This window comes from Chitinibacter tainanensis DSM 15459 (genome assembly GCF_000429785.1).
Lineage (GTDB): Bacteria > Pseudomonadota > Gammaproteobacteria > Burkholderiales > Chitinibacteraceae > Chitinibacter > Chitinibacter tainanensis.
In genome coordinates this window covers 57,672-114,182 of record NZ_AUCN01000009.1, presented here as the reverse complement: position 1 = coordinate 114,182, position 56,511 = coordinate 57,672, and the positions used below count along the sequence as shown (strand labels likewise).

The 56,511-nt window shown below is 57.9% G+C and carries 56 protein-coding genes (1 of these 56 cut by a window edge); 32 read left to right on the top strand and 24 right to left on the bottom strand.

All coding sequences use genetic code 11. The features are described 5' to 3' along the window. The first annotated feature begins 128 nt into the window (after positions 1-128). On the top strand, positions 129-647 hold the full coding sequence (locus tag G482_RS0101625) for a YgjP-like metallopeptidase domain-containing protein (RefSeq protein ID WP_028448551.1): 519 nt from the start codon (positions 129-131) through the stop codon (positions 645-647). 112 nt (positions 648-759) lie between these two features. Here the strand turns inward: G482_RS0101625 and G482_RS0101620 are convergent, their stop codons facing one another. The 7 genes from G482_RS0101620 to G482_RS16910 all read right to left on the bottom strand — a co-directional run bounded on the left by G482_RS0101620 (position 760) and on the right by G482_RS16910 (position 6,637). Next, the gene (locus tag G482_RS0101620) at positions 760-1,392 is read right to left on the bottom strand and encodes an HMG-box domain-containing protein (RefSeq protein WP_156905329.1); all 633 of its coding nucleotides are present in this window, start codon (positions 1,390-1,392) and stop codon (positions 760-762) included. Positions 1,393-1,405: 13 nt separating this feature from the next. Continuing rightward, a complete protein-coding gene (locus tag G482_RS20885) occupies positions 1,406-1,996 on the bottom strand; it encodes a biosynthetic peptidoglycan transglycosylase (protein ID WP_373277557.1) in 591 nt (196 codons plus the stop codon). Positions 1,997-2,170: 174 nt separating this feature from the next. Then, entirely contained in the window at positions 2,171-2,311 is a 141-nt protein-coding gene (locus G482_RS20410) for a hypothetical protein (protein ID WP_169721043.1), read from the bottom strand. 95 nt (positions 2,312-2,406) lie between these two features. Continuing rightward, positions 2,407-2,970, bottom strand: a complete 564-nt coding sequence (locus G482_RS0101605; RefSeq protein WP_028448548.1) for an elongation factor P — start codon at positions 2,968-2,970, stop codon at positions 2,407-2,409. 72 nt (positions 2,971-3,042) lie between these two features. Continuing rightward, entirely contained in the window at positions 3,043-4,191 is a 1,149-nt protein-coding gene (gene earP, locus G482_RS0101600) for an elongation factor P maturation arginine rhamnosyltransferase EarP (protein WP_028448547.1), read from the bottom strand. 27 nt (positions 4,192-4,218) lie between these two features. Further along, complete coding sequence (locus G482_RS0101595; RefSeq protein ID WP_084414420.1) at positions 4,219-5,136, bottom strand: lytic transglycosylase domain-containing protein; 918 nt, start codon at positions 5,134-5,136, stop codon at positions 4,219-4,221. Between the two features lie 97 nt (positions 5,137-5,233). Continuing rightward, positions 5,234-6,637, bottom strand: coding sequence for a UDP-glucose dehydrogenase family protein (locus tag G482_RS16910; protein ID WP_084414419.1), 1,404 nt, complete (start codon positions 6,635-6,637; stop codon positions 5,234-5,236). A gap of 78 nt (positions 6,638-6,715) precedes the next feature. Here G482_RS16910 and G482_RS0101585 point away from each other — a divergent pair, with 78 nt between their 5' ends. The 4 genes from G482_RS0101585 to clpB all read left to right on the top strand — a co-directional run bounded on the left by G482_RS0101585 (position 6,716) and on the right by clpB (position 13,451). After that, positions 6,716-8,365 (top strand): tetratricopeptide repeat protein, encoded by a 1,650-nt coding sequence (locus G482_RS0101585; protein ID WP_156905327.1) that lies wholly within the window; start codon positions 6,716-6,718, stop codon positions 8,363-8,365. After that, positions 8,349-9,935, top strand: coding sequence for a GGDEF domain-containing protein (locus tag G482_RS19350; RefSeq protein ID WP_028448544.1), 1,587 nt, complete (start codon positions 8,349-8,351; stop codon positions 9,933-9,935). The genes G482_RS0101585 and G482_RS19350 overlap by 17 nt, the downstream gene beginning before the upstream one ends. Positions 9,936-10,026: 91 nt before the next feature. Then, on the top strand, positions 10,027-10,683 hold the full coding sequence (locus tag G482_RS0101575) for a YiaD family glycine zipper/OmpA-like lipoprotein (RefSeq protein WP_028448543.1): 657 nt from the start codon (positions 10,027-10,029) through the stop codon (positions 10,681-10,683). Between the two features lie 191 nt (positions 10,684-10,874). Further along, positions 10,875-13,451, top strand: coding sequence for an ATP-dependent chaperone ClpB (clpB, locus tag G482_RS0101570; protein WP_028448542.1), 2,577 nt, complete (start codon positions 10,875-10,877; stop codon positions 13,449-13,451). 303 nt (positions 13,452-13,754) lie between these two features. Here clpB and G482_RS0101560 read toward each other — a convergent pair whose 3' ends face one another. Both G482_RS0101560 and G482_RS16900 read right to left on the bottom strand, forming a co-directional pair. Beyond that, complete coding sequence (locus tag G482_RS0101560; protein WP_028448541.1) at positions 13,755-14,435, bottom strand: Bax inhibitor-1/YccA family protein; 681 nt, start codon at positions 14,433-14,435, stop codon at positions 13,755-13,757. Between the two features lie 68 nt (positions 14,436-14,503). Further along, positions 14,504-15,601, bottom strand: coding sequence for an enoyl-CoA hydratase/isomerase family protein (locus G482_RS16900; RefSeq protein ID WP_034618599.1), 1,098 nt, complete (start codon positions 15,599-15,601; stop codon positions 14,504-14,506). A gap of 144 nt (positions 15,602-15,745) precedes the next feature. On the opposite strand from G482_RS16900, the gene G482_RS0101550 reads away from it, so the two are divergent. The 3 genes from G482_RS0101550 to G482_RS0101540 all read left to right on the top strand — a co-directional run bounded on the left by G482_RS0101550 (position 15,746) and on the right by G482_RS0101540 (position 18,098). Continuing rightward, on the top strand, positions 15,746-16,753 hold the full coding sequence (locus G482_RS0101550) for a M14 family zinc carboxypeptidase (protein ID WP_028448540.1): 1,008 nt from the start codon (positions 15,746-15,748) through the stop codon (positions 16,751-16,753). Beyond that, positions 16,750-17,487 carry an alpha/beta fold hydrolase gene (locus G482_RS0101545; RefSeq protein WP_028448539.1) on the top strand — a complete coding sequence of 246 codons (738 nt, stop codon included), beginning with the start codon at positions 16,750-16,752 and terminating at the stop codon, positions 17,485-17,487. The genes G482_RS0101550 and G482_RS0101545 overlap by 4 nt, the downstream gene beginning before the upstream one ends. Positions 17,488-17,558: 71 nt before the next feature. Continuing rightward, positions 17,559-18,098: an NADPH-dependent FMN reductase gene (locus tag G482_RS0101540; RefSeq protein ID WP_034618596.1), complete on the top strand. Its 540-nt coding sequence runs from the start codon at positions 17,559-17,561 to the stop codon at positions 18,096-18,098. A 46-nt stretch (positions 18,099-18,144) separates the two neighbouring features. On the opposite strand, the gene G482_RS0101535 is transcribed toward G482_RS0101540, so the two are convergent. Genes G482_RS0101535 through fur form a run of 3 tightly spaced genes read right to left on the bottom strand, consistent with a single transcriptional unit; the run spans position 18,145 to position 20,028 of the window. Further along, positions 18,145-18,879: an arginyltransferase gene (locus G482_RS0101535; protein WP_028448537.1), complete on the bottom strand. Its 735-nt coding sequence runs from the start codon at positions 18,877-18,879 to the stop codon at positions 18,145-18,147. A gap of 9 nt (positions 18,880-18,888) precedes the next feature. Continuing rightward, a complete protein-coding gene (gene aat, locus G482_RS0101530) occupies positions 18,889-19,599 on the bottom strand; it encodes a leucyl/phenylalanyl-tRNA--protein transferase (RefSeq protein WP_028448536.1) in 711 nt (236 codons plus the stop codon). 3 nt (positions 19,600-19,602) lie between these two features. Beyond that, positions 19,603-20,028: a ferric iron uptake transcriptional regulator gene (gene fur / locus G482_RS0101525; RefSeq protein ID WP_028448535.1), complete on the bottom strand. Its 426-nt coding sequence runs from the start codon at positions 20,026-20,028 to the stop codon at positions 19,603-19,605. Positions 20,029-20,131: 103 nt separating this feature from the next. Here fur and G482_RS16895 point away from each other — a divergent pair, with 103 nt between their 5' ends. Beyond that, positions 20,132-20,599 (top strand): outer membrane protein assembly factor BamE, encoded by a 468-nt coding sequence (locus G482_RS16895; RefSeq protein WP_081986612.1) that lies wholly within the window; start codon positions 20,132-20,134, stop codon positions 20,597-20,599. After that, positions 20,600-21,400 carry a 4-hydroxy-tetrahydrodipicolinate reductase gene (gene dapB / locus G482_RS0101515; protein WP_028448534.1) on the top strand — a complete coding sequence of 267 codons (801 nt, stop codon included), beginning with the start codon at positions 20,600-20,602 and terminating at the stop codon, positions 21,398-21,400. 539 nt (positions 21,401-21,939) lie between these two features. Here the strand turns inward: dapB and G482_RS0101510 are convergent. Further along, on the bottom strand, positions 21,940-23,121 hold the full coding sequence (locus G482_RS0101510; RefSeq protein ID WP_034618594.1) for a BaiN/RdsA family NAD(P)/FAD-dependent oxidoreductase: 1,182 nt from the start codon (positions 23,119-23,121) through the stop codon (positions 21,940-21,942). A gap of 165 nt (positions 23,122-23,286) precedes the next feature. Between G482_RS0101510 and G482_RS0101505 the strand changes: the two genes are divergently transcribed. After that, the gene (locus G482_RS0101505) at positions 23,287-24,084 is read left to right on the top strand and encodes a Cof-type HAD-IIB family hydrolase (RefSeq protein ID WP_028448532.1); all 798 of its coding nucleotides are present in this window, start codon (positions 23,287-23,289) and stop codon (positions 24,082-24,084) included. A 23-nt stretch (positions 24,085-24,107) separates the two neighbouring features. Then, positions 24,108-24,644, top strand: coding sequence for a glutathione peroxidase (locus G482_RS0101500; RefSeq protein WP_028448531.1), 537 nt, complete (start codon positions 24,108-24,110; stop codon positions 24,642-24,644). A 61-nt stretch (positions 24,645-24,705) separates the two neighbouring features. On the opposite strand, the gene G482_RS0101495 is transcribed toward G482_RS0101500, so the two are convergent. Then, positions 24,706-25,359, bottom strand: a complete 654-nt coding sequence (locus G482_RS0101495; protein WP_028448530.1) for a carbonic anhydrase — start codon at positions 25,357-25,359, stop codon at positions 24,706-24,708. Between the two features lie 206 nt (positions 25,360-25,565). Between G482_RS0101495 and G482_RS0101490 the strand changes: the two genes are divergently transcribed. From G482_RS0101490 to G482_RS0101465, 5 genes are all read left to right on the top strand, one after another. Beyond that, positions 25,566-26,129, top strand: coding sequence for a cytochrome b (locus G482_RS0101490; protein ID WP_028448529.1), 564 nt, complete (start codon positions 25,566-25,568; stop codon positions 26,127-26,129). 150 nt (positions 26,130-26,279) lie between these two features. Next, positions 26,280-26,840 (top strand): YceI family protein, encoded by a 561-nt coding sequence (locus G482_RS0101485; RefSeq protein WP_028448528.1) that lies wholly within the window; start codon positions 26,280-26,282, stop codon positions 26,838-26,840. 36 nt (positions 26,841-26,876) lie between these two features. Beyond that, positions 26,877-27,437, top strand: a complete 561-nt coding sequence (locus G482_RS0101480; RefSeq protein WP_028448527.1) for a YceI family protein — start codon at positions 26,877-26,879, stop codon at positions 27,435-27,437. A gap of 300 nt (positions 27,438-27,737) precedes the next feature. Continuing rightward, positions 27,738-28,268 (top strand): TIGR00645 family protein, encoded by a 531-nt coding sequence (locus tag G482_RS0101470; protein WP_028448526.1) that lies wholly within the window; start codon positions 27,738-27,740, stop codon positions 28,266-28,268. A 160-nt stretch (positions 28,269-28,428) separates the two neighbouring features. Further along, positions 28,429-28,776, top strand: a complete 348-nt coding sequence (locus tag G482_RS0101465) for a gamma-glutamylcyclotransferase family protein (RefSeq protein ID WP_028448525.1) — start codon at positions 28,429-28,431, stop codon at positions 28,774-28,776. A gap of 41 nt (positions 28,777-28,817) precedes the next feature. Here the strand turns inward: G482_RS0101465 and G482_RS0101460 are convergent, their stop codons facing one another. Continuing rightward, positions 28,818-29,729: a LysR family transcriptional regulator gene (locus G482_RS0101460; RefSeq protein ID WP_028448524.1), complete on the bottom strand. Its 912-nt coding sequence runs from the start codon at positions 29,727-29,729 to the stop codon at positions 28,818-28,820. 110 nt (positions 29,730-29,839) lie between these two features. On the opposite strand from G482_RS0101460, the gene G482_RS0101455 reads away from it, so the two are divergent. Together G482_RS0101455 and G482_RS16890 are read left to right on the top strand one after the other, a co-directional pair. Beyond that, positions 29,840-30,538: a pirin family protein gene (locus tag G482_RS0101455; protein ID WP_028448523.1), complete on the top strand. Its 699-nt coding sequence runs from the start codon at positions 29,840-29,842 to the stop codon at positions 30,536-30,538. A gap of 250 nt (positions 30,539-30,788) precedes the next feature. Further along, on the top strand, positions 30,789-31,886 hold the full coding sequence (locus tag G482_RS16890; protein ID WP_051258644.1) for an SGNH/GDSL hydrolase family protein: 1,098 nt from the start codon (positions 30,789-30,791) through the stop codon (positions 31,884-31,886). An 18-nt stretch (positions 31,887-31,904) separates the two neighbouring features. Here the strand turns inward: G482_RS16890 and G482_RS0101445 are convergent, their stop codons facing one another. The 6 genes from G482_RS0101445 to G482_RS19345 form a co-directional block, all read right to left on the bottom strand. Next, positions 31,905-32,213, bottom strand: coding sequence for a DUF2218 domain-containing protein (locus tag G482_RS0101445; RefSeq protein ID WP_028448522.1), 309 nt, complete (start codon positions 32,211-32,213; stop codon positions 31,905-31,907). A gap of 18 nt (positions 32,214-32,231) precedes the next feature. Then, positions 32,232-33,002 (bottom strand): ABC transporter ATP-binding protein, encoded by a 771-nt coding sequence (locus G482_RS0101440; RefSeq protein WP_028448521.1) that lies wholly within the window; start codon positions 33,000-33,002, stop codon positions 32,232-32,234. Positions 33,003-33,005: 3 nt separating this feature from the next. Then, entirely contained in the window at positions 33,006-34,094 is a 1,089-nt protein-coding gene (locus G482_RS0101435; protein ID WP_028448520.1) for a FecCD family ABC transporter permease, read from the bottom strand. After that, on the bottom strand, positions 34,091-35,227 hold the full coding sequence (locus tag G482_RS0101430; RefSeq protein WP_034618591.1) for an ABC transporter substrate-binding protein: 1,137 nt from the start codon (positions 35,225-35,227) through the stop codon (positions 34,091-34,093). Before G482_RS0101430 ends, G482_RS0101435 begins: the two co-directional genes overlap by 4 nt. An 84-nt stretch (positions 35,228-35,311) precedes the next feature. Next, complete coding sequence (locus G482_RS0101425) at positions 35,312-37,291, bottom strand: TonB-dependent receptor domain-containing protein (protein ID WP_028448518.1); 1,980 nt, start codon at positions 37,289-37,291, stop codon at positions 35,312-35,314. 131 nt (positions 37,292-37,422) lie between these two features. After that, on the bottom strand, positions 37,423-38,334 hold the full coding sequence (locus G482_RS19345) for a helix-turn-helix transcriptional regulator (protein WP_051258643.1): 912 nt from the start codon (positions 38,332-38,334) through the stop codon (positions 37,423-37,425). 416 nt (positions 38,335-38,750) lie between these two features. Here G482_RS19345 and G482_RS0101415 point away from each other — a divergent pair, with 416 nt between their 5' ends. The 3 genes from G482_RS0101415 to mgtE all read left to right on the top strand — a co-directional run bounded on the left by G482_RS0101415 (position 38,751) and on the right by mgtE (position 42,368). After that, positions 38,751-40,352, top strand: coding sequence for an EAL domain-containing protein (locus tag G482_RS0101415; protein ID WP_028448517.1), 1,602 nt, complete (start codon positions 38,751-38,753; stop codon positions 40,350-40,352). 517 nt (positions 40,353-40,869) lie between these two features. Then, the gene (locus G482_RS20790; RefSeq protein WP_276324775.1) at positions 40,870-40,998 is read left to right on the top strand and encodes a hypothetical protein; all 129 of its coding nucleotides are present in this window, start codon (positions 40,870-40,872) and stop codon (positions 40,996-40,998) included. Next, complete coding sequence (gene mgtE, locus G482_RS0101405) at positions 40,992-42,368, top strand: magnesium transporter (protein WP_211227546.1); 1,377 nt, start codon at positions 40,992-40,994, stop codon at positions 42,366-42,368. Before G482_RS20790 ends, mgtE begins: the two co-directional genes overlap by 7 nt. 72 nt (positions 42,369-42,440) lie before the next feature. Here the strand turns inward: mgtE and G482_RS0101400 are convergent, their stop codons facing one another. Then, positions 42,441-43,361: a helix-turn-helix transcriptional regulator gene (locus tag G482_RS0101400; RefSeq protein ID WP_156905325.1), complete on the bottom strand. Its 921-nt coding sequence runs from the start codon at positions 43,359-43,361 to the stop codon at positions 42,441-42,443. A gap of 68 nt (positions 43,362-43,429) precedes the next feature. On the opposite strand from G482_RS0101400, the gene G482_RS16880 reads away from it, so the two are divergent. The 6 genes from G482_RS16880 (at position 43,430) to G482_RS0101365 (ending at position 49,713) form a co-directional block, all read left to right on the top strand. Then, entirely contained in the window at positions 43,430-44,428 is a 999-nt protein-coding gene (locus tag G482_RS16880) for an ABC transporter ATP-binding protein (RefSeq protein ID WP_051258642.1), read from the top strand. After that, positions 44,425-45,210, top strand: a complete 786-nt coding sequence (locus G482_RS0101390; protein WP_028448514.1) for an ABC transporter permease — start codon at positions 44,425-44,427, stop codon at positions 45,208-45,210. The genes G482_RS16880 and G482_RS0101390 overlap by 4 nt, the downstream gene beginning before the upstream one ends. A gap of 1 nt (position 45,211) precedes the next feature. Continuing rightward, positions 45,212-45,997 (top strand): ABC-2 family transporter protein, encoded by a 786-nt coding sequence (locus tag G482_RS0101385; RefSeq protein WP_028448513.1) that lies wholly within the window; start codon positions 45,212-45,214, stop codon positions 45,995-45,997. Positions 45,998-46,626: 629 nt separating this feature from the next. Further along, positions 46,627-47,556 (top strand): glycosyltransferase, encoded by a 930-nt coding sequence (locus G482_RS16875; protein ID WP_051258641.1) that lies wholly within the window; start codon positions 46,627-46,629, stop codon positions 47,554-47,556. Further along, complete coding sequence (locus tag G482_RS20785; protein ID WP_028448512.1) at positions 47,553-48,278, top strand: acyltransferase; 726 nt, start codon at positions 47,553-47,555, stop codon at positions 48,276-48,278. The genes G482_RS16875 and G482_RS20785 overlap by 4 nt, the downstream gene beginning before the upstream one ends. Before the next feature lie 58 nt (positions 48,279-48,336). Beyond that, on the top strand, positions 48,337-49,713 hold the full coding sequence (locus G482_RS0101365) for an MATE family efflux transporter (RefSeq protein WP_028448511.1): 1,377 nt from the start codon (positions 48,337-48,339) through the stop codon (positions 49,711-49,713). A gap of 87 nt (positions 49,714-49,800) precedes the next feature. Here G482_RS0101365 and ssb read toward each other — a convergent pair whose 3' ends face one another. Further along, positions 49,801-50,319 (bottom strand): single-stranded DNA-binding protein, encoded by a 519-nt coding sequence (gene ssb / locus G482_RS0101360; protein WP_028448510.1) that lies wholly within the window; start codon positions 50,317-50,319, stop codon positions 49,801-49,803. After that, positions 50,320-51,684 carry an MFS transporter gene (locus G482_RS0101355; RefSeq protein ID WP_028448509.1) on the bottom strand — a complete coding sequence of 455 codons (1,365 nt, stop codon included), beginning with the start codon at positions 51,682-51,684 and terminating at the stop codon, positions 50,320-50,322. Between the two features lie 134 nt (positions 51,685-51,818). Between G482_RS0101355 and G482_RS0101350 the strand changes: the two genes are divergently transcribed. From G482_RS0101350 to uvrA, 4 genes are all read left to right on the top strand, one after another. Next, on the top strand, positions 51,819-52,337 hold the full coding sequence (locus tag G482_RS0101350) for a sigma-70 family RNA polymerase sigma factor (protein WP_034618588.1): 519 nt from the start codon (positions 51,819-51,821) through the stop codon (positions 52,335-52,337). Further along, a complete protein-coding gene (locus G482_RS16865) occupies positions 52,325-53,239 on the top strand; it encodes a DUF4880 domain-containing protein (protein WP_051258640.1) in 915 nt (304 codons plus the stop codon). The genes G482_RS0101350 and G482_RS16865 overlap by 13 nt, the downstream gene beginning before the upstream one ends. 125 nt (positions 53,240-53,364) lie before the next feature. Continuing rightward, positions 53,365-55,779: a TonB-dependent siderophore receptor gene (locus G482_RS16860; protein WP_169721042.1), complete on the top strand. Its 2,415-nt coding sequence runs from the start codon at positions 53,365-53,367 to the stop codon at positions 55,777-55,779. A 225-nt stretch (positions 55,780-56,004) separates the two neighbouring features. Next, positions 56,005-56,511, top strand: partial view of an excinuclease ABC subunit UvrA gene (uvrA, locus tag G482_RS0101335; RefSeq protein ID WP_051258638.1) — the 5' portion only. Its footprint extends 2,352 nt past the window's final position; 507 of the gene's 2,859 nt are visible here — the first part of the coding sequence; it begins with the start codon at positions 56,005-56,007; the stop codon falls past the right edge of the window.

The following is a 56,511-nucleotide window of genomic DNA, read 5'->3' as shown; positions in this document are numbered from 1 at the left end:
TTAGTGGCAAAGCGTACCAAGGGTATAAGCCCCGAATGATTAAAATGATTGATTTAGCAGGATATACCCAGGTGGGTATCTGGCATGACGGCAGGAAGGTAAGCCGCTGACTGTGGTAAAATGCGGGCATGAATAGCGCCCTGAAATACATCGCCCACTACCCCGCCCCGCTGCAGGAACAAGTAGTCGGCCTGATCGAAAAACAACAGTTAGCCCCGCATCTGGCCCGCAAATACCCGGCCCGCCACCAGATTCAGACCGATAAAGCGCTATATGAGTACGCCAGCGCGCTCAAAAAAGACTATCTACGCAATGCCCCACCGCTGGCCAAGGTGCAATACGATGGCAAGCTCAATACCGTGCAGCACGCGCTGGGGCTCAACACCCAGATCGCCCGGGTGCAAGGCAACAAGCTCAAAAGCAAAAATGAAATCCGCATCGCCACACTCTTTCGCACCACCGCGCCCGAATTTTTGCGCATGATCGTGGTGCACGAGCTAGCCCACCTGAAAGTCAAAGCCCACGACAAAGCCTTTTACCAGCTCTGCCAGCATATGGAGCCCCATTATCTGCAATACGAATTTGATTTACGCTTGCACTTAATCGCGCTGGAATTGGGTTTGGTGGATGGCGAGGCCCGCGGATAGGCGGGGACTCCAGAATTAAAAAGTTTAGGCTGCAGGGACAGCCCTTTAGCAAGAACAAAGACTCGATCACATTCAAATAACACAGAGTATATTTTGTGCTTTTAGCAATAGACTAATTAGCCGAAATTGACTTAACCCAGCTCTCAGCTTGAATCTTGGTCCAATCACTCTTTGCTTGCCAATCCTTGTAAACCCTAAAATGAGACGGCTTAAGATTAAAGCCCTCAAACTTTAATTTGTCCAACAAAATTGAAGCATCATTCTTTAGCTGAGCAGAGCGTGGGTAGTGTTCGCGTCGAGATGGAATGTATTTTAAATCTACATAACCACGCAACAACAATTTCTGAATTTGCCTAGCCTGCTCAATAAAGTCTGATTTCTCAGCCTCGAATTGGCGAGAAACAAATAAGTTCGCCTCCAGAGAAATTTCAGCAAAAAGACTTCCTGACACTATATAGACATCCAAGTCTGAGTTATTCGGATCAAACAGCTTCAGAGCCTTTCTTGGAGATGTGGAAAATCCTAATTGAGCACTTCCAGAAAGCCCAATTTGATACGCCGACACATTGCAGCGCAATGCCAACCAATCACGAACTGCCTCCCACAAGTAGGGAGCATGTCTAAATGCAGCTGGGCTTCTTTCATAAATCCACGTGCGAACTACTGACATCTGCTCATATGTAGCAACCTTGCGAAGCTCATCCATAAATTCATTTGATGCAATACCTAAAGGTGTTGGCTGCACACTCTCCGAATACCTAAACGGAGTTTGACGTTCTGGTCGTAAGCTCACAATTTAACCCAATCTTGTTAATTATGTAGAGTTTCCTGTTATTGATCTGCTGCAACCTTCTAGCTGTTGGAGCTTTAGGCTCAGGATATTTTAGCCTAGAAACAATCGAAGCAGCATCCTCCAAAGAGTATGGTGGCACGATTTTTAATCTAATAGAAGCCTGTTTAAGACCATTCATTCGCCACCCATAATATGCAACACAAAGGTAGGCTAGCGCCTGATCGGATTTCTGAATTTTTGAATCAACCAAAGCTGCCAGACAAATTTCTTTAAATTTTCTACAAACACTCCGCCGATAATCGTTAGATATAGTTCGTACTAACTGTTGTGTTATTGTGCTCCCCCCTTGAATCCTGCCTTTGAATACAGTCATAAAAATTGACCGAAAAATGGCGCGACACTCAAACCCATAATGCTTGTAAAATCGATGATCCTCTGCCTGTATTAGTGCAGAAATTAGCATTTCACATTGACTACTCACGTTCGACGATTGGACTATCACTTCAATTCTTCGAACAATATCAATCGCGCTTGAATGAAAGAAATAGCGACCCATGATGCAGGCAATCTTTGCACATAGCCAATCAATAAATTGCATCAAGATACTCGGCGGGTAGAATAGCTGCGCTTGGATTTCTTCATGCACGCAAACACTGTAAGTATACTAATTTTTATCCACCTATTTTCCGGCTGCCACTGCCGACCCCGCGCGTCGCACATAACGTCACTATCAGCGAAATAGAAAATAATAAATCACATACAGCCAGCTCAAAAAGCCATGCACGATGGCCCAGAGGATGGAATGATTGGCGCTCCAAGAGAGCGCAACGGCGATCACGGTGCCCAGGCTAAAGCCGCCAAACAGACGCATTTTGTGGTCCTTTTCAAATTCGGTAGTTGATAGCCCATACATTGCCATAAAAAAAGCCACCTTGCGGTGGCTTTTTTAGGCTTAGCAAAAAACGCTTAGGCGCGTTTTTTGAATTCCAGTGTGCGGGTGTCGATCTCGATTTTGTCGCCGATTTCGATAAAGGCTGCTACTGGCAGTTCCAGATCAGAGCCTTTCAGTTTGGCTGGCTTCATTACTTTGCCTGAAGTGTCGCCACGTACGGCTGGCTCGGTGTATTCCACTTCGCGCACAACAACGGTTGGCAGCTCTACAGAGATGGCTTTGCCTTCGTAGAAAGTCACTTCACATTTGTCTTCCATGCCGTCAACGATCAGGCCGAGGGTGTCGCCGAGGTTTTCAGCTTCCACTTCGTACTGGTTGAATTCTTCGTCCATGAAGACGTACATTGGGTCAGCGAAGTAGCTGTAAGTACAAGCCAGACGGTCCAGAACAACCACGTCCAGTTTGTCATCTGATTTGTAAACCACTTCTGAGCCTTGGCCTGACAACAGACCTTTAGACTTCATTTTCACCACCGAAGCATTGCGGCCTGATTTTGAAAATTCGGTTTTTTGCACAACCCAAGGTTGGCCGTCGACCATGATCACGTTACCAGCGCGTACTTCGTGTGCGGTTTTGATTGCCATTGCGATTACCTGCGTTTGATTGAACGATTTCGCGAAAAAATCGATGTTGAAAATTGAAAAATCCCGCTATTTTACCTTGGATTCAACGAATCTGACCAGATTCGTCGCAAGATCACCCAGTTGGCGCAAACTTTGCTGCCATTGGCGTGCATGTTCGGCCAAAGTCGGGTATTGCGCACGATAGGCGCCCCAGGCGGTGGCCAGATCTCCATTGGTATTCCAGCCGTCCATCATTCCTTGCACCGCAGCACGCGCGGCGGGCGGTAGCTGGGCAAGATACAGCGCCAGAAACGCGGCTAGTTTTTCCAGGTGCGCGCCTTCGTCTTGCGGATAGATATGCCAGATCAGCGGCTTGGCAGCCCATTGCGCGCGCACGAACGAATCTTCGCCACGCACAAAATTGACATCGCAGCTCCACAATAGCCGGTCGTAATCATCTTGGCTGAGCATGGGTAGCGGGCACAGCCACAGCTGGCCTTGCCGATATACCCCATCAGGGTGTTGCTCTAAACCCAAACCCTGATAATCAATTGCCACCGATACCCGCCCTTCCGGCACCAACAACACCGTGGCCTGCGGGGCAGTAATCAGGCTGGCCAACCAAGGATTGAGTGCAGCCGGCTCGTAGGCAAACAGCGACACCAACAGCGCATCATCCGGTAGCGCCTGCGCGCCCACATACGGCGCCAGCCAGCGGCGCGCGGCGGTGTCGTTCCATGCCGCCTGTGCGCTCCGCTGCTGCGCTTCGCTGGGCAAGCCGCCGGTTTGGGCGGTAAAGCCGGGAAAAAAGAAATATTTAGCCATGCCCTGCTGCGGCGAAGGCAGGCCGTGGCAACCGGCCACCCAGTCTTCGGCGCTGAGGTATTCCAGATTCAACCACACCGGCGGCGTGGGCCGCGCGCGCATGGCGGCCAGATAGGCGGCTGGCAGCTCGCAGGCAAAAGCTTCGATTACCACGGCAGCAGCGGAGCCGGCCTGCGCGGGGCTGAGCTCGGCTGGCCAATGGTGTACCTGCACGCCTTCAAGCGTTTGTGTGTCCAGCTGGGGCACGATTTCGGGGCGGATGCGGGCAAAGCTGGCCAGATCATCGACCCAGAGCGTGACATTCAGGCCAAATTCGGCCGCCAGCTGCCGCGCCAGCCGCCAGCACACGCCAATATCGCCGTAGTTATCCACCACCCGACAGAAAATCGCCCAATCCTTCACCGCTTTCACATCCGCTAACCAAAGCGCGAGTGTAGCTTATTGCCAGCGTTTGAGCTTGGCGCTGGCGCTGTAGCGGTATTGATCGGGGCGATGAATCGCCGGCGGATACAGGCGCTGAATCTTGCTCACATACTGGCGGGTTTCCGGATACGGCGGTACGCCGCGATAGCGATCCACTGTGCCCTCGCCGGCGTTATACGCAGCCGATACCAGATCAATTCGCCCTTGATAGCGGTCGAGCAACACGCGCAAATAGCGTATGCCGCCTTTGACGTTCTGGTTGACATTAAATACATCTTGCACCTGAAAACGTTCAGCGGTATCGGGGATGAGCTGCATCACGCCCATCGCCTGCTTGGGCGAAATGGCATCTGGGCGCAGCTGTGATTCCACCAAGGCAATGCTGAGCGCAAAATCAGGGTCGACCCCATACCAGCGGGCAAGCTGGCTAATAATGCGGGCGGTTTTCTTTTGCGCCTGGCTCAGTGCCACCTGGCTGGCCGGCACCGGCGCCACCGGCGCTTTGGCCGGAGCGACATCGGCTAAAACGCAGGGAGGTAATTGTTCGCCGCGAAACGCCACGGTTTCGAGCATGTCTTGCGCTTGCTGATGCCCCTGCGCCGCCGCTACGGCAAACAGGCTGGCTGCCGCAGTGCGATCGGCCGGCACGCCAAGGCCAAAGGCATACAGCATGCCGAGCCGGTATTGCGCCTCCAGCTCGCCCTGCCGGGCGGCGCGACAATATTGCAGCGCCGCCTGCCACGGATCAGCCGCTTCTTGCTGCGTGAGCGCGGGCAAGGGGCTCGCGGCCGGAGTGGCTTGGGCGCTGGCGCTATGACCGCGTGCGGCCGGCGCAGCGAGCGCCACGCCGCTCAGACTGGCGAGCAGCACCAGCGTGCTTAGCCCGACCCTAGCAGATCGCCCACTCACCCCGCACTTGCTTTTCTCACGCATCGCCTGCCCCTTATTCCACCCGCATACAGGTTGCGGAGTGTAGCGTAAGCCGGCGGTGCGCTTGTAAGAAAAGTGCGTTAAAGGTCGTTTTTGACGCCTAGTCGGCCACCGCCAGCGACTGATCGGCGCTCGCAGGCTCAGCCAAGACCACTGGTGCCGCAAAGGTGCCCAGATTAATTTGCTCGCGCCCGATCGGGAAATAGCTCAGCCCCTCGGCACGCAGGCGTTTGGGCTCGTAGAGATTGCGGCCATCGAAAATAATCGGCGTGCGCAGCGCAGCCTTAATCGCCGGAAAATCAGGGCTGCGAAAGGCTTTCCACTCGGTCACGATAATCAGCGCATCCGCCTGTGGCAGCGCATCGAGCGGCAAATCGCTAAAGCGGATACCGGCGCAACCGGCTAAAAGTTCGCGGGCTTTATCATTGGCAACCGGATCATGCGCGCACAGCGTGGCGCCACGCGCCAACAAGGCTTCGATCAGCACCATGCTCGGGGCTTCGCGCAAATCATCGGTTTCGGGCTTAAAGGCCAGCCCCCACAGTGCAAAATGCCGGCCGCGCAGATCAGGGCCAAAATGGGCCAGGATTTTCTCCAGTAGCACCGTTTTTTGCCGGGCATTGGTTTCATCCACAGCCGCGAGGATATTCAGCGTGCGCCCATGCTGGCTGGCAGTGCGCTGGAGCGCTTGCACATCTTTCGGGAAACACGAGCCGCCATAGCCCACGCCCGGATACAAAAAGTGATAGCCAATGCGCGGATCAGAGCCTATGCCTTTACGCACCCATTCGATGTCGGCGCCTAGCACTTCAGCCAGATTGGCCAGCTCGTTCATAAAGGAAATGCGTGTGGCCAGCATGGCATTGGCGGCGTATTTGGTGAGCTCGGCCGAGCGGATATCCATCGCCAAAATCCGGTCGTGATTGCGCACCAACGGCGCGTAAATCGACTGCATCAGGTCTTTGGCGGTTTCGTCATCGGTGCCGATCACGATCCGGTCGGGGCGCATAAAGTCATCAATCGCGGCGCCCTCTTTCAAAAATTCGGGGTTGGATACCACGCTAAAACTGCTGCGCTTGCCGCGTAAATCCAGCTGCAGCTGAATCGCCTCGCGCACCAGATCAGCGGTGCCGACCGGCACGGTGGATTTATTCACGATGACTTTGTATTCATTCATGTGCTGGCCGATATTGCTGGCGGCGGCCAATACATATTGCAGATCGGCCGAGCCATCTTCATCCGGTGGCGTGCCAACGGCGATAAATTGAATGGTGCCATGCGCTACCGATTCGGCGATATCACTGGTAAAGCGCAAACGGTTGGCCGCGACATTGCGGCTGATCAGCGCATCCAGCCCCGGCTCATAAATCGGCACCCCGCCCGCCTGCAGCTGGGTGACCTTGGCCTCATCCAGATCCAAACACACCACCTCGTTACCGTATTCGGCCAAACAGGCCCCGGTAACCAGCCCCACATAGCCCGATCCAATGACAGTAATCCGCATCGCACTCGCTCCACAGTGAATTGGGCATAGTTGTACGGCATCGCGGTGACAGTTCGACGACACAAAAAAGAACAAAAAATGACATTTTCTTGGCAAATCAACGACATTGCGCCGTTAAACTGCGCTACCACCTTCCCCCAACTGCGGTTTGATGACGAATCGACTAATCTGAAAACCCCTACTGCGCCCCGAGCGCCGGAGTTCACAGGCATGCCGCACGAGGATGTAAACGCGCAATTACAAGCGTTTACCGATCAGATTCAGCATGGGCATAGTCATACCGCCCTGCCACTACTGCTGATGTATCTGCGCGAACACCGCGCAGATCAAGGCGTGCGCGCACATACCCACTATTTGATCGCCTGGGCGAGCTGGGGGGTAAATGATTTTGCCACGGCGCAGCGGCATATCCGCCAGGCGCTGCGCTGGATGGATCAGCACGCCACCCTGTATCTGCGCGCTTTGCTCATGCAGGCGCAAATCCAGCTGGCGCTGGATCGCTTTCTGCCGGCGCTCGATACTCAACTTCAAGTGTTGCAACTGACCGACGGTGAGCAAGATCCGGACATCGTGGCGCAGGCCTATTTGGGCGTGGGCAATTATTTTCAGGTGCAGGGTAAACATGATCAGGCGCTAACCTGTTACGAGCATGCCTATGATTTTGCGCTGCGCAGCGCAGAATTTGAGATCGAGCTTAAAGCCGCGAATTACCTGCTTTCGCTGTATTGCAGCGAGTGTTACACCGCGGAAGCCGAGAAAATCTTGCAAGACTGCTGGGCCAAACTCTATCACCGCCAAGAAGTCGACCCGGCGCAAAAAGCCAGCTTGCATCACTATCAGGGCATGGTGCTGTTGCAGCAGCAGCGCTTTAATGCCGCGCTGGAACAGCTGAATATTTCACTGCAAATCAATCAGCAATTTAATTTCTTGTGGGGGCAAACGCAGAATCGCATTCAGCTTGCCCAGCTGCATGCCAGCCAGCAGCGCTATAACACCGCCATCGGTCAGCTGGAAACGGCAGTGTTTACCGCATCGCTGTTTGATCAGGGTTTACTGCAGCAAAAAATCTGCGGCCATATCCGCGATATTCATGTTGAAGCCGAAAACTATGCCGCAGCGCTCGCCGCCCAAGAGGCCTACCATCACTTTGCGCTGCGCAATGAACAGCTGTTTGTGCTGAAAAATCAGGAAAAACATCAGCGCCAATTACGCACGCTGGAGCACCAGCTAGCCCAGATCAAACAGCGCCAGCTGGTGCGAGGGCTAGAGCAAAAAATCCAGCGCTTAGAGGCCACGCTGCAAGCCAAAGCCACGCTCGACCCAGTTACACAGGCCTATTTACCAGCACAGCTGGCGCAGGTGTATCCAGCGCAGCGCTTGCCGGCCTGTTTGCTGCGCATTAATGCACTAGGGCAGCTGAATGAGCAAGTGGGCCCCTTGCGTACCGATTTATTACTACAAAAACTGCATCATTTACTCACGCACGAAGTGCTAGCGGCCACGCAAAAAATCTACCGATTGCCAGGCTTTGGCTTTTTGCTGCACCCGGTGGGCGAAGGCGCTTGGCAGCAAGGGCTGCCCGAGAGTCTGCAGCAGGCCTTAAGCCCCTACCCGCTGAGCCTAACTTTGCAAACGGTGCTGTTTGATACCACCCACTATACCGTCGAGCCGCTCAGCACTCTGTGGGAATGGCCAGCCAGCGGAGGTGAAGATGGCACCTTGGCCTGAATACAAAGCGCTGTTGCAGCAAGCCATCCACCAGCCCTATAGCCTGTTGCCCGAGCTACCCACGCGGCGCAAAGCCGCCAGCAGCATCAGCGAGCGGCAAGTATTGATGCTGCTACATGGCATTGCCTTGGCCAATACCTGGCAATATGCCGCCGCCGAGCCTCTACTTACCCGCGCCACCCTGTATGGCCGCCGGCAGAAACAGTATTTTGCGCTTGATTACGGGCTAGATGCCTTGGCCAGCCTGTATCTGGTACAGGGCAATGTTGATAAAGCCATGCAGACCTGGATGGCCTGTTTCGAGCTGGGGCTAAAAACCCGTGATCGCAATGCCATCATGCTGGCCCACTTGGGCGTGGGCAAAACGTATTTTGGCCTGCATGACTTTCACAATGCCAAAAACCACCATCTGGCCACCGTGGATATTGTCTGCAGCCTGCCCAACCATCAATCCAGCTGCGAAGCCTATGTGTGTCTGGCGGTTGATTTGATCAAGCTGTGCGAATTTGCCAAAGCCGCCGCCACGCTGGAAGTCGCCCGCCAATACCTGCCATGGGCGCGTCACCCCAAGCGCAGCACCTGTGAAATCGAGCTGTACTTTGGCATGACACTGGCCGGCAGCGAGCTTTATCCGGCCGCACAATTACACTTTGAGCGAGCCATTGAACTCGCGACGGAAGCGGATTTTAGCTGGGGGCTGGCCTTGGCCGAGCTAGAAAGCGGCAAGGTCTGGCACCAGGCCGGCGATGATGACCGCGCGCTCACGCATCTGACCCGCAGCGAGGCACTGGCCAGCGCCTTGCAATCGAGCCTGTTTTTACGCCAATGCCACGAGCTGCAATACCAAATCCACAAAGACCGGGGTGACTATCTGGCGGCGCTGACGCATATGCAAACTTATACCCAGCTCAGCCTGCAAGCGCAGCGCGAAAGCGGCAAAATGGCGCCTTCATCACGGGTATTGAAAAAACTTCGACAATACGAAGCGCAACTGGAGCTGGCTACCTCACAAGAAGAAAACGTCGAACTCACCAGCCGCCTGCGCAAACACCAAGATTTAATCGCCCAGCTAACCCAGAAGGCCGAAACCGACGCCCTTACCGGTGTGTTTAACCGCCGCGCGCTCGATCAGCGCATTGTGCGCGAATTTGAGCTGGCCGATTTGCAGCAGCAAGATTTCAGCCTGTTGATGATCGATCTGGATCACTTCAAAGCGGTGAATGACCAGTTTTCCCACCAGATGGGCGATAAAGTGCTGCAAGCGGCGGCCCAGCTCATTGTGCGCGCCTGCCGGCAAGGTGAATTTGTAGCGCGCTATGGGGGCGAAGAGTTTTGCGTGCTGCTGCCCGGTGCGCCGCTCGCCGCGGCCAGCAATGTGGCGGAACGAATCCGGCTGCAGCTGGCCCAATTTGCCTGGGCGCAACTCGGCGATGGCCCGGCCCGCATGAGCTGTAGTATCGGTGCCGCCTGCCGCCAAGCCGGCGAAGACAGCGCGAGCTTACTCAAGCGCGCCGATCTGCATCTGTATCAGGCCAAAGCCGCGGGGCGCGACCGCGTATTTGCTGCCTAGCCGGCTAGTTCACACCGAATATGCCAATTAGTTACAGATAAATTCATAAACTTTGGGTACATTCCGCACATTAACGACAAGGAGCTGCAAGATGAAACAGAAAATCCTGACCGCCGTAATCGCCGCCAGCGTCGCCCTCAGTGGTTGCGCCAACCTGACGCCAGAACAGCAAGGGGCGATGATCGGTGCCCTCGGCGGTGCAGCCGCCGGCGCGGTGATTAGTAAAGCTTCTAAAGGCAGCCACACTGGCCGCGATGCAGCGATTGGCGCAGCGATTGGTGCGATTGGTGGTTATGCTTGGTCTGCGCACATGGAAAAACAGCGCAAAGAAATGGAAGAAGCGACCAAAAACACCGGTATTGAAGTCACCAAAACCCCAAATAACGAGCTGAAGCTGGATGTGCCTAGCGATTTCTCGTTTGATACCGGCAAATACTCGATCAAACCGAATATGCGCCCGATTCTGGATAAACTCGGCCAAACGCTGAACCAGAATGCCGTGACGCAAGTGCGCATTGTGGGCCACACCGACAATACCGGTAGCGATGCCATCAATAATCCGCTGTCAGTCAACCGGGCCGGCGCCGTACAGGAATATCTGCTGCAACGTGGCGTAGCCGGTGGCCGCATGCGCATTGAAGGCCGTGGTTCTTACGAGCCAGTGGCGGATAACAGTACCGTGGCCGGTCGCGCCCAAAACCGCCGCGTGGAAATCTTCGTGGCTGAGCCTGCACAAGCCCAGCAATAAATTGGCCTAGCGCCGACCAAGCCAGCCTACGGGCTGGCTTTTTTTCGTTCTGCAGAAGCTACCTCCCCCCTTACGCCAGCCGCGGCCAGCAGCGCACAGTTCGATGGGCTCTTGATTTTCAAAAAACCGGCAATCATCTAGGGATTAACAACCCTAATCCAAGGAGGGCCTTCGGGCCTACAGGTGACATCATGCGAATCGACAAACTCACAACCAAATTTCAGCAAGCGCTGGCCGATGCGCAAAGCATGGCCAATGCCAATGACAACCCATTTATCGAGCCACAGCATTTGCTGCTGGCCTTACTGAATGACGCCGACTCGGGTGCCGCCGCCTTGCTAGCCCGCGCGGGGGTGAATGTGCAACCTTTGCGCACGGCGCTGGATGCCGCAGTGAAACGGCTACCCAAAGTACAAGGGCAAGATGAGCTGGCCGTGGGCAAAGAGCTAGGCCGGCTACTCAATGCCACCGATAAAGCCGCGCTGCAACGGGGCGATCAGTTTATTTCCAGCGATCTCTTTTTACTGGCACTGGCGGACGATAAAGGCGAAACCGGGCGGCTACTCAAAGAACAGGGTGGCAGCAAGGAAGCCATTCTGGCGGCGGTAGAGGCCGTGCGGGGTGGCGAAAGTGTCAACAGCGCCGACGCAGAACAACAGCGCGAAGCCCTGAGCAAATATTGCCTAGATCTCACCGAGCGCGCCCGCGCCGGCAAGCTGGATCCGGTCATCGGCCGCGATGATGAAATTCGCCGCGCAATTCAGGTCTTGCAGCGCCGTAGCAAAAACAACCCCGTACTGATTGGTGAGCCCGGCGTAGGTAAAACCGCCATTGTCGAAGGGCTGGCGCAGCGGATCGTGAATGGCGAAGTGCCCGATTCACTGAAACACAAGCGGGTATTGGCGCTGGACCTAGCGGCGCTGCTGGCTGGCGCAAAATACCGGGGTGAATTTGAAGAGCGCCTGAAAGCCGTACTGAATGAGCTGGCCAAAGATGAAGGCAATAACATCATCTTTATCGATGAGCTACACACCATGGTGGGCGCTGGCAAAGCCGAGGGCGCGATGGATGCCGGCAATATGCTCAAACCAGCTCTGGCGCGCGGCGAGCTGCATTGTATCGGCGCCACCACGCTGGATGAATACCGCAAATACGTCGAAAAAGACGCCGCGCTGGAGCGCCGTTTCCAAAAAGTCCTGGTTGGTGAGCCCAGCGTGGAAGACACCATCGCCATTTTGCGCGGCCTGCAGGAAAAATACGAAATCCACCACGGTGTGGATATCACCGACCCGGCGATTGTGGCTGCTGCAGAGCTTAGCCACCGTTACATTACCGATCGCTTCCTGCCGGATAAGGCCATTGATCTGATCGACGAAGCCGCGGCCAAGATCAAAATGGAAATCGACAGCAAGCCCGAAGTGATGGATAAACTCGATCGCCGGCTTATCCAGCTGAAAATCGAGCGCGAAGCCGTGAAACGCGAAAAGGACGAAGCCAGCCAAAAACGCCTGGCGCTAATCGAAGACGAAATCAGCAAGCTTGAGGTGGAGTATTCCGATCTGGAAGAAATCTGGAAAGCTGAAAAAGCCAGCGTGCTGGGCAGTCAGGCCATCCGCGAAGAAATCGAGCGCCTGAAAAACCAGATGGACAGCCTGAAACGCGCCGGCGAATGGCAGCGCGTGTCCGAGCTGCAATACGGCCAACTGCCGCAGCTGGAAGCCAAGCTCAAAGCCGCCGAAGCCTCAGAAACCAGCGGCAGCAGCAATAAGCTTTTGCGCACCCAAGTAGGCGCCGAAGAAATCGCCGAAGTGGTCAGCCGCGCCACCGGCATTCCGGTCAGCAAAATGCTGCAAGGCGAACGTGAAAAACTGCTGCAAATGGAAGACGTCCTGCATCAGCGCGTGGTTGGCCAAGATGAGGCCGTGCGACTGGTGGCCGATGCCATTCGCCGCTCGCGCGCGGGGCTTGGTGACCCGAACCGGCCGTATGGCTCATTCCTGTTCCTTGGCCCGACCGGGGTGGGTAAAACCGAGCTATGCAAAACGCTGGCCGAATTTTTGTTTGATTCGGAAGAACACCTGATTCGCGTGGATATGAGCGAATTTATGGAAAAACACTCGGTGGCCCGCCTGATCGGGGCGCCTCCGGGCTACGTGGGTTATGAAGAAGGCGGCTATTTAACCGAGCTGGTGCGCCGCAAACCATATAGCGTGATCTTGCTCGATGAAGTCGAAAAAGCGCATCCGGATGTATTTAATATCCTGTTGCAAGTACTGGATGACGGCCGCCTCACCGATGGCCAAGGCCGCACGGTCGACTTTAGAAACACTGTGGTCGTGATGACTTCCAACCTCGGCAGCGAGCATATTCAGCGCCTGGCCGATTCGGATTATCAGGTGATCAAGCTGGCGGTCATGGCCGAAGTAAAAACCCATTTCCGGCCCGAATTTGTCAACCGGATCGATGAGGTGGTGGTGTTCCATGGCTTGCAGCAAGCGCATATTCGCCATATTGCACAGATTCAGCTACAAAAACTGCTCGGCCGGCTAGCGCAGCTGGAAATCGGCCTGGAGGTTGCCGACAGTGCGCTGGACTTGATCGCCGAGGCTGGATTTGACCCAGTGTACGGCGCGCGACCACTGAAACGGGCGATTCAGAGCGAGCTGGAAAACGTGCTGGCAAAACGGATTTTGGCCGGCGAATTTGGCCCGAAAGACACGATTGCCGTTAGCGCGCGCGATGGCGTAATGCAACTGAGCAAGGCCTAAGCGCACAAGACAGTTCATCCGATTAAACATCAACTAGCCCCCGCTTGCGGGGGCTTTTTTATGTCTACCCTGCTCTAGAAAGCTAAAAATCGCCAGCGCAACCGGCGTGCAGTTTCAAGGCTTAACGAATTCAGCCAGGCCACCAGCAGTAGCGCAGCGCCTACTGTTTCGGCTACACAGCCAAGGCCAAGCCGCAAGATACCTATGGCCAGTATTGCCTTACAAGCCAATCAACTAAAAGATTTCATGGCAATACCCAATAAAAAAGCCGCCCAGTGGGCGGCTTTTTTGGGCTAACTGTGCTTAGTCACGGCTACTGCCGGTGAAGGCCATCAGCAGATTCAGCAAGCTCACGAACACATTGTAAATGTTCAGATACAGGCTCAGCGTGGCGGTGATGTAGTTGGTTTCACCACCGTTCACAATGCGGCTTACGTCATACAGGATGAAGGCCGAGAACAGCAGCACAGCCAACGCAGAAATCGTCAGCGACAGGGCTGGAATCGCGAAGAACACATTGGCAATCGCAGCCAGCATCAGCACTACCGCGCCCACCAGCAGGAATTTACCCATGAACGAGAAATCTTTTTTGGTCACGGTCGCGATTGAAGCCAAGGTGAAGAAGATCGCGCCAGTACCGACAGCGGCCAGACCAATCATCTCGGCGCCATTGCTAAATTTCAGCGCCACTTGCAGGATTTGGCTTAGCCACAGACCCATAAAGCCAGTCCAGGCCAGCAAAATGCCGACACCAGCAGCGGAATGTTTGGTTTTTTCAATCGCGTAGAACGCGCCGAAGCTCACGCCCAAAAACAGCAGCAAGCCAAACATCGGGCTCATCGCGAATTTGATCGAGATCCCGAAGATCGCGCCCGCGGCGGTCGGCAGCATCGACAGCGCCAACAGGAAATAGGTATTGCGCAAGACTTGATTGCGCTCGGCAACACTGGTCGTGCTACCGTAAGTGGCCGGATTGTAGTGCATGATAACTCTCCATAAATTATTCGCGGTTTGCCGCGTTGCAGCTAAGATGCGGCAAAGGCGAAAAAGTTTCAAGCCATGCAAGTATTTTCTGCCCACAATGCGGCAAACTGCGCCGCAGTCGTGGCATCCGGCTCGCTAAAGAGCGCGGCCACCTGCCAGCGCGGTGCCTCGCCCCGGGCATACAGGGTGCTATAAATCCCCGCCTGAAAATCCCCATAGCGCAGCGCCGCCGCCGCGAGCGCGGTTTCTAGCGCCACGGTTTGCGCCAAAGTTTGCTGCGCGGCGCGTTGCTGCAAAGTCCAGCTCAGCCATACCGAGGTGGGCGAGGCTTGCGCCAGCCGCTGCGCCGCATGTCGGCACCAGGGGCTATCACTGCCGGCCCACGTAGCAATGGCGGCCAGCACGGCGCTAAGATCATCAGCCGCCGTTGCGCTATTCAGTGCCGCCCTAGTGACGGCATCCAAGACCTGCGCGCCTTCTGCCTGCGGCCAGCGCTGCAAAAAGTCGCTCAGCAGCGCATGATTTTCCGCCGCCGCCGCTTGCCACGGCTGTGTCGCCAGCGCCGTGAGCACGGCATGACGATCTGCCGCTGGCAACAGATATTGCGCGGCCCCGACAGCCAGCGCATCAGCAGCCTGAATCGGTACGCCTGTCAGCCCCAAGACGCGGCCCAAGCTCGGCCCGTCGCCCAGACGGGGCAGCCACCAGCTGGCCGAGACGTCCGGAAACAGACCGATCCCGGTTTCCGGCATGGCTAGGCGCGTGCCCGGCGTGACCACGCGGTGGCTGGCCGCAGCAAACACGCCCCAGCCCCCGCCCATGATAATGCCGTGCCCCCAGGCCAATACCGGCTTGGGGTAATGCCGCAAGTGGTGGCACAGTTGATATTCTTCGCGGAAAAAATCATCGCCTGCCGCCAGCTGGCCAGGCTCGGTCATGGCCTCATACAGGGCTTTAAGATCGCCACCGGCGCAAAAACCGCGTTCACCAGCGCCAATGATGACAATCGCCGCGATGTCGTCAGCATCTTGCCAAGCACTAAGTGCCGCCGCCATTTGCCGCACCATGGCCAGATTCTGGGCGTTGATCCGCTCGGGTGCGCTCAGCGCCAAACACCCCAGCGCCATGCCATTGGCCCCCTGCAATACCGAAACATGTACCGTCATGCCATCCTTCCGTTTGTCAGCGAACCTGGATTGAGCCGTAGCCTTCTCGGCAGCTCAATCAGTCATTTCCTTTATAGCGCGGCTTGTAACATAAGCAGGGCCTGCGCCGCCTATAGTGGAGCGATTGCATCCACGACCCCGACCATGCCCCGCCTACCCGAACTGGAAACTCTGGAAGACTTGCTCGACCAAGCGCCCGCCAGCGCCCGTGTGCACACGCTGGCCACGGTGGGCGAGGAAAATTGGCCTTTATATGCGCTGGTACTAGGCAATCCGGCGCCCGAGGCGCCAGTGCTGGGCTTTTTTGGCGGCGTGCATGGGCTGGAGCGCATTGGCTGCCAGATCGTGCTGGCGCTGCTACGCAGCATCTTGGTGCGCCTGCATTGGGATAGCAGCCTGCAGCATAAATTGGAACGCATGCGCTTGGTGTTTATGCCGCTGATTAATCCCGGCGGCATGCTGCGCGGCTGGCGGTGCAATCCCGCCGGAATCGATCTAATGCGTAATGCGCCACTTGATGCCGCGCAACGCCCGGCCTGGCTGGTGGGCGGCCAGCGCCTAAGCCGCCATCTGCCCTGGTATCGTGGCCCGGCCGGTGCCGCGCTGGCCGCGGAAAACCAAGCTCTGTGCCAACTGGTAGAGCGCGAATTGCTCTGTAGCCCGTTTAGTCTGGCGCTGGATTGCCATTCGGGCTTTGGCCTGCGCGACCGGCTGTGGTTTCCCTACGCCCACACTCGCCAGCCCTGGCCAGCGCTGCCCGAAGTGTATGCGCTGGCCGAGCTATTTCAGCACAGCTACCCCTATCACCCCTATCTAATCGAGCCACAGGCGCGCCAATACACCACCCATGGCGACATCTGGGACTACCTGTATTTGCAACACGCCAGCCACGGGCAGCGCCAGTTTTTACCGCTCACGCTGGAACTGGGCTCTTGGTTATGGATCAAAAAAAATCCTCGCCAGCTGGTATCGCTGCTGGGTTTATTCAACCCGATTGTGCCGCACCGGCAGCAGCGCGTTTTGCGCAAGCATCTGGTGTTATTCGAGTTTTTAATTCGCGCCGTGCATGATCATGCCTATTGGCTGCCGCGCGGTGAGCAGCGCCATGAGCTGGCGGCCCGCGCTTATCAATATTGGGATTACCGGCCATGAGCCACACTTGGGTGTTATTGCGCGGCCTGATGCGCGAAGCGCGCCACTGGGGCGATTGGCCGGCGCGCTTGCAAGCGCGCTACCCACAGGATCGCATCATCTGCCCCGATTGGCCCGGCTGTGGCCAACATTACCAGCAGCGCAGCTTGCTGCGCATTGAAGACATGGCAGGGTATCTGCAGCAAACGCTGATCCAGCAAGGGGCTAGCGGGCCATACCGGGTAGTGGCTATTTCGCTGGGCGCCATGGTGGCCTGCGCCTGGGCCCAACAGCGGCCGGCGGATTTCATCGATTGCACCTTGATCAACCCCAGCTTGCGCGGCTACAGCCCGCCGTGGCAACGCCTGCGGCTGGCTAACTGGCCGCGTCTGCTTGGCTTGCTGGGGCAAAGCCCGGCAGCGCGCGAAGCCACCATCCTCGCCCTGACCAGCCAGCTTGCCGAGCCCGCCGTACTGGCCGCTTGGCAAGCCTGGGCGCGCGAAGCGCCGGTGAGCCGCGCCAATGCCCTGCGCCAGCTCTGGGCCGCCGCCCGGTTTCGCCCGGCCGCCCAGACCCCAGCGGTGCCACTACAGATTATTCAGGGGCTGGCCGATCAGCTGGTTGATCCACGCTGCGCCAGTGTGCTGGCGCAGGCGTGGAACTGCCCACTGCGCAGCCACCCCACTGCTGGACACGATCTGCCGCTGGACGCGCCGGAATGGTTACTCGCGCAGCTCGGCGCAGCGCCAGCCTAGGCGCAGCCGACTTGGTACTGTCACCCGAATTGGCTAAGCTAAGCTTTTCCCCTCACAGCAGGATATCCACCATGAAAGTGCTCGCCATCTGCGGTAGTTTGCGTGAAAAATCGGCCAATAAAGGCATGCTGCGTTATGCCCAAGCCCATGCGCCAGCCGGCATGGAGATCGAAATCGCGGATCTGTCGGCCATTCCGTTTTACAACGCCGATCTCACGCCGATGCCGGCCGCTGTACAGCAATTAATGCAGCAAATGCAGGCGGCGGACGCGTATATTTTTGCTGGCCCCGAATACAACTATTCACTCGCGCCAGCGCTGAAAAACGCCATTGACTGGGCCTCGCGTGCCGAAGGCAATGCCATTTTGGGCGGCAAAGCCGTGGCCTTGATGGGCGCGGGCGGCGGCATGGGTACCTCGCGTATGCAATATCATCTGCGCCAAGTGTGCGTGTTTGTGGATTTGCATCCGCTGAATAAACCGGAAGTGTTTGCCAATGCCTTTGCCGGTGGCTTTGATGCTGATGGCAATGTGCTGGATGAGAAAGTGCAGGAAAATATCCGCCAGCAATTGGTTGCGCTAGCGGCGTGGGCGAATAAGCTGAAAGACTAAGCTATACCCCGCCATGTATTGCCAGCAGGCTATTTTAAATCAAGGCCTAGCTGGCAATACCCTCAAGGCGTTGCCATACCCCATTCACCCGCCCTTCAATCGGCTGGTATTGAGTTTTATAAGTCATCTTGCGACAGCCATCGATCCAGTAACCCAGATACACATAGGGCAACCCCAGCTGTTTCGCCAGGCCAATCTGCCACAGAATGTTGTACACCCCTAAGCTGCGCTGCGGCCAATCGGGCTCGAAAAAGGTGTACACCGAGGAGAGCCCATCATCGAGCTGGTCGATCAAGCTAACCATACAGACTTCGCCATCCTGCAAAAACTCGGCCAGCACGCTTGAGACATTGCTGCGCAGCAGAAAGCTTTCATACTGCTCGCGGTTATCCTGATCCATCCCCCCGCCCGGATGACGCTGACGCTGATAGCGCTGGTACAGCTGAAAATGCTCTTCGCGAAAAGTAAGCTCTATCAGCCGCACTTTCAGCGACTGATTGCGCTGCGCCACGCGCCGCTGAGTGCGGCTAGGTTGAAAATCTGCCACCGGTAATCGCACCGGCACACAGGCGCTGCAGGTATCACACCAGGGGCGATATACAAATTGCCCACTACGGCGAAAGCCCTGCTCCACCAGCTGGCTATACACACCGCTATCGATCAGGTCCGAGGGCACCGCCACTTGCGAACGTGCCAATTCATTGGGTAAATAGCTACAGGGGTACGGCGCCGTAGCGTAAAACTGCAGCTGCACCGTGTGCTTGCGAAAGGTGTCGTTCATGGTGGCTTCCTACGCGGGGCCAGCGCCGCTGGCCTGGTGATCGTACGACCACGGTCCGGGATCGACATACTGGGCGGTCAGGCGCTCCAGACTGGCCATAAACTGCGCACGGGGGATTTCGCGGGCGCCAAAACGGGCCAAATGGTCGGTATACATCTGACAGTCGATCAGGCCGTAGCCTTGTGCGTCCAGCCAGCGCACCAAATGCACAAAGGCGATTTTTGAAGCATCGGGCCGGCGGGCGAACATGGATTCACCATAGAACATTTTGCCGATGGCCATGCCATACAGGGCACCAGCCAGCTCACCATCGATCCAGCATTCGATGCTGTGGGCAAAACCGGCCTCATGCAAGGCGGTGTAGGCCGCTAGCATTTCGGCCGAAATCCACGTGCCCGGCTGACCCGCGCGCGGCTCGGCACACGCCGACATCACCGCATGAAAGGCCGTATCAAAGGTAACCCGGTAGGCTTTATTGCGAATCACTTTATCGAGCGAACGATGCACATGCAGCTCGGCCGGGTACAGCACCATGCGCGGGTCTGGCGACCACCACAAGATCGGCTCGCCGGGCATAAACCAAGGAAAAATGCCGCGTTGATACGCGGCAAGTATACGGTTCGGGCTTAAATCGCCACCGGCAGCCAGTAGCCCATTGGGCTCAGGCAAGGCCTGACTCAGGGGCGGAAAATCCAGCCGATGATCCAGCCACGGGATCATCGTTTATTTTTTACTCTTGCTCTGGCAATCAGCGCAGGTGCCATACAGATACATCTCGTGTTCCTGAATCTGGAAGCCATGTTTTTCGGCAATTGCATCTTGCCGAGCTTCGATTTCCGGATCGTAAAATTCTTCCACCTTGCCGCATTTCACACACACCAGATGGTCATGGTGCTCGCCGTGGTTTAATTCAAACACCGATTTGCCGGTTTCGAAATGATGGCGCACCAGAATGCCGGCTTGTTCGAATTGGGTCAGTACGCGATACACGGTGGCCAGACCGACATCGATTTCTTCGGCGATCAGCATGCGATAGACATCTTCGGCCGTCAGATGGCGTTCGGTACTGGTTTCAAACAAATTCAGGATTTTCAGGCGCGGACCGGTGGCTTTCAGCCCCATCCCTTTCAATTCTGCGGCTTTGCTCATGGTTATTTTTTCCCGTGTGTCACTGTGCGGTGTTGGCGCAATAGGGTTATCATATAGCGTTTCGCGGTGCCGCGCACCGATCCATACAGTGAAGCGCAAACGCATGAAGGCTAGAATTTCTACTGCACTCCTCCTGAGCAGCCTCTTCCTGGGCGGCTGCAGCGTGGTCAATTTTCTCACGCCCTACAAGCTGGATATTCCGCAAGGCAATCAGATCACCATGGATCAGCTGGAAAATCTGAAAGTCGGCATGACGCAAAGTCAGGTTCGCTTCCTGCTCGGCACCCCGCTACTGGTCGATCCTTTTCATCAAGACCGCTGGGAGTACATCTATCGCGATGAAAAGAGCGGTGATGTGAAAGTGAACAAGCGTTTCTCGATCATCTTTGAAAATAATATGGTGGCCCGTTGGGAAGGTGAAGTACTGCCTGAGCCGGCCGCCCGCAAAGAAGCGCGTGTGCGAGCCAGCGCCGTGGTCAGCGATGATCAGCTGATGCGGAGCAAGGTGAATCCCGGCGCGCCAGACAGCAAGCAAGTCGAAGTCAAACCTCTGATTGATAAAGGATTCTAAATGACGATGAAAATCGCCATTGCCGGTGCTTCTGGCCGCATGGGCCGCATGCTGATTGAAGCGGTCGTGAATGCACCTGATGCCCAATTGCATACCGCCCTAGATCGCGCGGGCAGCGAAAGCATCGGCCAAGACGCCACCGCCTTTCTGGGCCAAACCAGCGGTATCACCATCACCGCCGACTTGGCCGCCCTGCAAGGTGCGGATGTGATCATTGATTTCACTCGCCCTGAAGCTACCTTGGCGCATCTCGCGGCTTGTCAGCAATACGGCGTGAATATGATTATTGGCACCACCGGTTTTGACGAAGCCGGCCGTGCTGCTATCGCGGCTGCAGCGAGCCAGATCGCGATTGTGTCGGCCTACAATATGAGCGTGGGTGTTAATCTAGTCTTCAAGCTCCTCGAAGTTGCAGCTGGGGTATTGAACCAAGGCTACGACGTTGAAATCCTGGAAATGCACCACAAACACAAAGTTGACGCCCCATCCGGCACCGCGATTGCCATGGGCGAGGCGGTGACGCGCGCTTGGGATAAAGCCCTGAAAGACATTGCCGTGTGGTCACGCGAAGGGATTACCGGCGAGCGCCAAGATGGCACCATCGGCTTTGCCACCTTGCGCGGCGGCGATGTGATTGGCGACCACACGGTGGTCTTTGCCGGCGCTGGTGAGCGCGTAGAAATCACTCACAAAGCCAGCAACCGCACCATCTATGCGCAAGGCAGCTTGCGCGCAGCACGTTTTCTGACCAGCAAAACCAGCGGTCATTATGATATGCAGGATGTATTAGGGCTGAAATAAGCCAGCTCAGTAGAGCGGTAGAAATTAAAAAAGCGAGGCCAAAGCCTCGCTTTTTTGTACTCTGCAGGTTGGTGAGGGGATACCCCTATCCCAATCCACCAGCCAAGGTGGTCTGCCCGATCGGAAACTTCAACTGCGTACGACACCTACTACTACGTACTGCCTGCTTCCTATCTTACAACTCACTACCCTTGGCACGGGCTGCGGGGCAGATTGCCCACATGGATTGCAGCCACCTAGCCTGACAACACGATGTTGCCTAAACAATCGGGCTAGCTAAAGAGCACATAAAGAACAACGAAACGGGTTTCGTTTCGTTACCGGTCGGCATTCATTGCTTCAGGCTTGAATCATGTCAGCCTGCGGGCCGTTGCCGGTAGAACGAGATCACGGATGATCAGGATTTGCCTAGAGGCGAGCTACCTAAACTGCGATTACAGATCTGCAAATTCATCTCCTCTGTAAGTACTGCAGTCAACAATAACGTCCTTGCGGAAAACCACGAACTCCTCTTTTGTTGCCGTAGTATTAATTTAGACCTAAACGTGCAGTCCTGCAACATATCCTGATGACCAGGCCCACTGAAAATTGTATCCGCCCAGCCAGCCGGTTACATCCACCACCTCGCCAATGAAAAATAAGCCCGGCACTTGGCGCGCCATCATGGTTTTGGATTGCAGCTCATCAGTATCCACCCCACCCCGCGTCACCTCGGCTTTTTTATAGCCTTGTGTACCTGAGGGTTTGACTTCCCAGCGGTGCAGATCATCAGCGATTTGCTGCAATACCTTGGGTGAGTATTGCTTTAGAGGCTTTATTTCACCATGCCTTTGAAGCCATACCTGCAAGAAACGCTTCGGCAGCCATTCGGCCAAGATCGTACTCAGCAAAGCCTCGCGATTGGCCGTCGGCCAAATATCGGCCAACTGCACACTCGGCAAGAGATCAATCACCAGGCTCTCGCCCGGCTGCCAATAGCTGGAAATTTGCAAAATCGCCGGGCCGGAGACGCCTTTATGCGTAAACAAAATCGCCTCGCGAAACTGCTGTCGGCCGCACGCCACAATCGCGTCTTCAATCGCCACGCCAGCCAGCTCGGTCCATAAATCTTCGGCCTGAAAAGTCAGCGGCACCAGCGCAGCCGCCTGCGGCACGATGCGCAGACCAAACTGCTTGGCAATTTCGTAGCCAATCGGGGTAGCGCCAATCTGCGGGATCGATAAGCCACCGGTCGCCACGACGAGGGATTCGCACTGCCAGCTTTCTGGCTGGCCATCGTGCTCTGTCTGCACTACAAAACCACCGTCAGGATGCGCTGCCACAGCCACAATCCGGCTCCCCTGCCGCCACTGGGCACCACCGGCATCGACTTCGGCTTTCAGTAAATCAATCACCCCTTGCGAGTGCTGATCACAAAAAAGCTGACCTAGGGTTTTCTCTTGAAAACTCAGCCCGTGTTTGTACATCAGTGCGATGAAATCATGCTGGGTAAATTGCTTCAGCGCCGATTTCACAAAATGCGGGTTATTCGAGAGATAGCATTCAGGGCTGATATTGAGATTGGTAAAATTACAGCGCCCACCACCCGAGATGCGGATTTTTTCGGCCAGCTTGAGGCTATGATCGATCAGCACCACACTGCGCCCACGCTGCCCAGCCGTTGCTGCACACATCATTCCGGCCGCCCCGGCCCCCAAAACCACCACATCACATCGTTGCATTTACCACTCCTTGTTACGCGGCATTGTACCGTGAAACCGCAGCGGCTCTGCGGCCGGCAGCTTACCGGTCTATACAGCAAAACCCGATTGGCATTATTACGAAGGCCAAGCCCCCATGGCCTAGCGTAAAATAACGGCTTGATTTCCCCACCGACGGAGCTGGCAATGCGGACGATGATAGTAAGTGATCTTGATGGCACTTTGCTCGACAAAGAGCACAAAGTGGATGCCTTTACCGCCGAGACCCTGCAAACGCTGGCCGCACAGGGTTACGCCATTACGATTGCTACTGGCCGCCATTTTCTCGATGTGCGCGGCATTCGCGCTGCGCTGGGCGTACCGGCCCATTTGATCACCTCAAATGGCGCGCGGGTGCACGATCCGGAAGATCGTGAAATTTATGCCGAAAACATCGAACCTGAGCTGGCGCGCGCGTTGATGCAGCCCGATGTCTCCAGTGGCTCTTTGCTCAATGCCTACGTGGATGAGGGCTGGCTGGTTGAGCGCGAGTGTGAAGAGCTGGTTGGGGTGTATTACAAAGATTCGGGCTTTGGCTATCAGGTCTGCAATCTGGCGGCGCACAGCGGCGAAGGCATCGCCAAGATTCTCTACATTGGCGAACATCAGGCGCTCACCAAGATCGAAAGCCGCATTCTGGCCCGCTACGGCGATGAGGTGTATATCACCTTTTCGGCGCATGATTGCCTCGAAGTCATGGCCCCGACTGTATCCAAAGGCCACGCCCTCACCGCCGTACTGGCCCGCCTAGGCATTGATGCCGAACATTGCTGCGCTTTTGGCGATGGGCAAAACGATATCGAAATGCTGGCCGTCGCCGGCCAGGGCTTTGTGATGGCGAATGCCAGCCCCAAACTCAAAGCCGCCCATCCGAACCTGCCCGTGATCGGCAGCAATGAACAACATGGCGTTGCCAGCCAGCTGCGGAAGATGTTTAATCTCTAGGCCACAGCCATGGAGAATAACCGATGCGCCGCTTATTGCTTGCTGTTAGTTTCAGTGTGATGACCAGCTCTGCTTGGGCTGCCTGCAGCCCTTTGCTCAATCACCAATTTAAAACCCTGCAAGGCCAGCCGTTTGATCTGTGCGCCTATGCTGGCAAACCTATTCTGGTCGTGAATACGGCCAGTAAATGCGGTTTTACCAAACAGTTCACCAAGCTGGAAAAGCTCTACGACCAATACAAGGGTCGTGGTTTGCTGGTGATCGGTTTTCCCTCCAATGACTTTAAGCAAGAACTAGAAACCAACGCGGAAATTGGCGATTTTTGTAAACTCACCTATCTGGTCGAGTTTCCGATGATGGAAAAAACCAGCGTCTGGGGCAAAAGCGCCAATCCGCTGTATCAGCAGCTCAGCAAAACCTCGGGCACTACGCCGAAATGGAATTTCTACAAATACCTGATCGCCCCCGATGGCAAAACCGTGACCGCTTTTAGCTCGATGACCGAACCAGATGACCCCGAGATCGTAGGCAAGATCGAGGGCTGGCTCGGTAAAAAATAAGCACAAAAAAACCTGCCTTCCGGCAGGTTTTTACTGTGTGGTATTACTTTAAAGGGCAGCTTCAAAGGGCCGGCGATAACGACGTTACCAGCGGACCAAAAGCATTGGTTTCCTGGTTGAAATCAAACAGCGCGCCTTGCTGAATATCGAAGTACCAGCCCAGCAAGCTTAGCTTGCCCGCCTCAACCCGTTTGGCAATAAACGGGAACGTCATTAGATTATCCAGCGAAACAATAATCGCCGCCATTTCACAGGCCCGAATCTGCCGCTCTTCATCTTTATGCGCCAGCTCGCGGCGCACGTGTTCGCGCGCCTGCTCGGCGATTTGCACCCAGCGGCCAACAAAATTGGCTTCGGTTTTCGATTCGGGCTCTTGCATCAGCGCGCGAATCCCGCCGCAGGCCGAATGCCCCAAGATAATAATCTTGCTGACTTCCAGATGCTCGACTGCATATTCAATCGCCGACGACACCCCGTGAAAGGCGCCATCAACTTCATACGGTGGCACCAGATTGGCCACATTGCGCACCACAAATAGATCGCCCGGATCACAATCCATCAACAGCGCCGGATCGACCCGCGAATCAGAGCAACCGATCAGCAGTGTCTTTGGGTTTTGGCCCTGCTTTAGCTCATCAAATAAGGTCTGGTGTTCGCCAAAGTACTTATGCTGGAAGCGGCGGAAACCGCCGATGAATTTTTCTATATCTTCCATCTTTCTCCCCAAGGCTAGATGTTTCATCCGGGCGTAATTCTACTGGTTTTCACTGTGCACTGGGCGGACAAATACAGTACATCCTGTAGAGGCACAAAAGACGTTCAATTTTTTTGAATAGTCAATACAAGTAATTTCGCTATCAATCACTTAGCACGCCCACTATGATGCAATGCGTATTCAGAATAACTGAACAAGGACGTGTCATGAAAAAACCTGCTCCCGCCCAATACAGCGCGCTGCAAATCGGCCTGCACTGGCTGGTGGCGGCCCTGATTCTGGCCGCATTTATTCTGATCTGGCAATTTGGCAATACCCCGCTGGCGCCCGATACCTTCAAGCTGAAATTACAGCTGATTGCCTGGCATAAATGGGTGGGTATTACCGTACTGGCGCTATTTGTGGTGCGTCTGATCGTGAAACTGGTGCACGGTGCACCCGAGATTGATCCAGCCACCGACCCGCTGCAACGCAAGATCGCCATCGGCGTGCATCACCTGCTGTATCTATTGATGGCGTCGATTCCGCTGCTAGGCTGGATGCTTAGCTCAGCCAAAGGCTACCCAGTGTTGCTGTTTGGCGTAGTGCAATTGCCCGATCTGGTGGGCAAAAATGAAGAACTAGGCCACACCCTGCGGGAGATCCACGAATTACTGGCCAACGGTTTACTGGTGCTGATCGGCCTGCATGCCGCAGGCGCTATCAAGCACCACGTGATCGAGAAAGACGGCACTTTGGCGCGGATGTTGCCCTTCCTGCGTCGGAAATAAACCTCACCATGCCTGCAAGGTGCAGGCAGTGTGAGCTGGCCCATGGCTAGAAACTGAACTTTAAACGAGATTTAGACTCAATTCGGCCAGACTCAGCGACCGGATTTAACTTGATTGGCTGGCATACCCCAGCCCCACTGGAGAAAACCCATGCTTGTACGCGCTACCCTGTTAGCCACCCTGCTGATGACCACTCTCGGCGCCCACGCCGCACAAACCTTGGTACAGGCCAAAAGCCGCCTAGGCTTTACCTTTAGCCAGATGAACACGCCCACCGAAGGCCTGTTTAAGGCTTACACCGCCACGGTGGATTTTGACCCGGCCAAACCGGAAGCGGCCAAAGCGCAGATTATCGTTGACCTCAATAGCATTGACGTCGGCGGCCCGGATGGCAATGCCGAGGCGAAAAAGAAAGCCTGGTTTGATGTGGCAGCCAACCCGAAAGCCACTTTTACCGCCACCAGCGTCAAAGCGCTGGGCGGAGGCAAATTTGAAACCAAAGGCACTTTAAACATCAAAGGCATTACCAAAGAAGTGGTCGGCCAGATGACCGCCAAACAGCAAGGCGCTGAATTGGTACTGGAAGGCAATGTGCCGCTGCTGCGACTGAATTACAAACTCGGTGATGGCGCCTGGGCCGACACCGGCACGGTAGCAAACGAAGTCACCGTGAAATACAAGCTGGTATTGACCGGTAAAGCAGGCAAATAAAAGCATTTCAACCCATACCCACTAGGAGTATTACTCATGAAACAACTGATTTTGGCGTCTGTACTGTCGGTAGCAGCTATTGGTGCACAAGCGGCCGATACCTATAAAATCGACCCATCACACACCTATGCCAGCTTTGAAATCAACCACCTGGGCTACTCAACCCAGCGCGGCAATTTCGAAAAAACCAGCGGTACCATCACCCTGGATACCGCAAAAAAAACTGGCAGCGCCGACATCAGCATTGATGCCGCTAGCCTGCGCACCGGTTGGGAAGCGCGTGACAACCACTTGAAGGGCGAAGATTTCTTCAACGTGAGCAAATTCCCAGCCATGACCTTCAAAAGCAATAACTTCAAATTTGAAGGCGACAAACTGGTGAGCGTGAGCGGTGATTTCACCCTGCTGGGCGTGACCAAGCCACTGACTCTGAACGTCACTAATTTCAAATGCGCGCCACACCCAATGAGCAAAAAACCAGCTTGCGGTGCAGATGCGGTGGCCACCATCAAACGCAGCGACTTTGGCATGAAAGCCTATGTGCCAGCCGTGGGTGATGAAGTCACACTGCGCATTCAGGTTGAAGCCAGCAAATAAGCTGCCTCTCCCTACAACCCCTGCTACGGCAGGGGTTCAGATTGCTGACAAACCCCACTCGCGAAGCGAGGCGCCCCTCAAGGAGGGGCCGGGAGGGGTGGGAATAGAACATCAAGGCTGCAGATTAAACGCCTTTATTTCCTAGGCTCGGCTTGGCCGAGACTTGAAATAGATTGTTCCCCCATTTTGTCCGCAGCCTGACCCCTGCTAAGGCAGGGGTTTTTTTCTGCCTGCGCTTGCCGCCAGCCGCCGCCAAAGGCGACAATACGGGCCGCAATCAGAATCACGAGGACGCCTTGCATGCAAGAACAAGAAACCAATCAAGCCACCCCGCTGCTGGGCAAAATTATTTTTGGTAGCCGCTGGCTGCAATTGCCGATCTATCTGGGCCTGATCGTGGTGCAAGGGGTGTATGCCTACAAATTTCTGGCCGGCCTCACCAGCATGATGCTCAATCTCGGCTCGCTGAGCGAAACCCAGATTATGTTGGCCGTGCTGGGCCTGATTGATGTGGTGATGATTGCCAATCTGCTGCTGATGGTCACCGTCGGCGGCTACGAGACGTTCGTTTCCCGTCTGCGTATCGATCGCCACCCCGATCAGCCCGAGTGGCTCGATCATGTGAACGCCACCGTACTGAAAGTTAAACTCAGCATGGCGATTATCAGTATTTCGTCGATTCACCTGCTGCAAACCTTTATCAATGCCGGCCAGCTGCCCGAATCACAAATGAAATGGCAGGTGATTATCCATCTGGCCTTCCTGATTTCCGCCGCGGCGCTGGCCTACACCGACAAACTACTGCACTCGGTCAGCCACCCATCACACTAAACAGCGCCCGATATACCCCCACATGTATTACCCCAGAGCCATTGCCATGCAATGGCTCTTTGCTTATACCCCTACCAAAACTGTACCCCTGCCGACTGTCACTTGTCGCTTCCTACGGCCAAAGCTAAATTGGCCTCACCCTACCAAGAGTGAGCCCAATATGCCCCGACTGTTTTCCTATGGCACTTTGCAGCAAGAGAATGTGCAACTGGCCACCTTTGGCCGAATACTCAGCGGCCAAGCCAGCGCGATTGTGGGCTACAGCCAGACTATGGTGGCGATTGATGATCCAGAAGTTGTCCGCACCAGCGGCAAGACTCACCACCCGATTTTGCGCTACACCGGCGACCCCGCCGCCCAAGTGAGTGGCACCGTATTTGAGATCAGCGACGCCGAGCTCGCCCACGCCGACCGCTACGAAGTCGACGCCTACCGCCGCGTCGCCGCAGCACTGAGCACCAGTGGTGAAGCCTGGGTGTATGTGGCGGCGGATAGTCTGCACGAATAATTAGGGCATGGCCTGCTGGTAACCTTGAACCGACGAAGCCATCAGCCCGCCTGCAACCATTGGCGAATTGTCTGATCGCTAGTGAGTGCATCAACCCACCATTTCAGCGCTTGGCCGGCGTCCTGGCTGCGCCAAGCATGGCAGAGCCGCACATGCGGCTGTACTTCGGCTACGGCTTTGGTGATGAGCTCACCGCTGGCGAGATACGGTTTGGCCCAGGCCAGCGGTAAATAGCCACAGCCCAGCGCGGCGACTTGGGCAAGGGTTTTTTGCCGCATATCGGGCACGTGCAGCATTTCCTGCCCGGATAAAATATTGAAGGAATGCTTGGTGAGCTGGCGGGCGCTATCGGGTATCACCACCGCGCGGTGTTGCATAATGGTTTGCGGGGCCAGCGGCTCTGGGCTCTCGGCCAGCGGATGCTGCGGCGAAATCACAAAGACCGAGCGAAAATCGCCCAGCACATGGGTGGAATACCCGCCACCCGCCGGCCCTTGCGCGATGGCGCCAATCACAATATCGGCGCGCCGATCCAGCAGCGCTTCCCAAGTGCCGCCCAGTGCTTCATGCAAAAACCGGATGCGGGTGCCCGATTGCAGCGCATCAAACTCGCGCAGCAGCGGGTACAGCAGCTCCAGCGGAATAATGGTATCCACAGCAATGCCCAGCTCGGTTTCCCAGCCGGTAGCCACACGTTTGATCCGGCATTCCAGCTCATTGGCGGCGCGCAGCAAATGCCGCCCTTCGTTCAGCAGCTCTTGCCCGGCGGCGGTGAGCTGGGCGCGATGGCCGCTGCGATCAAAAATCTGCACGCCCATATCGTCTTCCAGCTTGCGCACCATATAGGTAACGGCGGAGGGCACACGGTGGACTTCCTCGGCGGCGGCGGCAAAGCTGCCACGGCGGGCAATCGCGTCGAGAATTTCGAGGGCTTCCAGACTTAAACGCAGCATGGGGCTTATTCCGATTTTTTGAATGATTTGGGCAGATCTTTTGGCTATCAATGGCCCAAGGGCAAGCTTATTATGGCATACACCATTCAAATGAATTGAAGGAGCTCACGATGATTACCCTACGCAAAGCGGACGAACGCGGCCATGCCAACCACGGCTGGCTGGATTCACACTTCAGCTTCTCGTTTGCCGAATACTATGATCCGGCGCATATGCATTTTGGCGCTTTGCGGGTGATCAACGATGACCGCATCGCCCCCGGCATGGGCTTTGGTATGCACCCGCATCAGGATATGGAGATCATTACCTATGTGCTGGCCGGGGCGATTGAGCACCGCGATAGCATGGGCAATGGCTCGATTATCCGCCCGGGCAATGTGCAGCGCATGAGCGCCGGCACGGGCGTGCGCCACAGTGAATTCAACCCCAGCCAGAGCGAAGAGACGCATCTGCTGCAGATCTGGATTATGCCGGGCGTGAAAGGCATTGCCCCTTCATACGAGGAAAAGATCTTTGCCGAGGCGGAAAAACGCGGCCAGCTGCGGCTGGTGGCCAGCCCCGATGCCGAACAAGGCTCGGTACTGATTCATCAGGATGTACGCCTGTATGTAGGCCTATTTGATGGCGATGAAGCGCTGGTGCAAGCGCTACCCGCCGGGCGCAAGCAGTATGTACACGTGGCGCGCGGCCAGCTGGAAGTGAATGGCGTGGTCTTGCAGGCCGGCGATGCGGCCATGCTCACGCAGGAAGCACAGCTGAGCTTGCAACACGGGCAGCAAGCCGAAGTGCTGGTATTTGATTTATTCTGATTCGCCCCTTGGCGCTAATCACCGCTGATGCCCCGGCCCCGCCGGGGCATACTCATTTGGGTATTACCCCACAAGCTTTTCCTGACAAAGCCTACACGCATATACCCCTTTAGAGATTTGCCAAGCGTCACTCGTCGCACGCCGCCAAATCGCCAAGGCAAGATTCGGACAAATCCCAAGCCAGATTCCGACAAGGACGCGCCCCCTCCCGCGCCGTACAATCGACGCACAATACCAAGGAGGATGACCCATGCACCCCACTCGCGCCCTCGCGCTGGCCGCGCTCAGCAGCCTGGCCCTGCATACTCAGGCGGCCCCAGCCGCGACGCCAACGAATCCTGACACCCCCAGCTATACCCTCGCCGGCCGCTGGCAAAAAAGCGGCGATGCCTATCAAACCACCTGGCCCGGTGTGACGCTGAGTGCGCGCTTTAAAGGCAGCGCAGTGGGCGTGGTGCTAAAAGACGAATCGAGCTATTACGTACTGGAAATCGACGGCCAGCCCAAGCTGCAAATCGAGCCCGCTCGCGGTAAACGCACGGTATGGCTGCGCGATTTACCCGCCGGCGAGCACACGGTGGCGCTGATACGCCGCAATGAAACGCCCGAATACGTCGGCCAGGTGTATGGCTTTACGCTGGAGCAAGGCCAATGGCTGCCAGCACCGGCGGCGCCCAGCCGGCAAATCGAATTTATTGGTGACTCATTCACCGCTGCGCTAGCCAATCTCACCACCCGCCGCGATTGCCCCGACAGCGCCATCGCCGCGGGCACTGACATTACCCAAGGCTTTGCAGTCAAAGTTGCCCGCAGCCTGAACGCACAATGGCAAACCAATGCCATGTCGGGCATGGGGCTGATTCGCAACTGGAATGGCAATCTGCCCGATCGGGATTTTCGCACCTTCTACGCCCGCCGCCTGCACACCGAGCCTGGCAGCACGCCGGGCAGCCCAGCCGAAACCGGCTGGAAACCGCAGCTGGTGGTGATTGGGCTGGGGATTAACGATTTTTCTACCCCGGTCAACCCGGGTGAAAAGCGCAGCACTGCCCAACGCGCCACCGATTTTCAAGCCGCCTATCGCCAGCTGATCAAAGAGCTCAACAGCCGCTACGGCCAGCCGCAGATCATTATGCTGGCGATGAAACTCTGGCCCGATGACCAGCAACGCCCGAACGTGCAAGCCGTGCTCGCGGCCGAGCAAGCGGCGGGCAATACCCGCCTGCACTACCTCGACCTCGACCCGATGCAACTCACCGCCTGCCAATGGCACCCCAACCTCGCCGATCATCAGCAAGTGGCACAACAGCTACTGGACACCATCAAGGGCCTGCCGCTGAGTTGGTAAGCCCCGCGGCTACACGCTTTACGCCGCCACGGGCTGCCAATCCAGCGCCGGGTTTTCGGCTTTGCGCATCAGTTGCAGGTGGCTTTCCACCACCGCTTGCAACTGGCGGGCGGCGGCTTCATCGGTGGCGCGCACGGTAAAGCGCAGGTGCTCGGCGTCGGCGTTAAATTCCACCTGCCCCAGCGGGCGCTCGGGCTGGCCAAATTGGGCTACGCCCTCTGTTTCGCTAAACTCCACCGGGATCTTGCGGGCGAAATGTTTACAGAGTTTAAAGAGGTATTGCTTGCCAAGCTCGGTATTAACTTGGCTAGAGGTAATTACAGTCATGGGGTATTTATCCTTTAGTTAGGCGCGAACCAATTGGTCGAGCACAAAAATCGGCCGGCCTTGCGAGCAAGCTTCCACCCGGCCATGAATGCCATACACCTGCGCCAGCAGCGCGGGGCTCAGCACCGAGAGCGGCGGGCCATCGGCCACACACTGGCCGCCATCCAGCACAATCAGCCGCTCGCAGCAGCGCAGCGCCAGATTCAGATCATGCAGCGCCAAGAGCGCAATGCTGCCGCGCTCGCGGGCGTCGTTGCGGATCGCCTCCACCAACGCCAGCTGCCAGTGCAAATCCAGCGCGCTATTGGGCTCATCCAGCAATAGCAACGCCGGCTGACGCGCCAGCAATTGCGCCAGCGCCACCATTTGCCGTTGCCCACCCGACAAAGTAGCCAGTGGCCGCATGGCCAGCGGGGTGAGCTGCAAGCTGGCCAGATAATGCTCGATGCGCGCTTCGGCCTCGGCGCGGCTGAGGCCGCCGGTGAGCAAACCGCCCAGCAGCAACTCATACACCGTCAGCCCCGCCGCTTGCGGCAGGGTTTGCGGCAATAAGCCCACCAGCCGGCTGCGCGCCACCGGGCTCAGCGTGGCCAGCGGCTGGCCATGCAGGCTCAGCTGCCCGCGCGCGGGCAAGAGGCCGGCAATGGCGTGAATCAGCGTGGATTTGCCCGCGCCATTGGGGCCGATCAGCGCGGTAACACTACCGGCCGGCAAGGGCGCCAGATCCAAACCATCAATAGTGCGGGTATGCCCCCGGATCACCTGTAAATCATTGATCTGCAGACTCATACCCTAGGCCCTCCGCCGCAAAATCAGCGCAATCAATACCGGCACCCCGACCAGCGCGGTAACGATGCCGATCGGGATCACCAAGCCCGGCACCAGCGCCTTGCTGGCCAGCGACGCCAGCGACAGCATCAGCGCGCCACACAGCACACTGGCGGGCAAAAAGTAGCGATGCTGCTCACCGACCAAGAGGCGAGCAATGTGCGGCCCCACCAGCCCCACAAAGCCAATGGTGCCCACAAAAGCCAGCGCCACGGCGGTGAGCAGACTCACCTCCAACAGCACCCGCCAGCTGAGCTTATCCACCTGCACCCCCAGGCTCGCCGCCTGCAGCGGGCCGCTGCACAGCAGCGTTAGCGCCCAGGCCCGGCGCATCGCGCTAATCAGCCCCAACAGCAGCGCTACCGCCACAATCAGCACATGGGTGAGCGTGGCGCGGCCCAGATTGCCCATCGACCAGAACACAATCTGCTCCAGCGCATTGGCATCGGCCAGAAATTGCAGCAGCCACACCAAGGCTTCCAGCGCGAACAACAGCGCAATCCCAAACAGCACCAGCGTATCGCTGCCGCCGCCATGCGCACGGCTGAGCAGCAAGATCAGTCCGGTGGAGCCCAGCGCCAACACAAAGGCCCCCACCGGCAGCAAGATTTCATGCGGCAGCACCAGCGGCAAATGATGCTCAAACACGATCACCAGCGAGGCGCCCAAGGTGGCCGCCGCCGCGACGCCCAGCGTAAACGGGCTGGCCAGCGGGTTATTCAGCACGGTTTGCAGCTGCGCGCCCCCCAAGCCCAGCGCGCCGCCCACCACCAGCGCCATCAGCGCATAAGGTAGGCGCACATCAAAAATCACCACGCGCAAGCTGGCATCCAGCCCGCTAGGGTCAAACAGCCCCGCCAGCACGGTGGCCAGCGGATAGCGCGCGCTGCCGGTGGCCAGATCGGCCGCCAAACTGAGCAGCAAAGCCGCGCCCAGCCCCAGCAGGCAGAGCCAGCGCCAGTGATTTTGCCGCCGATACAGGCGGGCTAATTCCCCCACCCCGGCCCCCGTACTGGAGGCGGCCGCAGCGATTTGGGCAGTTTCGGCCTTCATTGGCCGGCCTCAATCCAGTAGGTGCCGGCCAGTGGCACTGGCTGGAAGCGCTGGAAGAAGGTTTGCAAGGTGGCCTGCGGGTTCAGCTGGGCAAATTCGGCCGGATACAGCCATTTGGCCAGCACTTGCACCGCCACGACATTGGCGGCGCTGTAATTAAAGTGATGCGAAATCGCATACGCGCGGCCTGTTTGCACGGCTTTGAGCTGGGCAAAGCCCGGGCGCGTGAGCGCATGGCGCAAGCTGGCCTGCGCGGTAGCGCGATCAATGCCGGCGCCCAGCGCAATGCGGGGGCTATTGCGATCACGGGCGGTAATCGGGTTGCCGATGCCGGTGCCGATATACACTTCGGGCTGGCTTTGCAGCAAAAATTCCAGGCTAACCGTGCCGTGTGCGCCCGGCACCAGCGGGTCGGCGATATTGGCGCCCCCTGCAGCGCTGACAAAGGTGCCAAGCATGCCGTGCGTGAGCGTTTCGCAGCAGCTATTTCCCAGCCCGACGCGGCTTTCCAGGAACATCGGTGTTTTGCGTTTCACCTTAGCCAGGCCCGCGCTCACTTTGGCCATTTCGCTGCGATAAAACTCGAGGTATTGCTCCGCAGCCTTTTGTTTACCGAGCACCTGGCCCAATACCCTGATGCTGGCCTCGGTGTTTTTGAGTGGATCTTTGGTGAAATCCACATACACTACCGTCACGCCGGCCTTGCTTAGCCGCTGCAAAGTAGCGGTGTCTTTCACATCAGGGCCGTGGCCGCGCAGGCTAAAGATCGCCAACTGCGGCTGCAGGGCAATGGCCTCTTCCACGCTAAAGCTTTGGCTGGAGCGCCCCAGGCGCTCGATCTGATCGAGCTTGGGATACACCTGCCGGTATTGGGCGTAGCTGCCCGGGTCGAGCTGCTCGAAATCGCCCAGCATGCCCACCACGCGCTGCGCGGGCAGCTCGCGATCTAAAATCGCCAAACTCGGCAGCATGCGGCCTTCACCGACGATAATCCGCTCGATCTTGGCCGGGATTTCCACCGTGCGCCCGGCCAGATCGGTCACACTGGCGGCCCAGGTGCCCACACTGAGGCTACTTAACAGACAACCCGCCAGCACGGCGGGGCGAAACAGCGAGATCTTCCACTTCAACATCTTGCACTCCGACATCTTGTATTCCTTTAGCAAAACGCCAGCGCCACCGGGCAGGCCGGTGGCGCAAGCAAACTTAAAAAATCGTTAGAATTGCCAGCTGGCTTCCAGCCGCACATCGCGGCCCGGCTCTGGATAGCCCAGCACCTTGCCTTGCCAGCCGTTGTAGGCATAAGTGGCCTGATCGTAGTAATGCTTGTCGAACAGGTTTTTCACGGTCAGATTCAGGCGCAGCGTGTCTTTCGCCAGTGGCCGCCACGTGAGATAGAGATCGTGCACACCGTAGCCAGCCTTGGTTTGCTCGGCCTTACCGCCCACCGGCAGGTAATCCAGCGCCTCGACATAGCGGCCCATCCAGCCCAGCTCGAGTCGCTGCGCCGGCAGGCGGTAGCCCACTTTGCTCACCCAGGTGCGGCCGGTGCTGGTACCGAGGCCCAGATCTGCATCGTTAAATTTGCGGCCATCCAGCTCGGGGCGGCTATCGGCCACACTGAGGCCAAATTGCCAATCACGCAGCTGGTATTGCGCGCTGAGCTCATAGCCATCGATGGTGGCGCGGCCCAGATTGCCGCGGCAACCGCCTTTGGCGTTGGCGCAGCTAAAGGTGGTGATGTAGTCATCAATAATCTGGCGATACACATTCCCGGCCAGGCTTAGGCCACCTTGCTGATAGCTAAAGCCCAGCTCGGTGTTATGCGCGCTTTCGGCCTCGATTTTGGGCAGGTTTTTCCACTGGGCAATATCGAGCATAAAGGCTTCTTTCAGCCCCACCCCGCGCAAGGCCTTGGCATAACCGGCGCGCAGCTGCAGCGCATCGGTGGCTTGCCAGCGCACGCCAGCACTTGGGCTTACGCCGTCGCTGGTGTAGTTTTGGCGGTGGTTATCGGTGTAGCTGTAATCGTCGTAGCGCAGGCCGGCGGTGAACGTCAGGCTGGCCCAATTCGCCTCGCCTTCCACAAAACCACCCCATACGCGCATCGATTCGCGCCCCGTACCGGTGAGGCCATACGGATTGGCAATGCGATTGGCGGCGGATTTTTCTTCGCGCCAGTTCAGCCCGTATTTGAGCAGATGCTCGCCCAGCGCTTGCTTGAGCATCAGATCAGCGCCTTGCGTGGTCAGGCTTTCGCCCCAGCTACGGCCTTTTTTATTGGTGCGCTCGCTCTCGACTTCGGAGCGATACAGCGTGGCATTGGCGGCGTCGATCCAGCCTAACTGCTGGCCACTGTAATTGAGCGTGGCCGTATCGCGAGCCAGACTTTGCGGGATCGGATCGTTCGGCAAGACCGGATGAGCAAAACCAACCATATTGGCCCGCGCGGTGCGCACGCCTTCGTCGCTACTGCGCTGAAAACTGGCGCTCAGGCGCTGCTGTGGTGTGAGCTGCAGCCCCACTTTGGCCAGATAATTGGCCTGCTCGGTGCCCGAATTGGCAATCGTTTGCCCATTGCCGGCCTGATAGTCATCGGTGCGCATGGTGGTGGCGGCAAGCAGTGCATCCAGATTACCGGCCTGGCCATACACATTGGCGCTGCTGCGCCAGCCATCATTGCTAAAGACGCTGCCGGTGACGCTACCGCCGATGGTTTGACCGGGGCGCAAGAGATCGCGCGCCGACACAGTTTGATAACGAATCGCCCCACCCAATGCGCCAGGCCCCGCGCTGGCTGCGGCCGTGCCTTTTTCGACTTCCACTTGCTTGATCAGCTGGGGATCAAGAATCAGCGCCGTCTGGTGGTGATATACCTTGCTGTTAATCTGTGCGCCATCCACGCTCAGATTCAGCAGCGATTCTTCCATGCTGCGGATATACATTTTCTGGGCAATCGGGTTACCACCGCCGCCGATATTGATCTCGGCATCTGACTGAAACACATCGCTGAGATTCTGGGCTTGCTGATCCAGCAGGGTTTGCCGCTGCAAGGTGTCATCCTGCGTCGGCGTGCTGGCGGTGACTTCTACCGTGGCCAGCTGGGTGCTGGTTTCGTTCGCGTGGGCGTGCAGGGCCAAAGTGAGGGGAATCGCGGCCGCCAGATGGCGAAGCGGGAATGGAGCGCGGGTGTGCATGACTGAATTCCTGAAATTCTCACCCAAGGGCAAGAAATGATAATCAAACTCAACTGGTAAGCGTATTGTGCCGTGGGCGGGCGCTGCTGACTTTTGCGGAGGGCGTGATCAGCTTTGGCAAATGCGCAAAGCTAGGCGGCGCGACACTCGCTGGGGGCCATGCCAAAGGCACGGCGAAAGGCAGTGGCAAAATTGGCCGGCGAGGTGTAGCCGGCATCCAGCGCCGCGCGGGTCACCGAGACTTCGCCGCGCTGCAGCCGCTGGCGGGCCTGCCAGAGTTTTTGCTGGCGCAGATAATCAAACACGCTGGTACCAAACTGGCGGCGAAAATGTCGCTGCAGCGTGGCCACACTCATGCACGCTTGGGCCGCGATGTCACTCAGGCTTAGCTCATCCGCCGCGCCACTATCGAGCAAGGCGCGCACCGCCTCGAGGCGGCGGCTGATGTGGGCCGGCAAACTGGGCGCACTGGCTGGCTGCACTTGGCCCAGCGCCATGGCCAGCAATTCAAACGCCAGACTTTCGCGCTGCAAACGCGCCAAGAGGGGCGAAGCGCTGGGCCCCGCCAACAGTTGCTCCGCCAGCGCCACTAGGGCCGGCTCGGCCTGCCATTGCCGCACGGCCAAATGCTGGCGGGTAAATTGCTGCAAGGCCGCCTCCTGCTCGCCAGCGCCATGCAGGCCATGTGCATCCAGCCAGCCTGCTGGAATATGCAGACACACTTTGCGCTCGAGCGTGCAATCGGTGATCTCACGGGCAAACTCGGTGGCTTCGGTCAGGTTCACCAGCAAGACTTCCGCGCCCCGCGCCACCGAATGCGCCAGCTGAATGCGACGCTCGCCAAAACCCAAGGTCAGCTCGCCCTGCAAGAGCACAATCAGCCGCTGCCCCGCCTCGCTATCCACACGGTGGGCATGCCCGCCGCGCAAAGTGCTGGCCGCCACACAACATCCATCCGCCAGCGGCTGCTGCCAAGATGACAAAATGGTCGAGCCGGCGGTATAGCTTGCCGGTGTGGGGCTGGCCGAACGGGTAGCAGGCATGGGATGGCTCCTGCAGCAATGCTGCATGCGCCGCAGCGACTTGTGGTGCGCGACGCTCAAAGATGACAAAGGAATGGCATCTTAGCATTTTCGCCACTTATTGAGAATCATTACCATTTGATTTGAAGCAAACTTCCGTGTCGCGATCGCGCTTGCTTAGGTACACGGTCGGCCATGCACTCATATACCCAATGCAGGTATAAGCCCATAAACAAATTGGAATATAAACTGTACTGATATACCCCTCGGTTAACTGCCACCAACTGACAATAGCGCGCCCGTAGTAGGCGATAGCACACCCTTAGCTTTCAGTAAAAATGCCATTGAACTGACAGCGAGCGTGAGCTGGCGTACCATGAGGCAGCCCCATTGCGGCATCATTGCATCGGCCCAACCTGCATCGGCGAATCTCCATCATGAATCTATTGCTTGCGCGTTTTCACCTTTTACTTGCTAGTTTGGCCGGCTTGCTAGTCGCCGCGCTGATTTTGCTCTTGGCGCTGGCCGGTGTGCTGCAGCAGGAGCAACAGCGCCTGAGCCTGCAGCAGCAAAGCGCCGGGGCACTACTCACGGCGGTGGCCAGCGAAGTGCGGCGCGGCTTTGCCTTCCTTGGCCGCCAGCCACTGCGCGACTGCCAGGCCGACAGCCTGAGCCGCTTGCGCAGCCAATTACTGAATTTTCGCTATCTGCGCAGCGTGGGCTTATTGGATGAACAGCGGCAGCTGCGCTGCTTCACCAGTCACGGCGAGCTGACTCCGCCGATGCAATTGCCGCCGGCACAATTCATTGATGCCCAAGGCACGCAGATCTGGAACGACTACCCACTGCCGATCCGCAATGGCCAAGTGAATAGCACCCTCACTGCACGCGGCACGCAGCTCTTGCTGGTGGATGGCCATGTATCGATTGAAACTTTCCAACGCGCAGCGCTGGATGCCGTCTGGATCAGCTACGCCGACGCGCCCCCCCATCTGATCTGGTCACGCCCGACGCTGGCAGCACACCCACAACCGCCCACGAACTTGCGCTGGCGGGCACTGAGCCGGCCGGGCTCGGGCTGGCAAATTGATTGGGTGCAGCAGCGCCTAATAGTCGGTAGTAATGTGCCCAATACCGGCCTCTTTGTGCAGAACTATCGCTCGCTGGCCGAGCTGTGGCGTAGTAACTGGGCGCTGTGCGCGCTGCTGGCCACACTGGCGGTATTGCTCGGCGCCATTAGTGGCCGCTGGGTCAGCCGCAGCTTGCGCCGCCGCGGCACGCTGGCTTACCGGCTGCCGCAGCTGCTACAGCCGACGCATATTCACTGCATGTATCAGCCGATTGTTGAGCTGGCCAGCGGCGAGATCGCCGGCTGCGAAGTGCTGATGCGGCTCAAAGATGGCGAGCACACTATTTTTCCCGATCAGGTGATCCCGCTGGTGCAGGCACAAGGGCTTAGCTGGGCGCTGGATCAGGCGGTTAGCCAGCGCGCCTTGGCGGAGCTGGCGACGCTGCTGCCGGCCGCGCCCAGCCGCCCATTTAAAGTGGCGCTGAATTTTTTCCCTGAGCATATCCGCCATGCCCAGCTCAGCAGCTTACTCGATCCGTGGCAACACCCGCGCTGGCAGCTGAATATCGAGGTCACCGAATACGGCGTGAGCGAACATTTGCAAGCTGAGGTGCAACAGTTGCGCGCGGCCGGCTACCAGATTTCGGTCGATGATTTTGGTACCGGGTATTCCAATCTGGGCACCATCAAATATCTGGCGCCCGATTTTCTGAAAATCGATCGCTCGTTCGTGGCCGACCTGGAAGACGACACCTTGCGCGCCAGCCTGATCCCGCAAATCGTCAGTATTGCCGAGGCCGTGGGGGCCGAGATCGTGGCCGAAGGCATTGAAACAGCCCAGCAGGCGGTGCTACTGCAGGCGCAAGGGGTGCGCTTTGGCCAAGGCTATTGGTATAGCCGCCCGGTGCCACTGGCCGAGTTTGCCCAACTGCTACAGCAGCCACCACGCCCGGCCCCTGCCGTGAATTAAGCGCCCCCGCAAGCCACAATTACCGCGCGGCACTGGCACATTGCCGGTTGCCGCTCGCTACGGCCCGCCACTACACTGCCGGGCATCATCAATCCGAGTGACTTTCTGTGGAACAGCCTAGTTGGCGGCCACTGGCCGCAGTTTAACCGGCAAGGTACTCGCGCTTTTCTGCGCTGCCTTCCCCCCTTGGCATGGCAAGCGCCGGCAGTTTTGCCCCCTGCAATCTGCCCTTTCCCGCTCTGCTGACTTTCTGGTGTAAACCCACGCCCCGCGCATGCTGGCTGCTGCGTCGTGCCCCATCGTGGGCCGTCGCACGCTGGGCGCAAGGTAGGCACACCGCACGCAACTAGCCCACCGACTGACATTCAGCCTGGAGGAAACATGGACCCCGATCCGAGTCTGCCGCTGGCCGCGCGCCAGCTACCCGCTCTCATCTTGTTTCGATCGAGTCATCTGACTCATTGCCGCTAGGCCTAGGCACGCCCACGGGGAATGCCTGGCCAGCAGGAGTACCCCAATGTTGCTACACGCTTTCAATGCGGGCTGGTTGCTCGCCTATCATCATCCCGATCATTTGCTGGCTACCCTCAGCTGGCCCCGCCGGCTACGCCGCCTGCGTCGCACGCAAGGAGGTGAATCATGCTGAATCGCGCCCACCTCTTAGTCCAACTGGCTACACCTAACCAAACCCTGACTCAAGCCGAATGGAGCTGGCTGCTGCATCAATGCCATCCTTCCGATTTAGCCGGGGCCTTGCAGGAAAAACCGGTACTGCAACAAGCCAGCGAACTGCTGCGCCTAAGCCCCGCCGAGCGCGCGCTGCTGTTTAGCCATCTACCAGCACTGGCACAAGATGGCATCCTGAAAGCCCTACCCCAGCCCGCCGCGGTAGCGCTATTTGAGCAAATGCCGCCTGATGAGCGCGCCGATGTATTCAAGCGGCTGGATTTACCGGCGCAGGCCGGCTTATTGCCCGCCCTAACGCCCGCCGCCCGGCAAGATTTATTGCAACTAGCCGCCTATGCCGAAGGCACGGTGGGCGCGGTGACCACTAGCCGTTTTGTTGCAGCCACGCTCGAGATGACCGCGGCGCAAGTCTGGCAACATTTACGCGCCAGCGCGCAGCTGCTGGAATCGGTGCCGGGGCTGTTTGTGCTCGATAGCATCGGCAAGCTGTGCGGCACCATCGATTTGCCGCTGCTGCTGGCCGCCGCCGATGACACGCCGCTGGCCGAGCTGATGCGCCCCGAGCCGGTGTACGCCCGCGTGGGCTGGCCGCAAAGCGAGGCGGTCGCACTGATTCGCCATTACGATCTGCTGGCTCTGCCGGTGTGCAACGAGGCCGATCAGATGGTGGGCATTGTGACCGTGGATGACGCGCTGGAAATCGAAGAAGAGCGCCAGGCCAGCCAGCTGGTGCGCTTTGGCGGCACCCAGCTCGCTCCCAGCCCCGATCTGGATATCATGCAAGCCAGCACGCGCACCATGTTTGGAGTGCGGGCCTTCTGGCTGGTAATACTGACGGTCTTTGGCATTCTCACCAGTACCTTTGTTGCCGCGCAGGAAGAAATCTTGTCACAGGCGATTGTGCTGGCAGCCTTTATCGCGCCGATTGTCGATATGGGCGGCAATGCCGGTAGCCAGTCGGCCACCTTGGTGCTGCGGGCCATGGCGCTGGGCGAGCTGAAAGTGAAATGGCGGGATATCCGCTTTATCATCCTGCGCGAGCTGCCGGTGGCGCTGGCCCTGGGGATCACCGTAGCGGTGCTCGAATGCATTCTGGCGTATTTCAGCAAAGGTGTCGGGATTGAAGTCTTGCTCACCGTGGGCCTGAGCATGCTGGCCTGCACGGTGCTCGGCGGGCTGATTGGCGCCTTGCTACCCTTTGGCGCGCGCAAAATCGGCACCGATCCAGCCACGCTGTCTGCGCCACTGATCACCTCGATTATGGATCTGGTGGGCGTGTTTATTTACTTCGGCTTTGCCTATCTATTCTTGGGGCATCTGCTGCAGTAATCGTCTAGGTATATGGCTGTAGACCAATATAAAAAATGCCTACAGCCATATACCTTGCATCATCTCAACTCATCAGCCTGCCATCGCGCTCAGCAGCTCGCTGGGCGCGATACCATAATGCTGGCGAAACCGGCGTGAAAAGCTCGCCACTTCCAGATACCCCACCGCCGGCCCAACCACCGCCACCTTCTGCCCGGCCAGCAACATTTCCCGCGCCGCCCGCATTCTGAGTTCAAACACCATCTGCCCCGGCGATTGGCCAAAATGCTGCTGACACACCCGATGCAAATGTGCCGGCCGCAGCCCGAGCCGCGCACAGCATCGCTCGATCGACCAATCTTGCGCCGGCGCATGCAGCACCGCGGCGCGCCAGCTTTGCAAAGCCGCCAGGCGTGGGTCAACGGCAGCATCGGTACGCAGCATGCGCTGCAATAGACGGCTGAGTAAATCCAGTGCCGGCATGGCCAGCGTATCGCTCTCGCCCTGATTGGCCCGCGCCGCCTCACGCTGAAATAGCGATACCGCTTCATACAGCGCGGCGCTCTCGGTGGTGGCGCCCACCCACGGCGTATCTCGTTGCAGCGGATTCCAGCGATCATGGTCGCGCAGCATCACCCAGGCATGCGGCATGGGCGCTGCCCCCACGCGGCGAAAACCGCGCTGCCCGCCAATCGGCAGCACGCCAAATTGCCCGGGCCGCACCGGCCAGATGTCGTCCCCCTGAAACAGCTCGGCCTCACCCGCCAGCGGCACCAGCAAGACATGAAACGGCGCCTGAACCCGCTCGATTTCACAGGCGCCGGTGGGCGTAGCCACGCCGCACATAAAAATCCCGTGCTGGCGCATGGCCGGAAAAGACGCGCGGTGATACACATGCGCGCCCACCAATCTGGGTACCCCTTCATCCGCCACATCAAAGCGTTCGTAATAAATTGCCGCCATCAAATCCGGCCCACCCGGCCACGAGAGAATTGAACAAGCGCGATGGGACACCGGAACATTCCAGCTATCCAGCCGCGGGCATATATTACGAATATTCTTTCCAGATTGGTAATGAATCAATGTTAATCCAGGCTGAAAAACTGAACCGGATCTATCAATCCCCTGCGGCAGCGCAAAATTGGCGCGAGCGTCTGCAGCGCCTATGGCGGCCCCAGCTGATCACCACCCATTCGGTGCAAGATGTCAGCTTTACAATCGCCGCTGGCGAATGTGTGGCGCTGGTGGGCCCCAATGGCGCGGGTAAATCCACCACCATCAAAATGCTGACCGGCATTCTGGCCCCCAGCAGTGGCCGCGTGCAGGTGGCAGGCTTTGACCCACAACGCCAGCGCCGCGAGTATGTCAAACACATCGGCGTGGTATTTGGCCAGCGTAGCCAGCTGTGGTGGGATTTGCCGGTCCAAGATTCCTTTCGCATTTTGCAGGCCCTGTTTGCCGTACCCGAGGCGGTGTACCAGCAGCAGCTGACGCTGTTTCGCCGCGAAGCCGGGCTCGATGAATTCTGGCTACGCCCGGTGCGCACGCTCAGCCTCGGGCAACGCATGCTGTGCGAAATCGCCACCAGCTTTTTGCATGCGCCAGCTGTGGTGTTTCTGGATGAACCGACCATCGGGCTTGATCTGGAAATGAAAGCGCGGATGCGCGGGCTGATCCGCCGGCTGAATCAGCAAGCCGGCACCACGGTACTGATCACCTCACACGATGTCGGCGATATCGAGCAACTTAGCCAGCGCATGTTGCTGATCGATCAGGGCCAGCTGAAATTTGACGGCAGCCTGCCGGCATTTCAGGCACATGCCGGTGATGGCAACTGGTGGGCGGCGCGGCTGGCGGGTGATCTGCAGGCCGCCCATGCGCTCTTGGCCGGCCACCCCAGCGGGCTGGCCGTGCGCATTCAGGATGAGTGGCTGCAAGTGGCCCGGCATGACAGCCTGCCCTTTGCCGAGCTGCTGCAGCTACTGGCGCCATTTGCCATTCATGAAATCAAACCAGTCGCGCAATCGCTGGAAGAATTGCTGCACCGGTTTTACCTCACCAGCAAGGCGGAACGGCTATGAGTGCAACATTACGCGCCTGTTGGGCGCTGGCCGTGGCCAATGGCCGGATAACCGCCACCGATCGCAAAGGCCGGCTGATCATTTGCCTGGGCTATTTACTGGGCATGTGGCTGCTGTACTGGCTGTGGCAAGGACTGTATCAGGATGATCCGCAGCGGGCCGGGCTCAGTTTTGCCCGTGCGCTTTTGCATGTGGTTACGGCGCAAACGCTGTTTGCGATTATCACCACCGGTGCCGACTGGCGGCTGGCCCGCGAAATCCGCTCGGGCGAGGTAGCCAGCCAGCTCACACAACCGATGAATCTGCCCCTGCGCCATGGTGCGCTCTCGCTCGGCGTGGCTGGGGCCAAGGCGCTGTATATGTTGCCGGCGTTTGGGGTTTTTCTGCTGTGGTCGGGCCTGAGCCTCACCCCTGCGAGCTGGCCACTGGCCCTGCTGTCGGTGCTGTGTAGTTTCAGCTTGCTGTATTCACTGGGCTTTATGGTGGGGCTAGCCGGGTTTCTGGCCACCGATTTATGGGGCATTACCGCCAGCAAAGATGCGGTGGTGCAGTTTCTGGGCGGCGCCTTGATCCCCTTGGCGTTTTTCCCACCCACCATTCAGGCCATTCTCACCTGGCTGCCGTTTGCGCATTTCTTTAATACCCCGGTGGGCTACCTCACCGGCGAGCTGACAAGCCCGCAAGCGCTGTATCTGCAGCTAGCGTGGGTAGTGGTGTTCTGGGGGCTGGCCCAGTTGGCCGGGCGCTGGGTGCAGCGCAAACTGATTGTGTTTGGAGCCTGAGATGAGTGCGTTTTTTACTGCCTGGCGCCGGCTGGCGCTGGCCGATTGCAAGGTTAAACTCGAAAGCCGGGCCGATTTTGCGCTGATTGTGTGCGGTATGTTTTTCACCTCGGTGAGCAGTGGCGCCAGCTTGTATCTGATGCTGGGCAACGCCGGCGAGATCGCAGGCTACAACCGCTACGAGCTGATTTTTATGCAGGGGTTTATGTTTTTAACCTATGTGTTTGAAAGCAGCTGCTGCAATGCGATGTATATGCTGGAAAGCTGGCTCAAGAACGGCAATTTTGTGCGCTATTACCTGCGGCCGATTCACCCGCTGCAAATGCTGCTGCTGGAGCGTTTTCACCCGCAGGGTTTGGTGGTAGCCGCAACGGGGCTAGCCTTTATGGGTTTTGCGCTGGCGCATTTGCCGGGCGTGTGGTCGCTGGGTTTTGTGCTACAGCTCGTGGTCTTGCTGCCGCTGGCTTCGATTACCCTGAATGCGATCAACCAGATGGCGATCGCCAGCTGCTTTTTCTTTGGCGAGTATTCACCGGTGTTTCACACCGTGGGCAAGCTCACCGATATGTCGCGCTACCCGTTTGAGCTTTTTCCCAAACTGGCTCGGCAGGTGTTTATGCTGCTCCCGCTGGCCGGCATCGTTTGGTGGCCATGCCAAGTGCTGCTGCGCCAGCAGCCAATCTGGCAAGTGGCCCCACTGATGCTGCTGATCGCCAGCGGCAGCGTGGCCGCGCTGATGTGGCTATGGCGCACAGGCATGCAGCGTTACGCAGGTGCTGGTGGCTAGGGTATTGCCTCGCAACCCATACGTAAAAATGGCTACAGCGCTATACCCCTAGCACCAAACTGCAAGCAACTTGCTAATCTCGCCCCCAAACCCCGCCTAGCGGGGTTTTTTACTGCCTGCCGCTTCAGCGCAGCGGCACACAGGGCCACGCTGCTCGGCAACCCCTGAGGCCGAGTGCAAATGGTTTGGCGGTTAAAACCGCGCGAATTTGTGCAAGCAATTTCGCTGCACGCGCAGCAAATTTACAACAACTTACCCGTAAGTTTTAAAAAAAGTAATTTTGCAATGCAGCACATTTCACGGTGTCTGGCTGAGCGCACTACATTTTCAGCGAAAGCGATTTTGTGAGCGAATTCACATGTTTTGGATGGATCAGCTCGTGAAGGTGATCCGGCCCACAGTCAATTTGTAGCTAAATTACTTTTTACTACGCAAAGCAGAGGCTTTGTAAGAAACAAAACTACACATTACTTTAATAGAAATGATCTGTTTTTTTCTGGTAAGTTTGCGTCAGTGATCGCAACAGCCCTGCGCGGCTGCAACACGATGCCATACAGACTGCGTGGCGCAAGACGCACAAGCAGCACCAAGGAGACGCAATTTAACTCCATTACTCAGAAGGAAAGATCATGTCATCCCCACAAATCAGCGTTGTGATTCCAACCTACAATCGTGCCGACCTGCTGGGCTATACGCTTGATGCCCTATGCCAGCAAACGCTACCGGTCGAGCTATTTGAAGTGATTGTGGTTGACGATGGCGGCTCGGATAACAGCAAGGCAGTGGTTGATCGCTACGCCGAAGTACTCAACATCAAATATTTCTGGCAAGAAGACTTGGGTTTTCGGGCCGGCAAAGCCCGCAATATCGGTACGGCCATCGCACAGGGGCAATATGTGGTGTATGTCGATACCGGCGTCCTGCTGGGCAGCAACACCCTGCAAGTGCATTACGACGTACATCGCGCCGCACAATACCCTACCGTGATGATTGGCTATGTGTATGGCTTTGAAGTGGACCATGCCACTAGCAAGCAAATGGGCAAACTTATCAACCCTCAATCGGCCGACGCTTCGATTGCCCAGCTCCGTGCTTTGGGTGCGCTGGATATTCGCCAACGCCAATACGACGAGCTGGGTGAGAACATCACCAATTGGCCAGCACCATTTGATATTTTCTGGACTTGCCATGTCTCGGCCGAGCGCGAGCAATTGTTGAAAGCCGGGCTATTTGATGAATCTTTCACCAGCTGGGGCGGCGAAGACGTTGATCTGGGCGTGCGGCTTTTTATCAACAACAATCTGTTCACCATGGAACGCGAGGCATGCTCTTTCCATTGGCCGCATGAGAAAGAGGTAGCCGACCACCGCGAGGAATCCGCCAGCGCTGCCGAGCGTATTCACGCCAAATACAATCTGTGGACCACCAGCTTTTACGGCCGCGATCTGAATGACCAGAAATACTCGCTCAACAAAGTGATCAAGATTTTCCGCGAACAAGGGTTTAAAAAATCGCCACAACTGCGCGATATTGCCTACAGCGCCGAGGTGAGCGCATGAGCACCCTCTATCAGAATATTTTCCTGTTTGATCCGGTGGCCGCGGGACAACCCGTGCACGATGCGCACGCTGTGTTGAGCGCACAAGGCGTGGAGATTCACGCCAGCACCGTGGTGTCAGGCACGCCACGCGTAGCCTTTACCCGTGTGGCCGATGCCCGCTTGCAGCAACATGGCCTGATTGCCAGCGAGATTGCCGCAGAAGATTTCGCCGGCAGCATCCGCATCGGGCGCAATTGCTATCTGGAATCAGGGCAATTGCCGGCCTTTCACACCCAGCCATCGCGGCTCACCAGTGTACAGATCAACGATGAAGCCCCCGGGCAAATCAGCATCGGCAACGGGGTGGTGCTGCAAGGCGTGGCCATTGTGGCCTACCAGCGAGTTGAAATCGCCGATGAAGTGATGTTTGGCCCGATGGTGACCATCATGGATAGCAGCGGCCACCCGCTGCTGGGGCGGGGCCAGCCGGGTGAGGCGATGAAAATCCGCTCGGCACCCGTGCGCATTGGCCGTGGCGCCTGGATTGGCACCGGCGCCACGATTCTGAAAGGCGTCACCATTGGCGAAGGCGCAATTGTCGGCGCTCAGGCTGTCGTGAGCGAAGACGTACCGCCCTACTGCGTGGTGCTGGGCAATCCAGCGCGGCTGGTGAAACGCATCAGCACGGCCCATGAGCGCAAAAATGCCGCGCACTATGCCGAGCTAACCATGGCGCTGTAAGTCGCCCGACCGATGGCATCCGGCCACCGCGCCGGATGCCTTGCTGGACATCCAAACCATGACTTTTATTCTGCAACGCTGGCAGAGCAGCTTTTATCTGCGCCTGCTGAGCTTGGCTTTGCCCATTACTTTGCAAACCCTGATGTTTTCCAGCAAGGGCATGATCGATAGCATGATGCTGGGGCGGCTGGGCGCCACGGAAATCGCCGCCGTGGGGATTGCCACCAAAATCCTGTTTGTAGTCACCATTTTCCTGCTGGGCCTCGCCATGGGCGCTGGCCAGCTCGCAGCCCAAGCCTGGGGCGCCCGCCAAGCCGGCCTGACTGGCGCCGACGAACTACCCCGCCAGCTGGCGCAGGGGCTATGGTTGCAATGGCTGTTTACCTTACCACTGGTGGCGCTGATGGTATTTTGCCCGGCCTGGCTCATCGGTCTGGTCAGCCCCGAGGCGGCCCTCTTGCATGAAGGAGGGGCATTTTTACAGATCGTGGGCCCTAGCCTTTTACTCTTTAATTACACCTGCACCCTGTGCAGCGGCTTGCGCGCCATGCAGCAACCGGGCATCGCCACGCTGTATTCGGTGATCGGCGTACTGGTGAATATTGTGCTTAATGCCTGGCTGATTTTTGGTGGCTGGGGGATCGAAGCGCTGGGGGTCAAAGGCGCAGCGCTAGGTACGGCGCTGGGTGGTGTAGTTGAAGCCAGCCTGCTGTATCTGCATCTGCGCTGGCACGGCCATTTGCTAGCGCGTCTTCCGCTCTGGCAGTGGCCGGATTGGGCCGCACTGCGCACGCAGCTACAACTGTCGCTGCAGCTGGCGACCAATAGCACGCTGTGGGCGCTTGGTGCGCTGGTGTTTTTTGCCATTGTCGGTGGGCAAAACCCGGTGACCCTGGCCGCGCTATCGATCCTCGCCCCCATTGAATCATTTTCGTTGGCCTTGCTGATTGGGCTCTCGTGCGCCGCGGCGATTTTGATTGGAGCCACAGTGGGCGCGGGCGATGAAGCCCTCGCCCAGCAACAAGGCTGGGCGGCATTGTGGCTGGGTTTGGTTTTGGGGCTGGTCACCATGCTGGCTGTGGGTCTTGCCTGGCCCTTGCTGCTGGCGCAGTACCCGGCCCTGGCCGAACCGGTTGTGGCAGAGCTGGAAATCCTGTTTCAGCTGATGCTATTGGGTTTTGTGGTGAAAAGCTGCGCCATGATGCTACTGGCGGGCGTATTACGGGGCGGTGGCGATAATGGCTTTTGCCTCGGTTTGGACTTTAGCGTGCAATGGCTGCTGATTATTCCACTAGCGTGGTGGTTATCAGTGGCGCTGCATTGGCCTGCCAGCTGGCTCTACGCGCTGATGCTACTGGAAGAGCTACTCAAAATTGGCGGCGCGGTCGCGCGCATGTCCTCCGGGCGCTGGCTACACCGGCTAGTGGCCGCGTAAAGCGAATCGCCCTCTAGCGCACCGGCCAACAAAAAGCCCAGCAAACGCTGGGCTTTTTGTTGGCGGTCTAAGCGCAAACTCGGCGCATTAGAACGGAATATCATCCTCGAAATCATCAAAGCTTTTCGCTGGGCGCGCGGCTTGCGCTGGGGCCTGGCGTGGCGCTTGGGCTTGCTGTTGGGGAGGGGCGCTGTATTCCTGATTGAAATCATCACCACCATAGCCGCCGGGGCCACCCTGGCCACCGCCCATGCCGCCACCTACACCGCCGCGGCCGCCGAGCATTTGCATTTGGTCAGCCACGATTTCAGTGGTGTAGCGATCGGCGCCGGTTTGTTTATCTTGCCATTTGCGGGTTTGCAGACGGCCTTCGATATACACGGAGCTACCTTTTTTCAGGTATTCACCTGCGATTTCAGCCAAACGGCCGTACATGGTGATGTTGTGCCATTCGGTTTTTTCCTGTTTGGCGCCGGTGTTTTTGTCTTTCCAGTTTTCGGTGGTGGCAATCGAGAAATTGCATACGGCACCGCCGCTAGGCAGGAAGCGGGTTTCCGGGTCGCGACCGAGGTTGCCGATCAGCAGTACTTTGTTTAACGATGCCATTTAATGGGTCTCCGCAATCAATTGTTGTGCCGCTGCTGCATCCCAGCCATCTTGCAGGACTTTCAGCAGCGCCACGCGTTCTTCAATCAGGACAACGGCTTCTTTTACGCCGTCAATGGCGCCTAGTTTAGCAGACAGTTCGGCCGGATTGCCCTGCCAGTCTTCACCGATGTGGAACATTTGCGTTTTCACCGGCAGCGGCGGCTGCATGCCCCACGATACCATGAGCCACAAGCCCATCAGGCCGGCACATAGCGCAAACACCGGCGTGGCGCTGCCAAAATGCTGAAATAACCAGCCGGCCAGCGCCGAGCCCAGAAACATACTGGCGGCCTGGCAGGTGTTGTAAACGCCCATCGCCGTGCCTTTGGCTTCGGTCGGGGCAATTTTGGAAATCAGGCTCGGTTGCGTGGCTTCCAGAATATTAAAGGCGATGAAATACAGCCCCAGCCACAGCACAATCGCGCTGAGATTGGGCAACCACAAGGTCATGCCCAGCTGGGCCAGCAACATCAGCGCAATCGCAAACAGAAACACTTCTTTGAGGTGATGTTTTTTCTCGCCATAAATAATCGCCGGCACCATCAGCACAAAGCCCAGTAACACCACCGGCAAATACACATACCAGTGATGCGCAACATCCAGGCCACCGCGCTGCGTGAGCAATAGCGGCATCACGGTAAACATCGCCATTTGCGCCGCATGCAGCGCAAACACGCCATAGTTCAGCCGCAATAATTGCGGATGGCGCAGCACTTGCGGCAAGCGGCGGGTATTGGCTTCGGCATCGGAGTGAAAGCGGCTCACGCTCGGATTGGGGATGACTTTCCACACCCCGATCAAAGCCGCCACCGCCAGCACGGCAGTCATCAAAAAGATCCCCGGCAGGCCGATCCACTCCGCGAGCTTAGGCGCAGCTACCAGCGATACGGCAAAAGTAGTGGCGATACTGCCGCCAATCATGGCCATTGCCTTGGTGCGGTTTTCTTCGCGGGTTAAATCGGCCAGCAGCGCGGTCACCGCGGCCGAAATCGCGCCAGCGCCCTGCACCGCGCGGCCGATAATCAGCCAGACAATATGATCGGCCAGCGCACACATCACCGAGCCCAGCGCAAACAGCGCCAGACCGATGTAGATCACTTTTTTGCGGCCCACCTGATCGGACCACATGCCAAACGGCAGCTGCAATAAGGCTTGCGTGAGGCCATAAGCCCCAAAGGCCAGCCCGACCAGCGCATGGTTCTGCCCACCCGGCAGCTGGCCGGCATAGACGGCAAACACCGGCAAGATCAGGAACATGCCCAACATGCGCAGCGCATACAAACCCGCCAGGCTGGTGGCGGCGCGCATTTCCAAACGACTCATCATGCTGATTTATTCTCCCAAGGCGGGCTATTTTACCTGAATGCCCGCTCAACTGCGCCGGCGAACGCAACATGCTTGCGGCATAGTGCCGGCTCGCGATAAGATGATAATGATTATCAATTATTAAGCAAGCCGTGCCGCAGTCTGCCCCTCCTCCCTTAATCGACACCTGGTATCAGTCCCACCATGGCTGGCTGAGCCAATGGCTGCGGTGCAAATTACGCTGCTCGGCGCAAGCGGCCGATCTGGCGCACGATACCTTTGTGCGGGTGCTGGGCAAATCGGCGCAGGAATTGCAGCAGGTCAGCGAGCCGCGCGCCTGGCTCACCACCATTGCCCACGGCATTTTGGTCAATCACTGCCGCCGCCGCGATCTGGAGCAAGCCTGGCTGGCGGAACTCAGCCAGCTGCCGCATGCACATCACCCCAGCGTAGAAGCGCAGCAGCTAATCTTGGAAGCGCTCTGCCAAGTGGATCGCCTGCTGGCCAGCCTGCCGCGCGTGGTGCGACACACCTTTTTGCTTAGCCAGCTCGATGGCCTGAGCTATCGCGAGATTGCCGCACAGTTAGGCATCAGCGAACGCAGCGTCAAAAACCATATGGCCCGCGCGATGCTGGCCTGCCTCAGCCTGGCGGATGCATGCAACGACTAGACCCTCACTCGCAGGTATTGGCGCAAGCGGCCGACTGGTTTGCCCGCCTGCAAGACGAACACTGTAGCCCGGCCGAACAAGCACAGTGGGCAGCCTGGCATGCGGCCGATCCAGCCCATGCGGCGGCCTGGGCCAAGGTCGAAGCCATTACCCAGCAGATGGCCACCCTGCCCGCTGGCAGCAGCCGCCTGCTGGCCAGCCCCGCCCGGCGCAAAGTCAACCAGCGCCTGCTGCTGCTGGCACTGGGCCTGGGCGCGGGCGCGTGGCCGATTTGGGAAATGCAACAGCCCCAAGCCACGCATCGCACCGCGCGCGGTGAGATTTTGCCGCTGACGCTGGCCGATGGCAGTCAGCTGTATTTATCCAGCGCCACCCAAATTCAGCTCCACGAAACCCCAAGCCAAGTGCAGCTGCGTCTGCTGGCCGGCGAAGTGGGCGTGCGCACCGGCCAGCGACCGTGGCAGCTCAGTACGCCGCACGCCCGCTACACCCCGCTGGGCACCCGCTTCAGCCTGCGCCTTGATGAAGGGTATGACGAGCTAGCCGTTGAAGAGCATAGCGTACAAGTCGATACCCTGGCCGGTATACGCGGCCTTGTGCAAGCCGGCGAGCAGCGCGCAGTACGCGCTAGCGGGCTGGGCCCACCGCAAGCCCTCGCGGCTGCCCCACTGAGCTGGCAAACACGGCAATTGGTGGCGTATCAAATGTCGCTGCCCGCCGTGTGTGCGGCACTGGATCGCTTTAGCCACGCCCGCATCGATTGCGCGCCCGAGCTGGCGCAGTTGCAGGTGGTGGGAGTGTTACCGCTAGATCAGCCCGAGCAGGCACTGGCCAGCCTCACGCTGGCGCTACCGGTGCGGCTGGTGCGCTGGCCGTGGTGGTATCGGCTGCAACCGAAGTAACGAGAATTATTTTCAATTAAAGATCAAATCACTAGCCAATTCGTCCCGGCCAGCCTTGCCCTTTTTAGTGCCGGCCACTGGCATGCGCAGTGAGGATCTTCTCGCTGTTGATGGAAAACACCAAAATGCATCTGCGTTTCACTCCCCTTGCCCTCACTTTGGCGCTCTGGGGCGCGCCACTGCTGGCTGCGCCCGTGGATATTCCGGCCGGCCCATTGGCCCCCGCACTCACCCGCTACGCCCAGCAACAAGGCCTGCATCTCTCAGTTGATGCCGCCTTGCTGGCAGGTAAAACCACAGCGGGCTTGCGCGGCGAAGTAGCGCCGCGCGCCGGCCTGCAACAACTAATCCAGGATGCCGAGCTCGACATCGTGGAAGATGGCCACGGCAATCTCAGCCTGCGCGCCCGACCACTGGTCACGCTGCCGGTGGTGAATGTCACCGGTATTCGCCCGCTGGCCGTGGTGGCCTCGGCTGGCGCCGTCACCTTGCCCACCGTGGAGGTAAAAGCCAATTCCGAAAGCGCCACTGGCCCGGTAGCCGGCTATGTCGCGCGCAAGACCGGCTCGGCGGGCAAAAGCGAGCAGGATGTCACCGAAACCGTGCAAGGCGTGGCGATCATCACCCGCGATCAGTTGCAAGATCAGGCCGCGCAAAGCGTAAGTGAAGCCACCCGCTACACCGCCGGGGTGCGGCCGTTTGATTCGGCGCTCACCGATGATGATGTGGTGGTGCGTGGCTTTAACCTCACCGGCGCCGGCCTGTATCGCGATGGGATGCGCTATGTGCACAACGGCTTTATGGCCAATCTGGAAATGTATGGGCTAGAGCGGCTGGAAATCATCAAAGGCCCGGCCTCGGTCACCTACGGCCAATCGGCACCGGGTGGGATTGTGAATGCCGTGAGCAAGCGCCCGCATGCCCAGCAGCAAAACGAAGTCCAGCTCACCGCCGGCAGCCATCAGCTGTGGCAAGGCGCCGTGGATGTGGGCGGCCAGCTCAGCAGCGATGGCAGCACACTCTTCCGCCTCACCGCCTTGGCGCGCGAAGCCAATACCCAGTGGGATTACCTCGAAAACAATCGCCTGTACGTCGCCCCGGCCATCAGCTGGCAGAACGAGCGCAGCAAGCTCACCCTTCTGGCGCAATACCAGCGTGATGACAGCGGCTTTATCGCCCCCTACTATCTTGAGACCAAGGCCGGCCCAGCGAAAAGCAGCCTCAACGTCGCCGGCCCCGGCTCGGGTCATCATAAAGAAAGCTGGTCATTTACCGCTGAAGGCGAGCATCAGCTGCAACCGGGCCTGACACTGCGCGCCAAAGCCCGTTATATGGATGGCGAAAACCAGCGCTACGAAATCCGCAACCGCGGGCTGGCCAGCGACGGCCGCAGCATCAATCGTCTGGGCATGGTGCGCCCCGATGATGAGCAATCGTGGTCGGGCGATCTGCACCTGGAAAGCCAGTTTGCCACCGGCGCGCTGCAGCACACCCTCACCAGCGGGGTGGATTACTACGATTCAACCCTCAATCTGCGGATTTTCAGCCTGAATGGCAAAGTCGCGCCGCTGGATCTGGTGCAGCCGGTGTACAGCGCGCCCAATTGGCAAGACAACTATCTCACCGACCATTACATCGCCCAGCAGCAACAAACCGGCCTGTATCTGCAAGATCAGATCCGGCTGGGCAACTGGCTGTTTAGCCTCGGTGGCCGCTATGATCGGGTGAAAACCGACACCGACTATGATGCGCGCCTCACCGCCAAAGACGCCTTCAAGCGCAGCACGTTCCGCCGTGACGACGAAGCCTTTACCGGTCGCGCCGGGGTGGTGTATCAGCATGCCAGTGGCCTGAGCCCGTATGCCAGCTTCTCAACCTCATTCCAGCCGGTGCTCAGCACCACCACGGCGGTAGATGCCTACGGCGCACCGTTTCAGCCGGAAACCGGGCGGCAATTTGAGGCCGGCGTGCGCTACGCGCCCGCGGGCTTGAATGCGCTCTTGACCGCTTCCTACTTTGACCTAACCAAACGCAATGTGCGCACCCAGTCGGCCGAAAACCCACGCCTGGAAGTGCAAACTGGCGAAATCCGCAGCCGCGGCCTCGAGCTGGAAGCCAAAGGCGAAGTGCTGCCCAACTTCAATCTGATTGCCAACTACGCATTCATCGATGCCGAAGTGACCCGCAGCAATCGCCCGGGCGAAGCCGGCGGCAGCCCGGCCTATGTGCCGAAACACAATGCCTCGGTGTGGGGTAAATACAGCTGGGCTGGGTGGGAGTTTGGCGCCGGCCTGCGCCATGTGCGCGATATTCCGGGCGATGTGCGCCAGGCCAATGGCCAGCAGCCGATGGATGACAATTACACCGTGGTCGATGCCTTGCTGGCTTATCAGTTCAAACAATGGCGCGCAGCGCTGAATGTGAGCAATCTGTTTGATCATGAATACCGCAGCCAATGCAGCGTGCAGCGCGGCGGCCAAACCTTCTGCACCATTGGCTACGGCCGTGATGTGCGCGCCAACGTCAGCTATCGCTGGTAATTGAGCACACCGCCAAACCGATATACCACCGGCCGGTATTAGCCCCAAAGCGTTTATCTAAAATAACTTGGGGCATATACCCTTGATAGACCAGCCCATTACGGGGCTGGTCTTTTTTTATCTGCCGCGCGGCCTAGCACTCAAGGTGAACAATCGTACTATGTACTATCAAGTAGCGAGAGAACGCGCTACAATCTTTGGTTCCATGTTCGCCGGACTACGCCCATGTATCGCCCCGCTTTGCAGTCGTCTGACCAGCCCCTCATCCGGATTCGCGGTGCCCGCACGCACAACCTGAAAAACGTCAATCTGGATATCCCGCGCGGCAAGTTGGTGGTGATTACCGGGCTGTCGGGCTCGGGCAAAAGTTCGCTGGCGTTTGATACGCTGTATGCCGAAGGCCAGCGCCGCTATGTCGAGTCGCTGTCGGCCTATGCGCGGCAATTTTTGCAGCTGATGGAAAAGCCCGATGTGGATCTGATCGAGGGCCTCTCGCCCGCGATTTCCATCGAGCAAAAAGCCACCAGCCATAATCCGCGCTCCACCGTGGGCACGGTGACCGAAATTCACGATTACTTGCGTTTGCTGTTCGCCCGCGTCGGCACGCCCTACTGCCCTGAGCACGGCCAGCCGCTGCAAAGCCAGACTGTCAGCCAGATGGTTGATCACGTGCTGGCCTTGCCGGAAGACACCAAATTGATGGTGCTGGCGCCGGTGGTGATGGGCAAAAAA

Bases quoted from the DNA above. Each gene is read 5' to 3' on its own strand.
- G482_RS0101625 (WP_028448551.1), top strand. From the start codon at position 129: ATGAATAGCGCCCTGAAATACATCGCCCACTACCCCGCCCCGCTGCAG.
- G482_RS20885 (WP_373277557.1), bottom strand. From the start codon at position 1,996: ATGGGTCGCTATTTCTTTCATTCAAGCGCGATTGATATTGTTCGAAGA.
- G482_RS20410 (WP_169721043.1), bottom strand. From the start codon at position 2,311: ATGCGTCTGTTTGGCGGCTTTAGCCTGGGCACCGTGATCGCCGTTGCG.
- G482_RS0101595 (WP_084414420.1), bottom strand. From the start codon at position 5,136: ATGCGTGAGAAAAGCAAGTGCGGGGTGAGTGGGCGATCTGCTAGGGTC.
- G482_RS16910 (WP_084414419.1), bottom strand. From the start codon at position 6,637: ATGCGGATTACTGTCATTGGATCGGGCTATGTGGGGCTGGTTACCGGG.
- G482_RS0101585 (WP_156905327.1), top strand. From the start codon at position 6,716: ATGACATTTTCTTGGCAAATCAACGACATTGCGCCGTTAAACTGCGCT.
- G482_RS19350 (WP_028448544.1), top strand. From the start codon at position 8,349: ATGGCACCTTGGCCTGAATACAAAGCGCTGTTGCAGCAAGCCATCCAC.
- G482_RS0101575 (WP_028448543.1), top strand. From the start codon at position 10,027: ATGAAACAGAAAATCCTGACCGCCGTAATCGCCGCCAGCGTCGCCCTC.
- clpB (WP_028448542.1), top strand. From the start codon at position 10,875: ATGCGAATCGACAAACTCACAACCAAATTTCAGCAAGCGCTGGCCGAT.
- G482_RS0101560 (WP_028448541.1), bottom strand. From the start codon at position 14,435: ATGCACTACAATCCGGCCACTTACGGTAGCACGACCAGTGTTGCCGAG.
- G482_RS16900 (WP_034618599.1), bottom strand. From the start codon at position 15,601: ATGACGGTACATGTTTCGGTATTGCAGGGGGCCAATGGCATGGCGCTG.
- G482_RS0101550 (WP_028448540.1), top strand. From the start codon at position 15,746: ATGCCCCGCCTACCCGAACTGGAAACTCTGGAAGACTTGCTCGACCAA.
- G482_RS0101545 (WP_028448539.1), top strand. From the start codon at position 16,750: ATGAGCCACACTTGGGTGTTATTGCGCGGCCTGATGCGCGAAGCGCGC.
- G482_RS0101540 (WP_034618596.1), top strand. From the start codon at position 17,559: ATGAAAGTGCTCGCCATCTGCGGTAGTTTGCGTGAAAAATCGGCCAAT.
- G482_RS0101535 (WP_028448537.1), bottom strand. From the start codon at position 18,879: ATGAACGACACCTTTCGCAAGCACACGGTGCAGCTGCAGTTTTACGCT.
- aat (WP_028448536.1), bottom strand. From the start codon at position 19,599: ATGATCCCGTGGCTGGATCATCGGCTGGATTTTCCGCCCCTGAGTCAG.
- fur (WP_028448535.1), bottom strand. From the start codon at position 20,028: ATGAGCAAAGCCGCAGAATTGAAAGGGATGGGGCTGAAAGCCACCGGT.
- G482_RS16895 (WP_081986612.1), top strand. From the start codon at position 20,132: ATGAAGGCTAGAATTTCTACTGCACTCCTCCTGAGCAGCCTCTTCCTG.
- dapB (WP_028448534.1), top strand. From the start codon at position 20,600: ATGACGATGAAAATCGCCATTGCCGGTGCTTCTGGCCGCATGGGCCGC.
- G482_RS0101510 (WP_034618594.1), bottom strand. From the start codon at position 23,121: ATGCAACGATGTGATGTGGTGGTTTTGGGGGCCGGGGCGGCCGGAATG.
- G482_RS0101505 (WP_028448532.1), top strand. From the start codon at position 23,287: ATGCGGACGATGATAGTAAGTGATCTTGATGGCACTTTGCTCGACAAA.
- G482_RS0101500 (WP_028448531.1), top strand. From the start codon at position 24,108: ATGCGCCGCTTATTGCTTGCTGTTAGTTTCAGTGTGATGACCAGCTCT.
- G482_RS0101495 (WP_028448530.1), bottom strand. From the start codon at position 25,359: ATGGAAGATATAGAAAAATTCATCGGCGGTTTCCGCCGCTTCCAGCAT.
- G482_RS0101490 (WP_028448529.1), top strand. From the start codon at position 25,566: ATGAAAAAACCTGCTCCCGCCCAATACAGCGCGCTGCAAATCGGCCTG.
- G482_RS0101485 (WP_028448528.1), top strand. From the start codon at position 26,280: ATGCTTGTACGCGCTACCCTGTTAGCCACCCTGCTGATGACCACTCTC.
- G482_RS0101480 (WP_028448527.1), top strand. From the start codon at position 26,877: ATGAAACAACTGATTTTGGCGTCTGTACTGTCGGTAGCAGCTATTGGT.
- G482_RS0101470 (WP_028448526.1), top strand. From the start codon at position 27,738: ATGCAAGAACAAGAAACCAATCAAGCCACCCCGCTGCTGGGCAAAATT.
- G482_RS0101465 (WP_028448525.1), top strand. From the start codon at position 28,429: ATGCCCCGACTGTTTTCCTATGGCACTTTGCAGCAAGAGAATGTGCAA.
- G482_RS0101460 (WP_028448524.1), bottom strand. From the start codon at position 29,729: ATGCTGCGTTTAAGTCTGGAAGCCCTCGAAATTCTCGACGCGATTGCC.
- G482_RS0101455 (WP_028448523.1), top strand. From the start codon at position 29,840: ATGATTACCCTACGCAAAGCGGACGAACGCGGCCATGCCAACCACGGC.
- G482_RS16890 (WP_051258644.1), top strand. From the start codon at position 30,789: ATGCACCCCACTCGCGCCCTCGCGCTGGCCGCGCTCAGCAGCCTGGCC.
- G482_RS0101445 (WP_028448522.1), bottom strand. From the start codon at position 32,213: ATGACTGTAATTACCTCTAGCCAAGTTAATACCGAGCTTGGCAAGCAA.
- G482_RS0101440 (WP_028448521.1), bottom strand. From the start codon at position 33,002: ATGAGTCTGCAGATCAATGATTTACAGGTGATCCGGGGGCATACCCGC.
- G482_RS0101435 (WP_028448520.1), bottom strand. From the start codon at position 34,094: ATGAAGGCCGAAACTGCCCAAATCGCTGCGGCCGCCTCCAGTACGGGG.
- G482_RS0101430 (WP_034618591.1), bottom strand. From the start codon at position 35,227: ATGTTGAAGTGGAAGATCTCGCTGTTTCGCCCCGCCGTGCTGGCGGGT.
- G482_RS0101425 (WP_028448518.1), bottom strand. From the start codon at position 37,291: ATGCACACCCGCGCTCCATTCCCGCTTCGCCATCTGGCGGCCGCGATT.
- G482_RS19345 (WP_051258643.1), bottom strand. From the start codon at position 38,334: ATGCCTGCTACCCGTTCGGCCAGCCCCACACCGGCAAGCTATACCGCC.
- G482_RS0101415 (WP_028448517.1), top strand. From the start codon at position 38,751: ATGAATCTATTGCTTGCGCGTTTTCACCTTTTACTTGCTAGTTTGGCC.
- G482_RS20790 (WP_276324775.1), top strand. From the start codon at position 40,870: ATGTTGCTACACGCTTTCAATGCGGGCTGGTTGCTCGCCTATCATCAT.
- mgtE (WP_211227546.1), top strand. From the start codon at position 40,992: ATGCTGAATCGCGCCCACCTCTTAGTCCAACTGGCTACACCTAACCAA.
- G482_RS16880 (WP_051258642.1), top strand. From the start codon at position 43,430: ATGTTAATCCAGGCTGAAAAACTGAACCGGATCTATCAATCCCCTGCG.
- G482_RS0101390 (WP_028448514.1), top strand. From the start codon at position 44,425: ATGAGTGCAACATTACGCGCCTGTTGGGCGCTGGCCGTGGCCAATGGC.
- G482_RS0101385 (WP_028448513.1), top strand. From the start codon at position 45,212: ATGAGTGCGTTTTTTACTGCCTGGCGCCGGCTGGCGCTGGCCGATTGC.
- G482_RS16875 (WP_051258641.1), top strand. From the start codon at position 46,627: ATGTCATCCCCACAAATCAGCGTTGTGATTCCAACCTACAATCGTGCC.
- G482_RS20785 (WP_028448512.1), top strand. From the start codon at position 47,553: ATGAGCACCCTCTATCAGAATATTTTCCTGTTTGATCCGGTGGCCGCG.
- G482_RS0101365 (WP_028448511.1), top strand. From the start codon at position 48,337: ATGACTTTTATTCTGCAACGCTGGCAGAGCAGCTTTTATCTGCGCCTG.
- ssb (WP_028448510.1), bottom strand. From the start codon at position 50,319: ATGGCATCGTTAAACAAAGTACTGCTGATCGGCAACCTCGGTCGCGAC.
- G482_RS0101355 (WP_028448509.1), bottom strand. From the start codon at position 51,684: ATGAGTCGTTTGGAAATGCGCGCCGCCACCAGCCTGGCGGGTTTGTAT.
- G482_RS16865 (WP_051258640.1), top strand. From the start codon at position 52,325: ATGCAACGACTAGACCCTCACTCGCAGGTATTGGCGCAAGCGGCCGAC.
- G482_RS16860 (WP_169721042.1), top strand. From the start codon at position 53,365: ATGCATCTGCGTTTCACTCCCCTTGCCCTCACTTTGGCGCTCTGGGGC.